Raw genomic sequence first — 41,308 nt, 5'->3', positions numbered from 1 at the left:
CAGTAGAGGCAGTAGAGGCAGTAGAGGCAGTAGAGGCAGTAGAGGCAGTAGAGGCAGTAGAGGCAGTAGAGGCAGTAGAGGCAGTAGAGGCAGTATCAAAATCCACTAAAAGAAAAGCCGGGACAAGCCCGGCTTTTTCTTTTATCACTCAGCAGCTGCTTCAGCAGCGGCCGGGCGGTCTACCAGCTCAATGTAAGCCATAGGAGCGTTGTCGCCAGCACGGAAACCGCATTTCAGAATGCGAGTATAACCGCCGGCGCGCTCCAGGTAGCGCGGGCCCAGTTCATTGAACAGCTTAGCCACGATCGCGTTATCGCGAGTACGGGCAAATGCCAGGCGACGATTAGCAACGCTATCAGTCTTGGCAAGGGTGATCAGCGGTTCAACTACACGACGCAGCTCTTTTGCCTTAGGCAGAGTCGTCTTGATGATCTCATGACGAACCAGGGAGCTGGCCATGTTGCGGAACATAGCCTGACGATGGCTGCTGTTCCGGTTCAGTTGACGACCACTCAAACGATGGCGCATGACCTTATCCTTCTAACTAAATCTGTGAAACCCGTAATCTGGATTACTCGTCAGCGATGCTGGCGGGCGGCCAGTTCTCAAGGCGCATGCCAAGAGACAGACCACGGGAGGCCAACACGTCCTTGATCTCAGTCAGGGACTTCTTACCGAGGTTAGGAGTCTTAAGCAACTCAACTTCGGTACGCTGTACCAGATCACCAATATAGTGGATAGCTTCTGCCTTCAAACAGTTCGCTGAACGAACTGTCAGCTCCAAATCATCGACAGGACGCAGCAGAATCGGATCAAACTCGGGTTTCTCTTCTTTCTTCTCGGGCACGCTGACATCGCGCAGATCCACGAAGGCTTCCAGTTGCTCTGCCAGAATAGTGGCTGAACGACGGATGGCTTCTTCCGGATCCAGAGTACCATTGGTCTCCATGTCGATAACCAGCTTGTCCAAGTCGGTGCGCTGTTCCACACGTGCCGCCTCGACATTGTAGGCGATGCGAACGATGGGGCTGAACGCGGAGTCCAGCAGCAGGCGACCGATAGGACGCTCTTCATCATCGTTGTGAACACGAGCAGAAGCAGGCACATAACCACGACCGCGCTGAACTTTCAGGCGCATGCTGATCTCAGCATTTGCACCAGTCAGGTGGCAGATTACGTGCTCCGGGTTTACGATCTCGACTTCATCACCGTGAGTGATATCACCAGCGGTAACGGGGCCTGTTCCAGACTTGGTCAGGGACAGAGTTACCTCGTCCTTGCCTTCCAGCTTCACAGCGATACCTTTCAGGTTGAGCAGGATTTCAAGAATGTCTTCCTGTACACCTTCTTTGCTGCTGTACTCGTGCAGTACTCCGTCGATCTCGACTTCAGTAACCGCACAACCGGGCATAGATGACAGCAAAATACGACGCAGGGCATTGCCCAGCGTGTGGCCAAAGCCACGCTCAAGCGGCTCGAGAGTCACTTTCGCGTGAGTCGGGCTAACTTGCTCGATGTCAACTAGCCGCGGTTTAAGAAAATCTGTTACAGAACCCAGCATTGTGTCCTCTCTTTAGAAGCTAGCTTTACTTGGAGTAAAGCTCGACGATCAGCTGTTCGTTAATGTCGGCAGACAGGTCGGAACGCTCCGGCAGGCGCTTGAAGGCACCTTCCATCTTAGCAGCGTCAACCTCTACCCAAGTCGGCTTCTCGCGCTGACCAGCAACTTCCAGGGAAGCTTTGATACGCGCTTGCTTCTTAGCCTTCTCGCGAACGCAGATCACGTCCTCAGGGGATACCTGGAAAGAAGGAACATTCACAACGCGGCCGTTTACCATGATGGCTTTGTGGCTCACCAGCTGACGAGATTCAGCACGAGTGGCGCCGAAGCCCATGCGGTAGACGACGTTGTCCAGACGACCTTCCAGCAGCTGCAACAGGTTTTCACCGGTGTTACCCTTTTGACGGGCAGCGTCGCGGTAGTAGTTGCGGAACTGTTTTTCCAATACGCCGTAGATACGACGTACTTTTTGTTTCTCGCGCAGTTGCACACCGTAGTCGGACAGACGCGCTTTACGCGCACCGTGTTGACCAGGAACGGTGTCAATCTTGCACTTAGAATCAATCGCACGAACACCAGACTTCAGGAAGAGGTCGGTGCCCTCACGACGGCTAAGCTTAAGCTTAGGACCGATATATCTTGCCATCTTCTTTCTCCAACAATCCTAGACCAAGTAGCTACAGCGTTACACGCGGCGCTTCTTGGGAGGACGACAACCGTTGTGCGGGATCGGAGTCACATCAGTAATGTTAGTGATGCGGAAACCAGCCGCGTTCAGAGCGCGGATGGAAGACTCACGACCGGGACCCGGACCTTTGACCATGACTTCCAGGTTCTTCACGCCGTATTCTTTGGCGATCTCACCAGCACGCTCAGCAGCTACCTGGGCAGCAAACGGAGTGGACTTACGGGAACCACGGAAACCGGAACCACCAGAGGTAGCCCAAGACAGAGCATTGCCCTGACGGTCAGTAATGGTCACGATTGTGTTGTTGAAAGATGCATGAACGTGCGCAATACCGTCGCTCACTTGCTTTTTAACGCGCTTGCGAGCACGAGTCGGAGTTTTAGCCATTTTCTACCTTCCCGTTACTTCTTGATAGCCTTGCGCGGACCCTTACGGGTACGAGCGTTGGTCTTGGTACGTTGACCACGAACAGGCAGGCTACGACGGTGACGCAAACCACGGTAGCAACCCAGATCCATCAATCGCTTGATGTTCATGGAAATCTGACGACGCAGGTCACCTTCAACGGTGAATTTACCTACTTGTTCACGCAGACTCTCGATCTGAGCTTCGTCCAGGTCTTTAATTTTCACATTCTCAGCGATACCGGCTGCGGCACAGATGGCCTTGGAGCGGGTACGACCGACGCCATAAATAGCAGTCAACGCAATGACGGCATGTTTATGGTCAGGAATGTTAATGCCAGCGATACGGGCCACTATTCACTCCTACATATAGTAGATAACGACCACCACAAAGCCCGTGAGCGGATACGTGGCGGTCAACCAATACACAACAAAAGTTGGCTGGCTATATTAGCCAGCACAACTATTTGTTGCAAGTACTAACCGTAAAAAATTAGCCTTGGCGCTGTTTATGCTTTGGCTCGCTGCAAATCACACGCACCACACCGTGACGCTTGATGATTTTGCAGTTACGGCAGATTGCCTTAACGGAAGCACGAACTTTCATTGCTTAACTCCGTAACTACGCCGACCTTTAGCGGCCGTAGCCCTTCAGGTTGGCCTTCCTCAGGACGTCGCCATATTGATGAGACATCATATGGGTCTGAACCTGAGCCATGAAGTCCATGATAACTACCACGATAATCAGCAGCGAGGTGCCACCGAAGTAGAACTGTACGTTCCAGGCAGTCATCAGGAACTGGGGTACCAGACAGATAAAGGTAATATAGAGCGCACCTGCCAATGTCAGGCGAGTCATAACCTTATCGATGTAACGTGCTGTCTGCTCGCCCGGGCGGATCCCCGGGATAAAGGCTCCACTCTTCTTCAGGTTATCTGCTGTCTCGCGGGGGTTGAACACCAACGCGGTATAGAAGAAGCAGAAGAAGATAATGGCTGCTGCATAGAGCATCTCGTACAAGGGCTGACCCGGCTGCAGGACCATAGAGACCTGTTGCAGAATGTCAGCGATCTTGCCCTCGCCCTGACCAAACCAGGAGGTAATGGTACCCGGGAAGAGGATGATGCTGGATGCGAAAATCGCAGGAATCACACCGGCCATATTCACTTTCAACGGCAGGTGTGTGCTTTGCGCAGCGAATACCTGGCGGCCTTGTTGACGCTTGGCATAGTTAACGACGATACGACGCTGACCACGCTCCACGAACACCACAAAGTAAGTCACAGCGAAAACAATCAAGCCCAGCAACAACAACAGCAGGATGTGCAATTCCCCTTGACGTGCCTGTTCGGCCGTAGCGCCAATGGCATGAGGCAGACCGGCGACGATACCTGTGAAGATAATCAACGAGATACCATTACCAATCCCACGCTCGGTAATCTGTTCACCCAACCACATCAAGAACATGGTACCGGTGACCAGACTCACAACGGCTGTGAAATAGAAGCCCAAACCCGGATGAGTCACGAGTCCTTGCATCATATTCGGCAGACCTGTTGCAATACCAATGGCCTGGAACGTTCCCAAAACCAGCGTGCCCCAACGGGTATATTGGCTAATCTTGCGACGGCCGGATTCACCTTCTTTCTTGAGTTCAGCAAGAGCAGGGTGAACCACAGTCAGCAACTGGATAATGATCGACGCCGAAATGTACGGCATGATCCCCAGTGCAAGAATAGAAGCACGCGAGAGTGCACCACCACTGAACATGTTGAACATCTCAATGATGGTGCCCTTCTGTTGTTGGAACAACTCGGCCAGTACGGCGGCGTCAATACCAGGGATCGGCACATAAGAGCCTGCACGGAACACGATAATTGCCCCGAGAACGAAGAGCAGACGGCTCTTCAGTTCGCTCAGACCACCTTGTGCTTTAACATCCAATCCTGGTTTCTTAGCCATTGTACTGATTATTCCTCGATTTTACCGCCAGCGGCCTCGATGGCTGCACGTGCACCCTTGGTGACGGACAGACCACGAACGGTCACAGCACGGTCAATGTTGCCAGACAGAACAACTTTAGCGAACACGATGTTTTTGGTAATAACACCGGCTTGCTTCAGAGTGCTCACGTCGACCACATCACCTTCTACCAGGGCGATTTCGTTCAGGCGCACTTCGGCAGAAACCAAAGATTTGCGAGAGAAGAAACCGAACTTCGGCAGACGGATTTTCAAAGGCATCTGGCCGCCTTCGAAACCGTTGCGGACCTTGCCGCCACCGGAACGAGAGGTTTGACCTTTAACACCACGACCACCGGTCTTGCCCAGACCAGAACCGATACCACGGCCCGGACGGTGCTTGACGCGCTTGGAACCAGCGGCCGGAGACAGAGTATTCAGACGCATGCTTAGCCCTCCACCTTAACCATGTAATAAACCTGGTTGATCATACCGCGTACGCAGGGAGTATCTTCCAGCTCAACGGTGTGACCAATGCGACGCAGACCCAGACCACGCAGAGTCGCCTTGTGCTTTGGCAGACGGCCGATAGAGCTGCGAGTTTGAGTTACTTTTACAGTGTTAGCCATGTCGCATTACCCCAGAATTTCTTCAACGCGCAGACCACGCTTGGCCGCGATCTGTTCCGGTGATTGACCGTGAACCAGAGCGTCGACAGTTGCGCGAACAACGTTGATTGGGTTGGTGGAACCGTAGGTCTTGGCCAGCACGTTGTGGATACCAGCAACTTCCAGTACGGCACGCATGGCGCCGCCTGCAATGATACCAGTACCTTGGGAGGCCGGCTTCATGAACACGGTGGAACCAGAGTGAACGCCACGCACCGGGTGGTGCAGGGTGCCGTTGTTCAGCTCAACCTTGTTCAGGTTACGCTTAGCCTGTTCCATCGCCTTTTGAATGGCGGCCGGAACTTCACGGGCCTTACCGTAACCGTAACCTACACGGCCGTTACCATCACCCACCACGGTCAACGCGGTGAAGGACATGATACGACCACCTTTAACAGTTTTCGAAACACGGTTTACTGCAATGAGCTTTTCTTGCAGTTCGCCGGCTTGAGATTCGACTTTAGCCATCTTCGACTCCTAGCTTAGAACTGAAGACCAGCGTCACGAGCAGCGGTAGCCAGAGCGGCTACACGACCGTGATACTTGAAACCGGAACGATCGAAAGATACGTTCTGAACGCCTTTGGCAATAGCACGCTCAGCGATAGCCTTACCTACAGCGGTAGCAGCATCTGCGTTACCGGTGTATTTCAGAGCTTCACTGATGGCTTTCTCTACTGTGGAAGCAGAGGCCAGAACTTCGGAACCGTTGGCTGCAATAACCTGCGCATAGATATGACGCGGGGTACGGTGAACAACCAGACGGGTAGCTCCCAGTTCCTGCATCTTTTTCCGAGCACGAGTAGCACGACGGAGACGAGCTGCTTTCTTGTCCATAGTGTTACCTTACTTCTTCTTAGCTTCTTTAGTACGCACTTGCTCGTTGGCATAGCGTACACCCTTGCCCTTGTAGGGCTCCGGAGCGCGGTAAGCACGGATATCGGCGGCGACTTGGCCAACCAGCTGCTTGTCCACACCACGCAGAACGATCTCGGTGGCGGACGGACATTCAGCGGTGACACCAGCCGGCAGCGCATGCTCTACCGGGTGAGAGAAGCCCAGTGCCAGCGCAACAGCATTGCCCTTGATGGAGGCTTTGTAACCTACACCAACCAGCTGCAGCTTGCGCTCGAAGCCTTGGGTAACACCGACTACCATGTTGTTGACCAATGCACGGGCAGTACCGGCCTGAGCGTCAGCACCAGCGATGCCGTCGCGCGGGGCGAACTTCAGTACATTGTCTTCTTTGGTCACTTCTACACCGGCGTGGATGGAACGAACCAGGGAACCCTTGCCACCTTTGATGGACAGTTCTTGGCCGTTCAGAGTCACCTCTACGCCAGCAGGAATAGTGACGGGTGCCTTAGCAACGCGAGACATTTCCGACCTCCTATTAAGCGACGTAGCAGATGATCTCACCACCCATGCTTGCCTTGCGGGCAGCACGGTCGGTCATCACACCTTTAGACGTGGACACGATAGCAACACCGAGACCGCCCATGACTTTCGGCAGATCAGTAGTGCGCTTGTAAATACGCAGGCCGGGACGGCTCACGCGTTGGATCAGTTCTACAACCGGCTTGCCCTGGAAATACTTCAGTTCGATTTCCAGTTCCGGTTTCACGTCACCAGCTACGTTGTAGCCAGCGATGTAACCTTCTTCTTTCAGCACTTTGGCGATAGCCACTTTCAGCTTGGAAGAAGGCATGGAAACCGCAACTTTGCTCGCCGCCTGACCGTTACGGATGCGGGTCAGCATATCCGCGATCGGATCTTGCATGCTCATAGTCTAACTCCCGAGATTCTTACCAAGAGGCCTTTTTGAGGCCCGGAATTTCGCCCTTCATGGCATGCTCACGCACCTTGATGCGAGAGAGGCCAAACTTCCGCAGGAAACCGTGCGGACGACCAGTGATGTTGCAACGGTTACGCTGGCGGGACGGACTGGAATCACGGGGCAGCTGTTGCAGTTGCAAGACAGCATCCCAACGCGCTTCTTCAGAAGCGTTCATATCAACGATGATAGCTTTCAGCTCGGTACGCTTGGTCGCGAACTTGGCTGCCAGCTTCGCACGCTTTGCTTCACGTGCTTTCATGGATGTTTTAGCCATAACCCTAACCTTACTTGCGGAATGGGAAGTTAAAGGCAGCCAGCAGAGCACGGCCTTCTTCGTCGGTATTCGCGGAAGTGGTGATGGTGATATCCAGACCACGGACGCGATCGACCTTGTCATAGTCGATTTCCGGGAAGATGATTTGCTCACGCACGCCCATGGAGTAGTTACCACGGCCATCGAACGCCTTGGCGTTCAGACCACGGAAGTCACGGATACGCGGTACGGAGATGCAAATCAGCCGTTCCAGGAACTCCCACATACGCTCGCCACGCAGGGTTACTTTACAACCTATCGGGTAGCCTTCACGAATCTTGAAGCCCGCAACAGATTTGCGTGCTTTGGTGATCAGCGGTTTCTGACCGGAAATGGCAGCCATATCGGCAGCAGCATTTTCCAGCAACTTCTTGTCAGAGATCGCTTCACCAACACCCATGTTCAGGGTGATTTTCTCGATCCGAGGGACTTGCATGATAGTCTTGTAACCGAACTGCTTGGACAGTTCATTTACTACATCGGATTTGTAGTAATCATGCAGTTTCGCCATCGTTAAACTCCAATTACTTCACAAGTTCGCCGGTGGATTTGAAGAAACGGACTTTCTTGCCGTCTTCAATCCGGAAACCAACGCGGTCAGCCTTGCCAGTGGCAGAGTTGAACAGCGCGACGTTAGATACATCGATGGGGGCTTCTTTGGTGACGATGCCGCCAGCCTGACCCAGTGCGGGTACCGGCTTTTGGTGTTTCTTCACCTGGTTGATGCCTTCCACGATTACCTTACCTTTTGCAATCAGGACTTGAGTGACTTTGCCACGCTTGCCCTTGTCTTTGCCGGTAAGAACAATTACTTCGTCTTCGCGACGGATTTTAGCTGCCATCGTTCGACTCCTTACAGTACTTCGGGTGCCAGGGACACAATCTTCATGAACTTCTCGTTACGGAGTTCACGGGTCACCGGGCCAAAAATACGAGTACCGATTGGCTGTTGGTTGTTGTTAAGCAACACAGCCGCATTGTTGTCGAAACGGATGACAGAGCCGTCCGGACGACGAACGCCTTTACGGGTGCGTACGACCACCGCGTTATACACATCACCTTTCTTCACTTTACCGCGAGGAATGGCTTCCTTGATGGAAACCTTGATGATGTCGCCGATGCCGGCATAACGGCGGTGCGAACCACCCAGAACCTTAATACACATTACACTGCGAGCGCCGGAGTTGTCGGCAACACCCAGCATACTTTGCATCTGGATCATCTTAGTGCTCCGCTTTGTTTACTTCTTATCCCTGATGGGATCTGGCTGCCTTCAAAAGGCGCGAAACTATAACACAGCTATTTTTGAAAAGGTAGCCTAAAAAACAAACGGCCCCGATGGGGGGCCGTTTGGGCTAAAAAGTACCGAATTAGGCCTTTTCTACGACAGCAACCAGGGTCCAGGACTTGGTCTTGGACAGCGGGCGGCACTCGCGGATTTCCACGAGATCGCCAGCCTTGCACTCGTTGTTCTCGTCATGCACGTGCAGCTTGGTAGTACGCTTGATGATCTTACCGTAGATCGGGTGCTTTACCTTGCGCTCGATAGCGACGGTGATGGACTTGTCCATCTTGTCGCTAATTACACGACCTTGCAGAGTACGGATCTTGTCAGTCATTACGCACCTGCCTTCTCAGTCAGTACAGTCTTGATACGTGCGACGTCACGACGCACTTGTTTCAGAGTGTGAGTCTGAGCCAGCTGGCCGGTGGAAGCTTGCATGCGCATGTTGAATTGCTCACGCAGCAGACCCAGCAGCTCCTGGTTCAGTTCTTCGACGCTCTTTTGACGCAGATCTTGGGCTTTCATCACATCACCGTCTTAATTACGAAAGTGGTCTGAACAGACAGCTTAGCTGCGGCCAGGGCAAACGCTTCACGCGCCAGAGCCTCAGGTACACCATCCATCTCGTACAGAACCTTGCCAGGCTGGATCGGGCAAACCCAGTATTCCACGTTACCCTTACCTTTACCCATACGAACTTCGAGGGGCTTTTCGGTGATGGGCTTGTCCGGGAACACACGGATCCAGATCTTGCCTTGACGCTTAACGTGACGGGTCATGGCACGACGGGCTGCTTCGATTTGACGAGCAGTCAGTTGACCACGAGATGTCGCCTTCAGGCCAAAGGTACCGAAGGATACTTCGTTACCGGCATTGGCCAGACCGCGGTTACGACCCTTGTGGGTCTTGCGGAATTTAGTACGCTTAGGTTGCAACATTTACCGAATCTCCTTACTTGGCAGCGCGGCGCTTGTTGTCACGCTTGGGCTTCGCAGGAGCTTGCTCTTGAGCAGCGGCAGCATTGACTGCAGCCAGACCGCCCAGAACTTCGCCCTTGAAGATCCAAACTTTAACGCCGATCACACCGTAAGTGGTGTGGGCTTCAGAAGTTGCGTAGTCGATGTCGGCGCGCAGGGTGTGCAGGGGCACACGACCTTCACGGTACCATTCGGTACGCGCGATTTCAGCACCGCCCAGACGGCCGGAAACTTCCACTTTGATGCCCTTGGCACCCAGGCGCATGGCGTTCTGTACGGCGCGCTTCATAGCACGACGGAACATTACGCGACGCTCCAGCTGGGAAGTGATGCTGTCGGCAACCAGTTTGCCATCCAGCTCCGGCTTGCGGACTTCGGAAATGTTGATCTGAGCAGGCACGCCAGCGATTGCGGCTACAGCTTTGCGCAGTTTTTCAACGTCTTCGCCTTTCTTGCCGATCACGACACCCGGACGAGCGGTGTGAATGGTCACACGGATGCTCTTGGCCGGACGCTCGATAGTGATCTTGGACAAGGAAGCGTTTTTCAGCTCCTTGGTCAGGAACTGGCGTACTTGGAAATCGCTGTACAGGTTGTCAGCGAAGTCTTTGGTGTTCGCGAACCAGGTAGAATTCCAAGGCTTGGTAATACCCAGGCGAATGCCATTAGGATGTACTTTCTGACCCATTGCTTATCTCCCAGCCTTAGCGTCGGATACCACTACAGTGATGTGAGCGGTACGCTTGAGGATACGATCCGCGCGACCTTTGGCACGCGGGCGGATGCGCTTCATGGAGGGACCTTCGTCTACCATGATGGTGGCAACACGCAGGGTGTCGATATCGGCACCTTCGTTGTGCTCAGCGTTGGCAATGGCAGATTCCAGCACTTTCTTCACCAGAACAGCAGCCTTTTTCGGGCTGAAGGTCAGGATGTTCAGAGCCTTGTCTACGGACAGACCACGTACTTGATCGGCTACCAGACGAGCTTTCTGGGCAGAAGTACGGGCATAACGGTGTTTAGCGATAGCTTCCATCATTTATCCCTTAGCGCTTCTTAGCCTTCTTATCAGCAGCATGGCCGCGATAAGTACGAGTCGGTGCGAATTCACCCAGTTTGTGACCGATCATTTCTTCGGTAACGAAAACCGGAACGTGCTGACGACCATTATGGACAGCGATGGTCAAACCGATCATGTTCGGGATGATCATTGAACGACGGGACCAGGTCTTAACCGGCTTTTTATCCCCGCTTTCCACCGCTTTCTCTACCTTCTTCAGCAAGTGCAGGTCGATAAATGGACCCTTCTTGAGAGAACGTGGCATGGTGATTCCTCTATGTTAACAATTACTTGTTACGACGACGTACGATGTACTTGTCGGTACGCTTGTTCTTACGGGTCTTGAAGCCCTTAGCCTTCTGGCCCCATGGGGACACAGGCTGCATGCCCTTGTTACGACCCTCACCACCACCGTGCGGGTGATCAACCGGGTTCATCGCCATACCGCGAACGGTCGGACGAATACCACGCCAGCGGTTAGCACCGGCTTTACCCAGTTGACGCAGCATGTGCTCGGAGTTACCCACTTCACCGATGGTAGCGCGGCACTCGGCCAGAACTTTACGTACTTCGCCGGAACGCAGACGCAGAGTTACATAGTTACCTTCACGAGCCAGGATCTGGATGAAAGTACCAGCGGAACGAGCCAGCTGGGCACCTTTACCAGGCTTCATCTCAACGGCGTGAACGGTAGAACCGACCGGGATGTTGCGCATCGGCAGGGTGTTACCTACCTTGATGGCAGCATCAGCACCAGAGGCGATTGCATCACCAGCTTTCAGGCCTTTCGGGGCCAGGATGTAACGACGCTCACCGTCTGCATACAGCACCAGGGCGATGTTTGCGGTACGGTTAGGATCGTATTCCAGACGCTCAACTTTGGCCGGAATGCCGTCTTTGTCGCGCTTGAAGTCGATCAGACGGTAGTGTTGCTTGTGACCACCACCGATATGACGAGTGGTGATACGACCGTTGTTGTTACGGCCACCGGACTTGCTTTTGCTGTCCAGCAGAGCGGCGAAGGGCTTGCCCTTGTACAGCTCTTGGTTGACGATCTTGACGACGTGGCGGCGGCCCGGAGAAGTAGGCTTGCACTTAACGATTGCCATTTTTCAGAACTCCTCTTACTCGGCTGCGCCCATGAAGTCGATGTCCTGACCAGCTTTCAGGGTCACATAAGCCTTTTTCCAATCGGAACGACGGCCTACGCGTGCACCTGCGCGCTTGGTCTTACCCTTCATGTTCAGGGTACGGACGGTCTCAACTTCGACCTCGAACAGTTTCGCAACTGCAGCTTTGACTTCCGCCTTGGTGGCATCAACAGCAACTTTGAACACGATAGTGTTCTGCTTTTCTGCGACCATGGTGCTCTTTTCAGAGATGTGCGGAGCCTTCAGAACTTTCAGCAGACGCTCTTCACGGATCATGCCAGCATCTCCTCGATTTGCTTAACTGCGTCAGCAGTCATCAGAACCTTGTCGAAAGCGATCAGGCTGACCGGGTCGATACCGGCAACGTCACGCACGTCAACTTTGTACAGGTTACGAGCAGCCAGGAACAGGTTCTCATCGACTTCAGCAGTCACGATCAGAACGTCAGTCAGTTCCATTTCTTTCAGCTTGGCGATCAGTTCTTTGGTCTTCGGCGCTTCGATGCCGAACTTCTCAACAACGATCAGGCGCTCTTGACGTACCAGCTCGGACAGGATGCTACGGATAGCGCCGCGGTACATCTTCTTGTTTACTTTCTGGCTGTGATCTTGCGGCTTAGCAGCAAAGGTCACACCACCGGAACGCCAGATGGGCGAACGGATGGAGCCAGCACGGGCACGACCAGTACCCTTCTGACGCCACGGCTTTTTGCCGCCACCAGACACTTCAGAGCGAGTCAGCTGCGCACGAGTACCCTGACGGGCACCAGCGGCATATGCAACGACAACCTGGTGAACCAGAGCTTCGTTGAATTCGCGCCCGAAGGTAGTCTCGGAAACTTCAAGAGCGCTCTTGGCGTCTTTCATTACCAATTCCATTACTATCTCCTCAGACGTTACGCTTTGACGGCAGGTTTGACGATCACGTTGCCGTTGGTTGCACCCGGTACTGCGCCTTTGATGAGCAGCAGGTTGCGTTCAGCGTCAACACGAACCAGTTCCAGGTTCTGAGTCGTTACACGCTCAGCACCCATGTGACCAGCCATCTTCTTGCCCTTGAATACACGGCCCGGGGTCTGGTTTTGACCGATGGAGCCAGGTACACGGTGGGACAGGGAGTTACCGTGGGTCATATCCTGGGTACGGAAGTTCCAGCGCTTAACAGTACCGGCAAAACCTTTACCCTTGGATGTGCCGGTAACGTCTACCAGCTTAACGTCAGCGAGAAGATCTACTTTCAGCTCGCTACCAACAGTGAAAGTTTCACCGTTGTTCAGGCGGAATTCCCACAGACCGCGACCGGCTTCTACACCAGCTTTGGCGAAGTGGCCAGCTTCCGGCTTGGTTACGCGGCTGGCTTTCTTGGCGCCAGTGGTAACCTGAATAGCGTTGTAGCCGTCGGTTTCTACAGATTTGACCTGAGTTACACGGTTAGCTTCAACTTCGATAACAGTCACCGGGATAGAAACGCCATCTTCAGTGAAGATGCGAGTCATACCCACTTTGCGACCTACAAGACCGATTGTCATTGTTATCAACCTCTTTCCGTAATTAACCCAGGCTGATCTGGACGTCTACACCAGCTGCCAGATCCAGACGCATCAGAGCGTCAACGGTCTTGTCAGTCGGTTCAACGATGTCTACCAGACGCTTGTGAGTGCGGATCTCGTACTGATCACGCGCGTCTTTGTTGACGTGCGGGGAGATCAGAACGGTGAAACGCTCTTTGCGAGTCGGCAGCGGGATAGGACCGCGAACCTGCGCGCCAGTGCGCTTAGCAGTTTCAACGATTTCCGCAGTGGATTGATCGATCAGGCGATGATCAAAAGCCTTCAGGCGGATACGGATTCTTTGGTTCTGCATTGACAGAGCTCCAATAGATAAAAGAACATAAATCAACGCCGCCCGACCGGGACTACTCCCGCCAGAGGTGTGATTTTTCACGTTTCCTCCCATATCGGGAGGACTGTATGGCTGGCAACTCGTAAACGGGAAGCTCAGCAAGCAGACATATCGTCTGGCTGCCTCATGGGCAAGCGGAGGGGATTATACGGATTTTTTCCACTCACGCAAGTGAAGGCGGACAGATTGTGCGCAATGTTGTGTGGCAGATGGATCTCCAGGCGATCAAATCATCGCCATCGGCGAGACGGTAACGACAATGTTGCAAACAGGCTGATAGACTGCGCCCTCGCCCCAGTTTGCGGAACGCATCCCATGCTCAAGAATCAGAAAAAAGCCTACCAGTACGGGCTCTGTGCCGTCGCCCTCTGGTCCACGGTGGCCAGCGCCTTCAAGATCTCCCTCGCCTACTTTGAACCGGTACAGCTGCTGCTGGTCGCGGCCTGCACCTCGACCCTGACCCTGGGGTGCATCGTGGCCTGTCAGGGCAAACTGCCGCTACTGCTCGACTACATCAAGAGTCGCCCCCTCTACTACCTCGCTCTCGGGGTCCTGAACCCCTTCCTCTATTACCTGCTGCTGTTCAAGGCATATGATCTGCTGCCCGCCCAGCAGGCACAGACTCTCAACTACACCTGGGCCATCACCCTCAGCCTGCTGGCCGTTCCCTTCCTCGGTCAAAGGCTGCGCCGCCGCGATGGCGTCGCCATCGTGCTCGGCTATTTCGGCGCCCTGGTGATCGCCACCAGGGGGGACGTGTTCGGTCTACAGTTCGACAGCCCCCTCGGCGTCACGCTGGCGCTGGTGTCGACCCTGATCTGGGCCGGTTACTGGATCCTCAACACCCGCAATCAGGGGGATCCCGTCGTCAGCCTGCTGCTCGGCTTCCTCATCAGCCTGCCCTTCATCATCGTGGCGACCTGGTTGCTCTCGGACTTTGCCATGACCGCCTGGCAGGGATGGGCCGGCGCCATCTATGTGGGGCTGTTCGAGATGGGCTTCGGTTTCGTGCTCTGGCTGATGGCCCTGCGCCACGCCACCAACACAGCCCCCATCAGCAACCTCATCTTCATCTCGCCGTTTGCCTCTCTGGTGCTGCTCAACCTGTTGATCGGCGAAACCATTCACCCGGCAACCCCCATCGGGTTGGCTCTCATCGTCGCCGCCCTGCTTATCCAGCAACTCAAATATGGCAAGCGCTACCGCAAGGTGAGCGACCCCCACGCCTGACAGACAAAAGGGCGCATCTCTCGATACGCCCTGCTTTCAATCCATCCACTCCAGCGGCTGGTTCTTGGGTAGCCGGATCTCCACCTGCAAGCCCCCCAGTTCGGAGCGCCCCAACCTGATGGTGCCGTGATGCTGGGAGACTATCTTGGCAACGATGGCCAACCCCAGCCCGCTGCCTCCACCGGTGCGCGCCACATTGCCCTGGGTGAAGGGCTTGAGCACCCGGGAGTAGTCCTCTTCTGCGATCCCCGGGCCATTGTCGGAGAGTCGCAGCCGCACCCAGTGGCCATCATCCCTGAGCTCGGCCTGCAACCGGGTCGCGCCATAGCGCAGGGAGTTGCCCGACAGATTGTTGAGGATACGGCGAATGCTGATGGGATGGCAGGCCACACGCACCGCCTCCTCCGGCAGGAGCAGCTCCACTTCCAGTCCCTGATCGGTCTGCATCAGCAACGCATCGTGAATGAGCTGGGTCAGGTCGACGGGCCGGGCATCGAGTCCCTCGTTCGGGCGAATGTAGTCGATGAACTGATCAATGATACCGTTCGACTCATCGATGTCTGCATTGATGCTCTCCTTGAGGTACTCATCCCCCGAGGACATCATCTCGGTCGCGAGACGAATGCGGGTGAGAGGGGTGCGCAAATCGTGGGATACCCCGGCCATCATCAGGTTGCGCTCCTCGATCAGCCCCTTGATGGAGCTCGACATGTGGTTGAAGGTGCGGGTCAGGCGGCGCACCTCCCGCGAGCCCTGCTCCCCCAGGGCATCGGGAAAGTTGCCGCGCGCCACCGCCACGGCCCCCGCTTCCAGATCCTCCAGCGGTCGCACCAGCTGACGGGCAAAACGCCAGGCTGCAAACAGGGTCACCACCAGCAAGACGCTCATATAGAGGATGAGCGGTTCGATGTCGTCATCTTCAATTTCAGTCAGGGGAATGCGCACCCACATCTGGCTGGCCTGGGGAGGCTGGATCCAGATGATGTAGTGATCCTGGATTTCAACTCTGACCCTGGTATCCCCTTTCAATTCGCGGCTGATGCTCTGCTCCAGATAAGGGTAGGGCTTGGAATCATTCAGCCCGTGCTGCTCCGCCTCGCTCTGGGTATAGATGTCGCTGCCAGTGGTCACATAGACCAGCGCCTCGGCATCTTCACTGAGCGCCAGCTGGTTGTTGTCCACCGGAAAGATGAGTTTGACCTGGTTTGCCAGCAGGTGGCTGATCTGCTTGACGGTCGGCGCCAGCAGGTAGTTGTAGAAGGTAACGTAGGAGACGACTTGATAGACCACCAGCACGGCAGCCAGAAACCAGAGCATGCGGGAGAACATGCTGCCCACTTTCTTCATGCGTTCTCACCGTCCGGTACGAACACATACCCCAGACCCCAGACGGTCTGCAGATAGCGAGGCTGGGCCGGGTCCTGTTCCAGCAGGCGGCGCAGGCGGGAGACCTGCACATCAATGCTGCGCTCGGTGGCCGTGTACTCGCGACCACGGGCCAGGTTCATCAGCTTGTCACGGGAGAGCGGTTCGCGAGGATGACTCACCAGCACCTTGAGCACGGCGAACTCCCCGCTGGTCAGGGCAACCGGTTCGCCATCACGGCTCAGTTCACGGGTCGCCAGATTGAGCTGGTAGGCCCCGAAACTCACCATCTTCTCCGCCGCGGAAGGGGCGCCGGGCAGCTCCACGGTATGGCGGCGCAGCACGGCGCGGATCCGAGCCAGCAGCTCACGGGGGTTGAACGGCTTGGGCAGATAATCGTCGGCCCCCATCTCCAGACCGACGATGCGATCCACTTCGTCCCCCTTGGCGGTGAGCATCAAGACAGGGATCTGGTTGCCGGCCTCGCGCAGGCGGCGGCAGATGGAGAGGCCGTCTTCCCCCGGCAGCATCAGATCAAGCACCATCAGGCTGAAGTTTTCACGCGTCAGCAGGCGATCGGCCTGCTCCCCGTTGGCGACACCTCGCACTACAAACCCCTGCTCGGTGAGGTAGCGCTCCAACAAGGAACGCAGTTTCAGATCGTCGTCCACCACCAGGACCTTGTATTGCTGACTCATTGCCACCTCTCTTTTCTGTCTCCCCTCATACTAGAGCCGCCCCCTGCAACCACAAAGCATAAATATGTTACCGGTTATTGCCCTCATTCGGCCCCGGAGCCGGGAGGGATGGATGGCCAGCTCTGCTTTTTGCTCGACAGCGCGGCGACAATGACTAAGATCCCGAGCAACCGGATGCAATTGGCGAGGGAGTGATAACCCCATGAAAACCAAACTCATTACCCGTGAAGGCTACACCAGGCTCCGGCAGGAGCACGACATGCTCTGGCGGGAGGAGAGGCCCGATGTCACCAAAAAAGTGGCCTGGGCGGCGAGCCTGGGTGATCGCAGCGAGAATGCCGATTACCAGTACAACAAGAAACGCCTGCGGGAGATCGACCGCCGGGTTCGCTACCTGCGCAAGTGCCTGGAAGAGCTGACCATAGTCGACTACTCCCCCTCCCAGGAGGGCAAGGTCTTCTTCGGCGCCTGGGTCGAGGTAGAAAACGACGAGGGTGAGACCAAGCGCTTTCGCATCGTCGGCTATGACGAGATCTTCGGCCGCAAGGATTACATCTCCATCGACTCCCCCATGGCCCGTGCCCTGCTCAAGAAAGAGGTGGGCGATGAAGCCTTGGTGCAAACGCCAGTGGGTGACGCCTGCTGGTACGTCAATGAGATCAGCTATTCCCAATGAGCCAGCCACCGTCATACCGGCGGTCACCGCCCAGGGCGGGCAGGAGAGCCAACCCGGCGAGCTGAAGACCCCCTCCCCGCCTTGTCGGCCAGGGTGGCATCCCGCTGCCCGACCCCATATAGTGCTCACACCCGGCGCCTTGCGGCGCCAACCGGCCCGCGCGGCAGTGGCCTGGCAGGTATCTAAAGTATCGCCAGGACAAACCCCCTGTTCGGCGACATAGCCCCACGCTGGCCAGTTAGACAGGACCCGACCAAGAGACCCTCGATGCAAAGCCACGTAATAGAACATCAGATCGCCGGTGAGCTGAATGCCCGCCCGGAACAGGTGCAGGCAGCCGTTCGCCTGCTGGACGAAGGCGCGACCGTTCCCTTCATCGCCCGTTACCGCAAAGAGGTGACCGGCGGTCTGGACGACAGCCAGCTGCGTACCCTGGAGAGCCGCCTCGGCTACCTGCGTGAACTGGCGGATCGCCGCCAGGTGATCCTGCGCTCCATTGAAGAGCAGGGCAAACTGACCCCCGAGCTGGCCCGCGAGCTGAACGATGCCGACAGCAAGACCCGGCTGGAAGACCTCTACCTCCCCTACAAGCCCAAGCGGCGCACCAAGGGGCAGATGGCCATCGAGGCGGGGCTGGAGCCACTGGCGGATTTGCTGCTGGGTGACCCCATGAAGGATCCCGAGCAAGAGGCGGTTCGCTTCCTCAATGCCGAGCAGGGGATCACCGACGGCAAGGCCGCCCTCGACGGTGCCCGTTACATCCTGATGGAGCGCTTCGCCGAGCAGGCCGATCTCCTTGAGAAGTTGCGGGACTACCTGTGGCACAACGCCACCCTGCGTGCCCGCGTGGTGGCCGGCAAGGAGCAGGAAGGGGCCAAATTCAAGGACTACTTCGAACACGACGAACCCCTGCACAAGGCCCCCTCCCACCGGGTGCTGGCCATGTTGCGCGGCCGCAACGAGGGGATCCTCAACCTGGCGCTGGTCACCGGCGAGGATGAGGGTACCAGCCCCTGCGAAGGGATCATTGCCCATCACCTCAAACTCAACCTGCAACACCGCCCGGCCGACAAGTGGCTGCAGGGGGTGGTGAGCTGGACCTGGAAGATCAAGCTCTCCCTGCAGATGGAAACCGAGCTGATCGGCCGTATCCGCGAGTCAGCGGAGGAGGAGGCGATCAAGGTGTTCGCCATGAACCTCAAGGATCTGCTGATGGCGGCACCGGCCGGCATGCGCTGCACCATGGGGCTGGATCCCGGCATCCGCACCGGGGTCAAGGTGGCGGTGGTGGATGCCACCGGCAAGCTGGTCGATCACGCGACCATCTATCCGTTCGAACCCAAACGCCAGGTTGACCAGAGTCTCAAGACCCTGAGCGAGCTGTGCCAGAAGCACAAGGTCGAGCTCATCAGCATCGGCAACGGCACCGCATCCCGGGAAACCGACCGCCTGGTGAGCGATCTGTTCGAGCGCTACCCGGCCGCCAAGGCACAGAAGATAGTAGTGAGTGAAGCGGGGGCATCGGTCTACTCCGCCTCCGAGCTCGCCTCCCTGGAATTCCCGGATCTCGACGTCTCCATTCGCGGCGCCGTCTCCATCGCCCGCCGGTTGCAGGATCCCCTGGCCGAGCTGGTCAAGATCGATCCCAAGAGCATCGGTGTGGGCCAGTACCAGCACGATGTCGGCCAGAGCCAGCTGGCCCGCCGCCTCGACGCGGTGGTCGAGGATTGCGTGAACGCGGTGGGGGTGGATGTGAATACCGCCTCGGTCGCCCTGCTCAACCGGGTTTCCGGCCTCTCCCAGACCCTGGCCCAGAACATCGTCGCCTACCGCGACGAGAACGGCGCCTTCAAGAGTCGTCAGCAGTTGCTGAAAGTTGGCCGACTAGGGCCCAAGGCATTCGAGCAATGCGCCGGCTTCCTGCGCATTCGGGGCGGCAGCAACCCGCTGGACGGCTCGGCGGTGCACCCGGAATCCTACCCGGTGGTGGAGCGGATCCTCGCCAAGCTGGAGCAGACCGTGGACAGCCTGCTCGGCAACAGCAGCCTGCTGCGCACCCTCAAGCCCACCGACTACACCGACGAGCAGTTCGGGGTGCCTACCGTCACCGATATCATCGGCGAGCTGGACAAGCCCGGCCGCGACCCGCGTCCCGAGTTCAAGACCGCCACCTTCAAGGAAGGGGTGGAGAAAATCAGCGATCTGGTGCCCGAGATGGTGCTGGAGGGTGTGGTCACCAACGTCACCAACTTCGGCGCCTTCGTCGACATCGGCGTCCATCAGGACGGGCTGGTGCACATTTCTTCCCTCACCGATCGCTTCGTCAAGGATCCCCGCGAGGTGGTCAAGGCCGGTGACATCGTCCGGGTCAAGGTGCTGGAAGTCGACGTACCGCGCAAACGCATCAGTCTTACCATGCGTCTGGATGAAAAAGCCGGCCAGCCTGCACGCAAACCGGCCGAGCCGCGTCACACCGGCAACGCCCGACCGAAACAGGCGCCCCGTCAGAGCGCTCCGGCCGAGGGTGCCATGGGCAACGCCTTCGCGGCTGCCCTGTCGAAACTGAAGAAATAAGCCCCCAGAATGCAAAAAAGCCCCGAAAGGGGCTTTTTCATGCCAGCACAGAGCGGGATCAAACGTCCTGACTCAGGCTATGCGGGGAGGCTGGCCTCACCGCTTGCTGATAGTGCCTGGCAATCACCTGGTTTCGATTGTCCATATAAGCACCGAGCGGGCCTGTGGTTTCCTGCCTGAGGGTCATCAGATCCTTGCGGGCCTGTGCCTCCTTGCCAGAGGCGGCACGGGCCACACTCATGTCTTGTGACGATGGTTCATCGGGAGCCAGTGCAGCGGCACGCACCTGCTGCATCTTGGCGATGGTCGCGGCGGGATCCCCGGGAATGGTCCCCATGTCGATGACCACCTCCCCCCCGGTGGCATAACGCTTGCCATCCGGCCCACGGGAAAACTGGTAGGTAGGGCTCCCCGCATGCTCGCCGCCGGCTGCCTGGTGCGCCTGCTCGTGCTTGCGAACTTCGAGATCCCGTTCGACCAGCGCAGCCACCTGACGCTGCTGCTTTTGCTGCTCCTGCTGTTCACCCTCCTGACGTTGTCGACGCTCCCCCTCCTCCCCCGTTGCCTCGACAAAACGGTGCGCCACCATCACGGGGCCGGTCTGGCCGTTCTCTTTCGTGGACGAGGATGGGGCGGCGGGATTGGCCTGGGCGGCCCGGGATCTCTCTTTCTGGGAACCGACGCCGGACTCGGCGTTGGACGCCTCACTCTGGCGGCTGGGGGGCACCAGTTCTGCGCGGCGGTTGTCAGTCTGTGCCGATTCCGTCTGCGGCTGCAGTTGATTCGGAATGATGGTCGGCAGACTGACGTTGATGTTCATGTCACACCCGGATATCGATCAGGGTGCCCAGCATGTCGCTGGCCGTCTGGATCACCTTGGCGGATGCCCCGGCATGCAGCTCGGCCACCTTGAGATTCACCAGTTCATCCGGCAACTGCACCTGCTCACCCGCTGGCGTATTGAGACGGGCGATCTGGCTGGAAGCCTGGCCCGCCAACTGCTCGGCCCGTTGGAACCCCTGCACGCCTGCCGTCATGGCTGATTCGATACGCATTGGCACACTCCTCTGTAGGGTTGGCTAATTATCCATCAACCTGACGAGTTATTGAAGCCTGCCGCTCAAATCTCAGTCAATGAACTGCCGCAGGAGGGTGATGAACTGCTCTGGATGGGAGATGAAGGGGGCATGGGATGCCTTCTCCAGCACCAGACTGTGGCTGGCAGGGTAACTCGCATCCAGCAAGGGAATGGCGGCCTTCGGCACCAGGGTATCCAGCCTGCCGTAAAGACGCAGCCAGGGCAGATCCAGGCCGATCAGTTCATCCCGCAGATCGACCTCGGCCAGCAGGCCCAGACCCGCCTCCAGGGCCGCAAGCCGGGGAGCGGGTCGCTCCGCCAGCCAGTGACGCAACTGGCGAATGTCATTTCTGGCGTGCTCGCTGCCCATGGCCTGGATCGCGAGGAAACGCTCTATGGTCTGCATGAAGTCGCCGGCCAGCATCTGGTTGAACCCCGCCAGCACCTTGGGGGCAATCCCGGGCCACTCGTCGCGGGCCATGAAGCAGGGAGAACTGGCTACGGTAATGAGAGAGTGAAGGCGTTCAGGCATGGTCAGCGCCAACTGACTCGCCACCAGACCACCGAGGGACCAGCCGAGCAGATGGCATTTTTCAGGCAATATGGCCGCCACCTGCTCTGCCAGCCAGGGCAGGGTGTAGTCTGTTCCTGATTGCAGGGGGCTGTTGCCAAAGCCGGGCAGGTCCACCAGATGCAGCCGATAGTGGGCAGCCAGTTCTTGGGCAATACCGTGCCAGACGGCCCCGTTCATGCCCCAGCCATGCAACAACACCAGGTCCGGGCCCTGGCCAAACCGCTCAACCGATACGCTCATCTAGACTCAAGATCCCTGTTTATCTGCTTGGAGCCTGCATGTTAAAGCGGCTGCTCGCCAAAGCAAGTCCGATCCTTGGCACCCAGTCCGACTGGCTCGGTCTGTGCCTGCTCTGTCGCCAGCCCTGTGACGAGACGCCCTTGTTGTGCTCCTGGTGCCGCCACGCCCAGCGCCAACACGACAGACGATGCCTGATGTGTGCAGCACCGCTGCCGGAGCAACATCGCGAGAGCGAACTGCTGTGCGGACGATGCCAGCGCAGACCCACCCCCTGGGAGCGTTTGCAGGTGATCGGCGATTATCAGGCACCTTATGCCCAACTCATCCCCCGGCTGAAGTATTCCGGTCAGATCCTGCTCGCGCCGCTGCTTGCCCGCCTGCTGGCAGACCATCTGGACCTCGCCAATCCGCCGCAGGTCATCATTCCGGTTCCCCTGCACTGGTGGCGCCAGTGGTGGCGCGGCTTCAATCAGGCAGAAGAAATCGGCCATGCCCTGAGCGCACTCACCGGCATTCCTTGCGACAGCAGCGTACTGCGCCGGACAAGGTCGACCCCGCAACAGACCCGGCTCAGTGCCGGCCAGCGGCGACGCAATCTGCGTGGCGCCTTCGAAATAGAACCTCACCACTACCGGCATGTGGCACTGCTCGACGATGTGGTCACCACGGGCGCCACCGCAGGTCAACTCACCCGGTTGCTCCATCAGCACGGCGTCACCACGGTAGAGGTGTGGGCCATCTGCCGTACCCTCCGACACCTGAAATAACCGGGCAGGGATCCGGCCCGGGAGGCCGCTGGCGGCATGATTCCGATACGCCCGGGCTCACAGGCTCGCCATCGGCACGCTACCCAAGCCCCGCCAAGCGAGTTATCATGAATACCCTAGTCGTACACTCAGGTTTATGAGGATAGTGATGATCAGCATTTCCGACACCGCCCAGGCCCACTTCCGCAAGTTGCTGGAGAAGCAGCCTGATGGCACCAACATCCGGGTGTTTGTGGTCAATCCGGGAACCCAGAATGCCGAGTGCGGCGTATCCTATTGCCCACCCGACGCGGTCGATCCGGAAGATCAGCACCTGCCCTTCAGCGGCTTCGACTGCCTGGTCGATCCCCTGAGCGCCCCCTTCCTGGTGGATGCCACCATCGATTTCGTCACCGATCAGATGGGCTCCCAGCTCACCCTGAAAGCCCCCAACGCCAAGATGCGCAAGGTGGCCGACGACGCCCCGCTGATCGACCGCATCGAATACGTGCTGATGTCCGAGGTGAACCCCATGCTGGCCGGTCACGGCGGCAAGGTCACCCTGGTCGAGCTGACCGACGACAAACTGGCCATCCTGCAGTTTGGCGGCGGTTGCAACGGTTGCTCCATGGTCGACTACACCCTGAAAGAGGGGATCGAGAAGCAGTTGCTGGAGAAATTCCCGGGCGAGCTCAACGGCGTCAAGGATGCCACCGAGCACCAGCGCGGCGACCACTCCTACTACTGATTTGCTGCCGCTGTCGCAAAGACATGCGGCAAAGAAAAGGCCCCGCCAGCTGGCGGGGCCTTTTGCATTCTGCAGCGGGCGGATCACTCGTCCTTCTTGTCTCGCGACAGCAGGGCGATGGCCGCCTCTTTCGGATTCTTGCCTTCGTACAGCACCTTGAAGATCTGCTCGCAGATGGGCATCTCGACGCCACAGCGGGCCGCCAGCAGATGCACCTCCTTGGTGTTGCGATAGCCTTCCACCACCTGGCCGATCTCGGTCATGGCGGTGTTCACATCCTTGCCGGCCCCTAGGGCCAGCCCGAAGCGACGGTTGCGCGACTGATTGTCGGTACAGGTAAGCACCAGATCCCCGAGCCCCGCCATCCCCATGAAGGTCTTGGCGTCGGCACCCAGCGCGGCGCCCAGACGCTGCATCTCTACCAGGCCCCGGGTGATGAGCGCGGTCCTGGCATTGGCGCCAAAACCGAGTCCGTCGGAGAGACCGGCACCGATGGCGATGACGTTCTTGACCGCCCCGCCCAGTTGCAGACCGATGAAGTCCGGATTGGTATAGACCCGGAACGAACGGCCACAATGCAGCAGCAGGGAGAGATCGTCGGCGAAGTCGTCGTGGGTCGACGCCACCGAGATGGCTGTCGGCAGACCGGCGGCCAGCTCGCGGGCGAAGGTCGGGCCCGAGATGACCGCCAGTGGAATGGCATCCCCCAGCACCTCCCGCGCCACCTCTTGCAGCAGACGGCCGCTGTCCGGCTCCAGCCCCTTGGTGGCCCAGGCGATCCGGGTATCCGGGCGCAGGAAGGGTTTGACCCGGGCCAGTACCTGGCCGAACACATGGCTCGGCACCACCAGCAGCAGCACGGGAGCGGCTTGCACCGCCGCCTGCAGATCCGACGTCAGTTGCAGATCGGCCGGGAAGGGGACATCCGGCAAGAATGCCTTGTTGCAGCGATCCTGTTCCAGCTCGGCTACATGGGCAGGGTCGTGACCCCACAGCAGGGTCGGATGACCATTGCGCGCCAGAGAAATGGCAAGGGCGGAGCCATAAGACCCCGCCCCCAGGACCGAGATTGCGATCTGGTCGGCCATTATCAGGCTTCCGCAGTCGCCTGCTGGGCCTGTACCTGCGCCATGTGCTGGGCGAACAGGGCGTCGAAGTTGACCGGTGCCAGGTTCAGTTGCGGGAAGGAACCCTTGCTCACCAGGTTGGACACCGCTTCGCGGGCATACGGGAACAGGATGTTCGGGCAGAAGGCCGCCAGGCAGTGGGCCAGTTGCGGCTCAGGCAGGTTGCCGATGGTGAAGATGCCGGCTTGCTGCACTTCGCACAGGAAGGCGGTCTCGGTTTCCAGCTTGCAGGTGACGGTCAGGGTCAGCACCACTTCATAGACGCTGTCGGCCAGGACATTGGTCTTGGTGTCCATGTCCAGCTTGACGTCCGGCTGCCACTCTTTCTGGAAGATGTGTGGGGTATTCGGGGCTTCGAAGGAGACATCCTTGGTGTAGACACGCTGGATGTGGAATTCCGGTTGCACTTCCTGGTTGTTGATTTCGTCAGCCATTTCGTTTGATTCCTTTTTAAGATAATGAGTGGGCGCAGGCCCTTAAATCAGCGTTTTTTGGTCACCGGCAGATTGTCTGCACGCCATTGGGCCATGCCACCGCTGAGCACATACACCTGCTTGAAACCGGCCTTGCTCAGTTGGCGACCCGCGCCACCAGCGGTCATCCCCGACTCGCACACCACTATGATGGGGGCATCCTTGTGCTTTTCAACCGGACCCAGATTATTCGCCTGGATCTGGGCGAGCGGCAGGTGATGGGCCCCGGCCAGATGGCCCTTGGCAAATTCATCCTGACTGCGAATGTCCACGACGGTGGCATTTTCACGGTTGATAAGCAGGGTAGCGGCGTGGTTGTTGACCGCCTTCACCGGAGAAAAACGAGCACGCACAGTGGTATACACCAGGGTGCCTGCCAGGCCCAACCAGGCTGCGGTCAGCAGCGGATTGCGGGCCGCGAAATCCAAATACTCTTGCATCTTCAACTATCCAGGGACCAAGACAAGGGCCCGAGTATACATGGGGCCCTGCATAAGATCAGCCATCTTGGCGGCAAAGCGAGAGCAAGCTCCCATCAAGGATGGCTGCCGATTCTTCCTCCTCCAACCGGGCCGAACGAGAGGATGCGCCATGCCGAAAAGAGGGGGGAAACAGAGGAAAGCCCGCCGCGGCAGACAAGCCGGCAACATGCCTAAAACAGCGGGATAACAGTTAAAAAGCGAGGCTGGAGAGGGACTTGGCTATCAGGTGACTATTTCGGCAGATGTAGTAATATTACGCTAGTTTCACTTCCCGCAATTCATTCCTATCCGAGAGGACATAGCCTTATGTCAACAGCTAAGAAACCGCTGGTTCTGGTCATCATGGACGGTTGGGGCTACAGCACCAAGCAAGAGTACAACGCCGTTGCTGCCGCCAAGACCCCCAATCTGGATCGCCTGGCCCGTGACTACACCAGCACCCTGATCTCCGGCTCCGGCCTGGACGTGGGTCTGCCGGACGGCCAGATGGGCAACTCCGAAGTGGGCCACACCAACATCGGTGCCGGTCGCGTCGTCTATCAGGAGCTGACCCGCATCTCCAAGGACATCCAGGACGGCGACTTCTTCCAGAACGTCGAGCTGGCCAAGGCTGTCGACGCTGCCGTGACCAAGGGCAAGGCCGTGCACATCATGGGTCTGATGTCCCCGGGTGGCGTACACAGCCACGAAGAGCACATCATGGGCATGATCGAGATGGCCGCCAAGCGTGGCGCCGAGCAGATCTACTTCCACGCCTTCCTGGATGGCCGCGACGTCCCGCCGCGCAGTGCCCAGTCCTCCATCGAGCTGTTCGACGCCCTGTTTGCCCGACTGGGCAAGGGTCGTTTCGCCTCCATGATCGGTCGTTACTACGCCATGGACCGCGACAACCGCTGGGATCGCGTACAGCAGGCCTATGACCTGATGACCCAGGGCAAGGGCGAATTCACCGCCGACAACGCCACCGACGCGCTGGCCGCCGCCTATGCCCGCGACGAGAACGACGAGTTCGTCAAGGCCACCCGCATCGGCGACGCTGTACCGATGATCGACGGCGATGCGCTGATCTTCATGAACTTCCGTGCCGACCGCGCCCGCGAGATCACCCGCGCCTTCGTCGATACCGACTTCACCGGCTTCGCCCGCACCGCCACCCCGGCGCTGCACTTCGTGATGCTGACCGAATACGCGGCCGACATCAAAACCGCCTGCGCCTATCCGCCCACCGCCCTGGTCAATACCCTGGGTGAGTGGCTGGCCAAGCAGGGCAAGACCCAGCTGCGCATCTCCGAGACCGAGAAGTACGCCCACGTCACCTTCTTCTTCAACGGTGGCGAAGAGGCGTGCTTCACTGGCGAAGATCGCGAAATCGTGGCGAGCCCGAAAGTAGCTACCTATGACCTGCAGCCGGAGATGAGCTCCGAAGAGCTGACCGACAAGCTGGTTGCGGCCATCAAGAGCGGCAAGTACGACGTCATCATCTGCAACTACCCGAACGGCGACATGGTCGGCCACACCGGCGTGTTCGATGCGGCCGTCAAAGCCTGTGAAGCGGTCGACCACTGCATCGGTCGCGTCACCGACGCCCTGGCGGAAGTGGGTGGCGAGTGCCTCATCACCGCCGACCATGGCAACGCCGAGAAGATGATGGACGAAGAGACTGGTCAGGCCCACACCGCCCACACCAATCTGCCGGTTCCCCTCATCTACTTCGGTCGTAAAGCCGAGGTCGCCGAAGGTGGCAAACTGTCCGATCTGGCCCCCACCATGCTGACCCTGATGGGTCTGCCGGTGCCGCCGGAAATGACTGGCAAGCCCCTGATGATTCTGAAATAATCCTGCCCCATGCGGGGATGCGAAATTATTTCACAGAAAACCAGTCGCGTCGGCCTGTTGGCCGGCGCGCTGTTTTTTTGCCTGATCGGCGGTACCGGCACAGCCCGGGCTGCGAACCAGCAGCTGGGCGCCATGCAATCCCAGATCAAGGAACAGCAACAGACCCTCAAGCTCAGCAAGCAGGAGCTTGCCAAGCTCAACACCCAGCTCAAGGCTGACGAGCAGGCCATTTCGGCTGCCGCCGCCAAACTCGAGCAGACCAGACAGCAACTCCGGCAGAACCAGCAGAAGCTGGCGTCCCTGCAGCAGGACAAGCTGGCACTGGAGCAGCAAGCAAAACACCAGAAGCAGTTGCTGGCCAAGCAGGCGGAAAGCGCCTTCCAGGCGGGCAACCACGATTACCTCAAACTGCTGCTCAACCAGCAGGATCCGGCCAAACTGAGCCGCGCCCTCGACTATTTCGACTACCTCAACAAGGCCCGTATCGAGGCCATTGAAGCCCTGCGCGCCACCCGTGACAAGCTGGCCAAGAACCAGCAGGCCACCAGGGAGACCGAGAACCGCCTCCAGACCCTGCTCGGCGAGCAGCAGGAGCATCACCAGAGCCTGCTGGCCAGCCAGCAGAGCCGTGCCAAGGTGCGCAACCAGTTGCAGCAGTCAGTGCAGGCCGACGAGCAGAAGCTCGACAAGCTGGTCAAGGCGGAGAAGGCGCTCAAGGCGCGGCTGGAAGAGCTGCGTCGTCAGCAGGAAGAAAAGGAACGCCGCGAACGGGCCGAGCGGGAGCGCCTCGCCAAGATCAAGGCCGAGCAGGAGCGCCAGCGCCGTCTGGAGGCCCAGCGCCTGGCAGCCGAGCAGAAACGCATCGAGGAGCAGCAGCGGATCGCAGCCCAGCAGCGCCAGGTCGGCGAACAGCAGCGGCTGGCGGCCCAGCAGCAACGCGTCGCCGAACAGCAGGCCAAGGTGGCGCAGCAGCAAGCAGCCGCCCGCAACAGCGCCAAGGCAAGCAGCAACGGCTACGGCGGTCTGAGCACGGGTGGCAACCTGCGCTGGCCGGTGCAGGGCCCCATCCTCATCTCCTACGGCTCGCCACGTACCGCCGAGCTGAAGTGGAAGGGCACCCTGATCGGCGCCAGCGAAGGGACCCAGGTCAAGGCGGTGGCACCGGGACAGGTGGTCTACGCCGACTGGCTCGACGGCTTCGGCATGCTGCTGGTCATCGACCACGGCAAGGGCTACATGAGCCTCTACGGCCACAACCAGTCGCTGCTGCGCCAGGTGGGACAAAAGGTGGAGCAGGGTGAGCCCGTGGCCCTGGTCGGCGACAGCGGCGGACAGGAGCGCTCCGGCCTCTACTTCGAGATCCGCTATCAGGGCGAGGCCATCAACCCGACCAAGTGGCTGGCCAGACGCTAGGCCCGCCTTGTCGGTGCCCGATCGGAGTCCGCTACCTCATCCCCAGCCCTTCTCCCGCGAGGGGGGGCAGGGAGCAAAAGACAGCAACACCGCGTCGTTTACCACTTCACCTGACAAAAAGTCTGCATCGCGCAGGCTTTTTGCTTGGCAGGGGAGGCACCACACCGCCCGCCCCGATGATGAAAACTTACCTCTTTTCCACCCCGCTCAGGGGAAGACCACCAGCCCGATCTGCTCCAGCAGCCCCTGCTGCTGATCTTCATTGATCTGCACCCCGGCGAGGTTGACCCGGCGCAGATCCAGACCGGGCAGATCGCACTGGCGCAGATCGCAGCCTTGCAGGTTGAAGCTGGTCCAGTCGATTTGCCCGAACTCGGAGCCGCTGAGATCCGAGCCTGCCAGGGAGGCGCCCAGCAGGTTGGCCCCCTGCCAGCGGTTGCCGGCAAGCTCGCACCGCTCCAGCAGGCAGCTTTCGAAGTTGGCGTAGCTGAAGTTGTTGCCGGTGAGGTGGGCTTCGCAGAAGTAGCTTTTGGCGGTGATCCGGTTGGCGAAGCTGGCATGGGCGAAGTTGATCCCCATGGCCTGGCAGTCGCGCATCTCCAGCCCAAGACACTGGCTGCGGCCGAAGTCCGCCAGGGTGAGATCGCAGCGCAGGAAGCTCGCCTCCCTCAGATCGCAGCCCTGAAACAGGCATCCCAGCTCCCGTTCCCTGTCATAGAAGCTGCAGTCGACGAAGCGGCTCTCCCCGAGATCCAGCCAGGAGAAGTGACAGCCGATGAAGCGGCACCCCTGGAACTGCTCCCCCTCCACCTCCTGCTGCTCGAAGTGGACCCCCTCGAAACACCTGCCCTTGATCATCCCCTGCCCCCTGTTGATGGCGTCATATGCTGACATTGCCGTGCAAAAACGGTAATGTTACGTGTAACATTTTTTGCCGGATCCCCAGATGAACGACACCCGCAAGCGCCGCCCTACCCTGCAGGACATTGCCGACCTGACCGGTGTCACCAAGATGACCGTCAGCCGCTACCTGCGCGACCCGTCCGCCGTGGCCGAAGGGACCCGCGAGCGCATCGCCGCCGCGGTGGAGGAGCTCGGCTACATCCCGAACCGGGCGCCGGACATGCTGTCGAACGCCACCAGCAAGGCGATCGGCATCCTGATCCCCTCCCTCTCCAACCAGGTCTTCTCGGCGGTGATCCACGGCATCGAGGCGGTGACCCGGCCCGCCGGCTACCAGACCCTGCTCGCCCACTACGGCTACAGCCCGGAGCGGGAGGAGGAGCAGGTCGCCTCCCTCCTCTCCTACAACGTGGACGGGCTCATCCTCTCGGACACCCAGCACACCGAGCGCACCCGCAAGATGATCGCCACCGCCGGCATCCCGGTGGTGGAGACCATGGATCTGCCCCTCTCCCCCATCGACATGGTGGTGGGCATGGATCACCGGGCCGCCGCCCGGGCCATGGTAACAGAGATGCTGCGCCGGGGACGGCGCAAGGTGATCTACCTCGGCGCCCGGCTAGACGTGCGCACCCAGCTGCGAATGGAAGGCTACTACCAGGCGATGGCCGATTTCGGTCTGACCGGCCAGCACCTGCTGACGGAGCAATCCTCCAGCTTCACCCTGGGGGGAGAGCTGCTGGCCCAGGCCATGGCGCGCTTCCCCGATCTCGACGGCCTGTTCTGCACCAACGACGACCTGGCAGTGGGGGCCCTGCTGCAATGCCAGGCCAGGTGGATCCCGGTGCCCCAGCAGGTGGCCATCGCCGGCAGCAACGCCCTCGACATCGGCCACGCCATGACCCCCAAGCTCGCCAGCATCGTCACCCCCCGCGAGACCATAGGTCGCGAAGCCGCCATCATGCTGCTGGCCCGCCTCGGCGGCCAGCCGCTGGCGACCAGGTGCAAGGACATCGGCTTCTCCCTCTATGAGGGGGAAAGCCTCGGCTGATCCCCGTCCATCATGGCGCGTTCGACCGCCATGATGGCGCCTTCTCCCCTCTCCCCTCGCCGCCCCCTGGCCTATGCTGGCTCCTCCATCCACCCTGTCAGGAGCAGACCATGCACCACACCGAACGATTGAAAGCCTGCCTGCAGCGCGTCATCTGCGATCCCGCCTTCCCCCTGTCGGAGCTCGACGCCTGGTTCACCCCCGACTACTGCCAGGAGGTGAACGGCGAGCGGCTCGACTACCCGGCGTTTCACCAGCACATCGCCACACTGCGCCGCCATCTGGCCGGTGCGAGCATCGAGTTTGTCGCCACCCTGGCGCAGGGGGAGCGGGTGCACTCGACCCATGTGGTACGGGCCACCCGCCAGGACGGAGGCACCCTGGTCTGCAAGGTGAGCGGCCTCTTCACCTTTCGCGGCGATCGGATCTGCCACACCGACGAGGTGACCTGTCTGCTGGCAGGCAGCAAGGAGGATGCGGATATCGGCTCGCGGCGCTGACTGCCGGCAACCCGCAGACACCGCCATGGCGGGCAGGAAGGCAGACGACGGGCCCTCAGGCCGCCGGTTCGCGCCGAGCAAGGCGCTGGAGGGCGCGGGACAAGGCGCCGGGATCCTCGTAGCCGAGCCGATCGGCGATCTGGGCCAGCGTGAGCCCCCGGTGCTGCAACTGGCGCGCCCGTCCCAGCACCACCTGCTCCCGCCACTGGCGAAAGCTGCACCCCAGCTGCTGGAGGAAGAGCCGGTTGAGGGTACGCACCGAGGCGCCGCAATCTGCCGCCAGCGCCGTCAGCGTCAGATGGATGGCGGGTGCCTGGCACACCCTGTCCAGCACCCGCAGCAGGCGCGGGTCCAGCGCCCCGGCGAGGGGAATGCGCGCCGCGAGCGGGTCGGCGCGCTCCAGCTCCTGGCCAAGCACCGTCAGATAGGCCCCTTTCACCTCCTCCTCGGCCAGCTCGGACAGGCGGGCGAAGAGGCCCGCCAGCAGTGGGCTGGCCTGCAAGGGGCCGAAGGCGGTACGGGCCGACGTCGGCACATAGAGGAGGGAGAGTCGGGAGCGGCGCAGCACGCGAAACTCGTGCTCCCACCCCGCCGGAATAAAGCAGATCTGGCCCGCCACCAGCAGTTCTCCCTCCCCTCGCCCCGTGATGATGCCGCCCCCGTCCTGCAGATAGCAGTATTGGGCATGGGGGTGGCAGTGCAGCGCGGTGAAGTGCCCTTGCGGGTAGGATGGATGCAGACAGGACATGAAGGCTCCAGGGGAGAGGGGCGGCCCCCGACCTTAAGCCAGGGCGAGACCGGAAGCAAACGGCCCACCCCCTCCGGGGGCGGAAAAACAGCAGGCCACCCGGGGGTGGCCTGTTTAATTTTTCTAAACGATATTTGCTTAGCGTTTAACCAATTCAACCGCTTCCCGGGAGAGGCGGGTCACCTCCTCCCAGTTGCCGCTCTTGACGGCGTCTGCCGGCAGCATCCAGGAGCCGCCGACGGTAGCCACACATTTCAGTGCCAGGTAGTCGGCCACGTTTTTCGGTCCGATGCCGCCGGTGGGGCAGAACTTCACCTGGGGCAGAGGCGCCGCGATGGCGGAGAGTGCCTTGGTGCCGCCGTTCGCCTCGGCCGGGAAGAATTTGAGGTGGTCGTAGCCCGCTTCCAGCGCCTGCATCACCTCGGACGGGGTGGCCACGCCCGGGATCAGCGGCGCCGTGCTCTTGGCCGCGTGGGCCAGCAGGGCCGGGGTCATGCCCGGGGAGATGACGAAGCGGGCACCGGCAGCGACGGCGGCATCAAACTGCGCGCAGTTGAGCACGGTACCGGCACCGACCATGGCATCCGGCATCGCCTTGGCGATGAGGGCGATGGCGTCCAGCGCCACCGGGGTGCGCAGGGTGATCTCGAACACCGAGATGCCGCCATCCAGCAGCGCCTTGGCCATCGGCAGGGCCTGCTCCAGGTCGTTGATGACCATCACGGGTACCAGGGGGGAGGCGGCAAACACCTCGGCAGGGGTCACTTTCCAGTTCTGCATAGCTCTTCCTCAGTCAAAGATGGTGGCGCCGCACTCGGCGCTCGATACCGCGCGACGCATCACGCTGAACAGTTCACGGCCCCACCCCTCTTGTTCCAGGGTGAGGTCGATCTCGGCCTGGGTACGGCCACTCAAATCGGTCAGGCAGTCGAGGCGACCGGACTCGGCATCCACCCGCAGCAGGTCGCCATCGGCGAGCAGGCCGATGGCCCCGCCGTGCAGCGCTTCCGGGGTGACGTGGATGGCGGCCGGGATCTTGCCGGAGGCGCCGGAGAGGCGACCGTCGGTGACCAGGGCCACCTTGTGACCCGCCTTCTGCAGGTTGCCAAGCACCGGCATCAACTTGTGCAGCTCCGGCATGCCGTTGGCGGCCGGGCCGTTGTGGCGCACCACGATGACGGCGTCCTGGTTCAACTCACCTGCCTTGTAGGCCGCCTCCACCGCATGCTGGGAGGAGAAGACCCGGGCCGGGGCCTCGATGACCCGATACTCGGGCGCGACGGCGGAAACCTTGACCACGGCGCGGCCCAGGTTGCCCGCCAGCAGCTTGGTGCCGCCGGTGGCCTGGAACTCGCTGCCAGAGGGGGAGAGCACGCTCGGATCCGCGCTCTCGCCCACCGGTTGCCACACCAGCTTGCCATCCACCAGTGCCGGACGGCTGAGGTAGTCCTGCATCTCGCCGAAGACCGGGGTGGCATCCATGTGGATCAGCCCCTCTTCGGCCAGACGACGCATCAGGCCGGGCACGCCCCCCGCCTGTTCGAAGGCGTTGACGTCCGCCGGGCCGTTCGGGTACATGCGCACCAGGAGCGGCACCACGTCGGAGAGATCGCTCAGGTCGTCCCAGGTCAGCTCCAGCCCGGCGGCGCGGGCCAGCGCCACCATGTGAATGCTGTGGTTGGTGCTGCCGCCGGAGGCGAGCAGGGCCACCAGGCCGTTGACCAGGGCGCGCTCGTCGATCACCGCACTCAGGGGGCGATAGGCCGGGGAGCCCGGGATCATGGCACTGATGCGGCGGGCCACTTCCTCGGTGAGGGCGCGGCGCAGCTCGCTGTGCGGATGCACGAAGGCGGAGCCCGGCAGCATCAGGCCCATGGCTTCGAACACCAGCTGATTGGTGTTGGCGGTGCCGTAGAAGGTGCAGGTGCCCGCCGCGTGGTAGGCGCCGCACTCCATCTTGAGCAGGGCGTCGCGGCCCACTTCACCGGCAGCGTACTGCTGGCGCACCTTCACCTTCTCGTCGTTGCTGATGCCGCTCGCCATCGGGCCGGCAGGCACGAAGGCGGTGGGCAGGTGGGCGTGGGAAAGCGCCCCCATGATCTGGCCCGGGGCAATCTTGTCGCAGATGCCGAGCAGCAGGGTGGCGTCGAAGGTGTTGTGGGAGAGGGAGACCGCGGTGGCCTGGGCGATGAGATCCCGGGAGAAGAGGGACATGTCCATCCCCGGCTGACCCTGGGTCACGCCGTCACACATGGCGGGCACGCCGCCGGCGACCTGGGCGCTGTGGCCGAGCTCGGCCAGGGCGCCCTTGATGATGTCCGGGTAGCCCTGATAGGGCTGATGGGCACTCAGCATGTCGTTGTAGGCGGTGACGATGGCCACGTTGGCGCGGGTCATGTCGAGGATCCGCCCCTTCTCGTCACAGCTCGAGGCGGCCACGGCGTGGGCCAGGTTGCCGCAGGAGAGGGAGGCGCGGGTCTTGCCCTGATCAGCCTGGCGCTGGATGCGGGCCAGGAAGCGGGCACGGCGGGCGGTGCTGCGCTCGCGGATGCGGTTGGTCACCTGGGTGATCACGGGATGGGTCATAGCTTTCTCTCCAACTCTATATACGGGCGCGGTCGGCCGCAGCCGGGCGCGCGACATGGCTCATTGCGCCTGCGTCAGCGCGGTGACGGCACGGTCGACCACCTGTTCGAAGGTCCCGTCGATATCGATGCGAAACACGCCGGGCTCGCCATCCGGTCGCTCCAGGGTATCAAACTGGCTTTGTACCATGGCTTCGCGCATGAAGTGGCCCTGCCGTGCCCGCATCCGTTCGAGAATGAGGGACTGGCTGCCATCCAGAAACAGGAAACTCACCGAGTCGTTGCCCTCGCGGATCTGGTCGCGGTACTGCTTCTTGAGGGCCGAGCAGACGATGACGCCGAGCTCGTTCTTGCGCTCCAGGCTGTAGGCCGCATCGCGGATCCGCTCAAGCCAGGGGGCCCTGTCTTCGTCGTTGAGCGGGTTGCCCGCCGCCATCTTCTGGATGTTCGCGCGAGGGTGCAGATCATCGCCGTCGATGAACTTGGCCCCCAGAGCATTGGCCACCTTGAGGCCGATGCTGGACTTGCCGCTGCCACACACACCCATCACGATAATGCACTTGCCCGCCATTATTTGACCTCTCTCTCACTTTTCAAAAAACGTTCGCCTGATGGGTTCTAAGCTACCACGTTACCGGTAACATGTTACCGGTAACGTTTCGCAATGTGAAGTGCAGCACAGAAATGTGCAGAACAACAACTAGAACCATTTGAGGACAATTTTATGGACGGAGCAATGAACACACCCGATGTCGCCTATCTGCTCTCGGTAGCGGGCGGAGCCATTGTCATGTTGCTGGTGCTGATCATGCGATTCAAGGTACATGCCTTCGTGGCATTGACCCTGGTCAGCATGCTGACGGCCCTGGCCACCGGGGTCACCTATGACCAGGTGATCCCCACCATGCTGACCGGTTTCGGCGGCACCCTGGCCTCGGTCGCGCTGCTGGTCGGCCTCGGCGCCATGATAGGCCGGATCCTGGAGATGACGGGGGGCGCCAAGGTACTGGCCGATACCCTGATCAACCGCTTCGGCTCCCACCGCGCCCCCTTCGCGCTGGGTGTGGCCTCCCTGCTGTTCGGCTTCCCGATCTTCTTCGACGCAGGCCTCATCGTCATGCTGCCCATCATCTTCAGCGTGGCGAAGCAGTTCGGCGGCTCCGTCCTCAAGTATGCCCTGCCCTCCGCCGGCGCCTTTGCGGTGATGCACGCCTTCCTGCCGCCCCACCCGGGCCCGGTGGCCGCCAGCGAGCTGCTGGGTGCCAACATCGGTCTGCTCACCATCGTGGGCCTGCTGGTCGCGCTGCCCACCTGGTATCTGGGTGCCTACCTGTTCGGGCTCTGGTCCGGCAAGAAGTTTGAGCTGCCCCTGCCCCCGAGCTTCACTGCCAGCGCCGAGCAGCTCTCCGACAAGGCGCCGAGCTTCGGCCAGGTGATCTCCATCCTGCTGCTGCCGCTGGTGCTCATCTTCATGGATACCGGCCTCAATACCCTGGGCGTCATGGGCGTCATCGACAAGGGTGCGGACTGGGTCAACGTGCTGCGCATGGTCGGCAAGACCCCGGTCGCCCTGCTCATCACTGTGCTGTACGCCCTCTGGATGTTCCGCCAGAGCCAGGGCAAGGTGCAGCTCGAGAAGTTCTGCAACGACGCCCTGGCCCCGGTCTGCGCCGTCATCCTGGTCACCGGTGCCGGCGGCATGTTCGGCGGCGTATTGCGGGCGAGCGGCATCGGCACCGCGCTGGCCGACGTGCTCTCCGATACCGGCATGCCGGTGATCCTCGCGGCCTTCCTGGTATCCGCCGCGCTGCGGGTTGCCCAGGGTTCCGCCACCGTGGCCCTGACCACCACCGCCGCCCTGATGGCGCCGACCGTGGCCGCCACCACCGGCCTGAGCGAGCTGGACCTGACCTTCATCGTCATCGCCATCGCCGGGGGCGCCACCGTGCTCTCCCACTTCAATGACTCCGGCTTCTGGCTGGTCAGCCGCTTCCTCAACATGGACGAGAAGACCACCCTCAAGACCTGGACCGTGATGGAGACCCTGCTCGGCACCATCGCCTTCCTCATCGTGGCCACGGCCAGCGCCATCCTCTGACGGAAACACATCGGGGCCGCATCCGTCGGCCCCGATGTGATATTGCACCGACTTTTTACGGATTCTTGCTTGGGCCCATCGCCACAGATTGCTAGAATTGCCTATTCTTCGCCCCGAGTGGAACGCTTCATCCCGTGATTTCAGGCTTCTCTATGCATTCATCGGCACATTATCGACAGTTGCTGACCCGCTTACCCCAGATCGCGGTCGCCGCGGATCAGTTCCAGATACTCAGCAGCGCCAAAGACTTCAAGAGCCGGATCCTGTCGCTCATCGCCCATGCGACCCAGCGCATCTATCTGATCGCGCTCTATCTGCAGGATGACGAGGCGGGACGGGAGATCCTCTCCGCCCTCTATGCCGCCAAGCAGCGCAATCCCTCTCTCGACATCAAGGTGTTCGTCGACTTCCACCGCGCCCAGCGCGGCCTGATCGGCAAGGGCAAGCAGGGGGGCAACCACCTGATGTACCAGGCCATGGCCGCCAGCCACCAACACCAGATCGAGATCTACGGCGTGCCGGTCAAGGGCCGCGAGCTGCTCGGGGTGCTGCACCTCAAGGGCTTCATCTTCGACGACACCCTGCTTTACTCCGGCGCCAGCCTCAACGACATCTACCTGCACCAGCAGGAGCGCTACCGCTTCGATCGCTATCACCAGATCCACAGCCCGGCACTGACCCGCAGCATGGTCAACTACGTGGATGACGTCTTCCTCGGCAGCGAGGCCGTCCAGCGGCTGGATCGCACCGGCATTCCCGGCGCCAAGCAGCTCAAGGGACCGATCCGCCGCTTCAAGCAGCGCCTGCGCCTCTGCCAGTACCGCTTCGAGAGCATCCAGCCCAACGATCGGGAGATCGCCGTGACCCCCATGGTGGGCCTGGGCAAGCGGGGCAACCAGCTCAACCGGATGATCCGCAACCTGGTGCGGGCCACCGAGCGGGAGATCTTCATCTGCACCCCCTACTTCAACCCCCCCAAGGAGTTGAACAAGGACGTGGAGGCACTGCTCAAACGCGGCTGCAAGGTGACCATCGTCGTGGGCGACAAGACCGCCAACGACTTCTTCATCCCCCCGGAGGAGAAGTTCTCCACCATCGGCGGTCTGCCCTATCTCTACGAGACCAACCTGCGCAAGTTTGCCGAGCGCAACCAGCACCACATCGACAACGGCCGGCTCAACCTCATGCTCTGGTGCTGCGAGAAGAACTCCTATCACCTCAAGGGGATCTTCGTGGATGAGGAGTGGGCCCTGCTCACCGGCAACAACCTCAATCCCCGAGCCTGGGCGCTGGATCTGGAGAACGGCCTGCTGGTACACGACCAGCACCATCACCTGCGCGAGCAGTTCAGTGCGGAGCGGGAGAACATCCTGGCCCACACCCGCCGCATCAGTCACTTCGACCAGATAGAGCAGATCAAGGATTACCCGGATCAGGTGCGCAAGCTGCTGGCCCGGATCCACAGGGTCAAGGCTCACCTCCTGCTCAAGCGCATCATCTGACCGCCAGGACGCCCCGTCAGTGAAAAGGCCTGCCGTTTCCGGCAGGCCTTTTTCATGGATAGCCCTCCCCCGCTCCCTTGCCCACCAGCCCGGAACGGCACAACGCGGCTTGCATCGAGGCCGCAACAACCCCTATCATCTGGACATATTTACAGTGTTTTCGGGCATCTAATTGATGAAATTGGATAAAATCTCCCTCGACAGCTTCAAGGGTGTCGGCAACAAGATGCTGGAGAAACTCGAGCGGCTGGGGCTGGCCACGGTACAGGATCTGCTGTTCCACCTCCCCCTGCGCTACGAGGACCGCACCCAGGTGTGGCCCATCGGCGATCTGCCGCCCGGCCTGCACGGTGCCGTCGAGGGCGAGATCCAGGACACCCAGCTGGTGATGGGGCGCCGCCGCATGCTGGTGTGCCGTATCAGCGACGGCACCGGCAGCCTGACCCTGCGCTTCTTCAATTTCACCGCTGCCCAGAAAAACAGCCTGGCCCAGGGCCGCCTTATCCGCTGCTTCGGCGAGACACGTCCCGGCAAGTACGGCCTGGAGATGGCCCACCCCGAGTACAAGCTGCTCGGCGAGGAGCAGGCCGGCCAGACCGAAGAGGCCCTCACCCCCGTCTACCCCACCACAGAAGGGCTGCGCCAGCTCACCCTGCGTAGCCTCACGGATCAGGCCCTGGCCCAGCTCGACCTCTACGGGGTCGAGGAGCTGCTGCCTGCCGGCCTCTATCCCCAGCAGATCGATCTTGCCGCCGCCCTGAAGCTGCTGCACCGCCCGCCTCCCTCGGTGGCGCTGGCCCTGCTCGAGAGCGGCCAGCACCCGGCACAGCAGCGGCTCGTACTGGAAGAGCTGCTGGCCCACAACCTCTCGGTCTTGAAGGTGCGGGCCCAGGCACAGACCCAGCTGGCCCGTGCCCTCAAGCCCGCTCCCGAGCTGGTCCGGCAGCTGCTCGGCGCCCTGCCGTTCACCCCCACCGGTGCCCAGAGCCGGGTGGTGGCGGAGATAGCCAGGGATCTGCAACAGAGCCACCCCATGATGCGCCTGGTCCAGGGGGACGTGGGCTCAGGTAAAACGCTGGTCGCGGCGCTGGCCGCCCTGCAGGCCATCGGCAACGGCTGCCAGGTGGGGCTGATGGCACCGACCGAGCTGCTGGCCGAACAGCACGCCATCAACTTCGCCAGGTGGCTGGAGCCGCTCGGCATCAAGGTGGGCTGGCTGGCGGGCAAGCAGAAGGGCAAGGCGCGGGAAGAGGCGCTGGCCGCCATTGCGGACGGCAGCGTCAAGATGGTGGTGGGCACCCACGCCATCTTCCAGGAGCAGGTGGTATTCCAGCGTCTGGCCCTGGTCATCATCGATGAACAGCACAGGTTCGGCGTGCATCAGCGCCTCGCCCTGCGAGAAAAAGGAGAGCGGGAAGGGGTGCATCCCCACCAGCTCATCATGACCGCCACCCCCATCCCCCGCACCCTGGCGATGACCGCCTATGCGGACCTCGACACCTCCATCATCGACGAGCTGCCGCCGGGCCGCACTCCCATTACCACGGTCGCCCTGCCGGACAGTCGCCGCCAGGATGTGATCGAGCGGGTGAGGCTCGCCTGCGAGGAGGGCAAGCAGGCCTACTGGGTCTGCACCCTGATCGAGGAGTCGGAGGTGCTGGAGTGCCAGGCCGCCGAAGACACCGCCGCCGAGCTGCAAACCCTGCTGCCCGGCCTGCACATCGGCCTGGTACACGGCCGGATGCGCCCCGTCGAGAAACAACGGGTGATGGAGGAGTTCAAGGCGGGCATACTGCAACTGCTGGTCGCCACCACCGTCATCGAGGTGGGGGTGGATGTGCCCAATGCCAGCCTGATGATCATCGAAAACCCGGAGCGACTGGGGCTGGCCCAGTTGCACCAGCTGCGCGGCCGGGTCGGGCGGGGGTCGGTCGCCTCTCACTGCGTGCTGCTCTATCATGCCCCCTTGTCCAAGACCGCCCAGAGCCGCCTCGGGGTACTGCGGGAGACCAATGACGGCTTTCTCATCGCCCAGCGAGATCTGGAACTGCGCGGCCCAGGCGAGCTGCTCGGTACCCGCCAGACCGGTCTGGCCGATCTCAAGATCGCCGATCTGGTGCGCGACCAGCCGCTCATCCCTCAGGTGCAGAAGATGGCGCGCTTCCTGATGGACAAACACCCGGCTCATGTCGAGCCCCTGATCCGCCGCTGGCTGGGCCTGCGAGACCACTACTCCAATGCTTGACCAAGGCAGATGCAGAAGAGGGTCACCTTGCCTGATGGACAAACACCCGGCTCATGTCGAGCCCCTGATCCGCCGCTGGCTGGGCCTGCGGGACCACTACTCCAATGCTTGACCAAGGCAGATGCAGAAGAGGGTCACCTTGCCTGATGGATAAACACCCGAGCCATGTCGAACCCTTGATACGATGCTGGCTCGGTCTACGGGATCACTACTCGAATGCCTGACCAAGCAACAGAAACAGGAGGAAAGCACTGATGAATTCCTGGCTCCGCGGCCTGCTCTACACCTTTGCCTTCCTGCTGCTCTTTGTCTGGGTCGGTCTCGGCCTGTTCGATGCCGAGCGCGCCAAAGGCCCCATCGCCAACTGGCTCAGCCAGCAGACCGGGGTGCCCGTCACCATAGGCCGGCTGGTGTTCAATCCGCTGCACCCCTACACCCTGCTGGCGGAACAGGTGCGCTATGGGGATGCGGTACAGCTGGAAAAACTCTATCTGGAGATCGAGCACATCGACTGGTTGAACCGGGATGTGCGCATCGCCCACCTGGACCTCATCCGTCCCGTCATCAAGCTGCCGCTCCCCAACCAGTTGCCAAGCCTGCCGGTTCACTC

General features: G+C 60.4%; 54 protein-coding genes (1 of these 54 running past the window's edge). 13 read left to right on the top strand and 41 right to left on the bottom strand.

The features are described 5' to 3' along the window. Positions 1-144: 144 nt before the first annotated feature. The 28 genes from rplQ to rpsJ form a co-directional block, all read right to left on the bottom strand. A complete protein-coding gene (rplQ, locus tag AB5Y89_RS02910; protein ID WP_005307999.1) occupies positions 145-528 on the bottom strand; it encodes a 50S ribosomal protein L17 in 384 nt (127 codons plus the stop codon). A gap of 43 nt (positions 529-571) precedes the next feature. After that, a complete protein-coding gene (gene rpoA / locus AB5Y89_RS02905) occupies positions 572-1,561 on the bottom strand; it encodes a DNA-directed RNA polymerase subunit alpha (RefSeq protein ID WP_005307997.1) in 990 nt (329 codons plus the stop codon). A 25-nt stretch (positions 1,562-1,586) separates the two neighbouring features. Then, on the bottom strand, positions 1,587-2,207 hold the full coding sequence (rpsD, locus tag AB5Y89_RS02900; protein ID WP_010672568.1) for a 30S ribosomal protein S4: 621 nt from the start codon (positions 2,205-2,207) through the stop codon (positions 1,587-1,589). 39 nt (positions 2,208-2,246) lie between these two features. Continuing rightward, positions 2,247-2,636, bottom strand: a complete 390-nt coding sequence (rpsK, locus tag AB5Y89_RS02895) for a 30S ribosomal protein S11 (protein WP_005319702.1) — start codon at positions 2,634-2,636, stop codon at positions 2,247-2,249. Positions 2,637-2,650: 14 nt separating this feature from the next. Continuing rightward, a complete protein-coding gene (gene rpsM / locus AB5Y89_RS02890) occupies positions 2,651-3,007 on the bottom strand; it encodes a 30S ribosomal protein S13 (protein ID WP_005307991.1) in 357 nt (118 codons plus the stop codon). A 139-nt stretch (positions 3,008-3,146) separates the two neighbouring features. Then, entirely contained in the window at positions 3,147-3,260 is a 114-nt protein-coding gene (gene rpmJ, locus AB5Y89_RS02885) for a 50S ribosomal protein L36 (protein WP_005319705.1), read from the bottom strand. 27 nt (positions 3,261-3,287) lie between these two features. Further along, the gene (gene secY, locus AB5Y89_RS02880; RefSeq protein ID WP_010672567.1) at positions 3,288-4,616 is read right to left on the bottom strand and encodes a preprotein translocase subunit SecY; all 1,329 of its coding nucleotides are present in this window, start codon (positions 4,614-4,616) and stop codon (positions 3,288-3,290) included. An 8-nt stretch (positions 4,617-4,624) separates the two neighbouring features. Continuing rightward, a complete protein-coding gene (gene rplO, locus AB5Y89_RS02875; RefSeq protein ID WP_005307987.1) occupies positions 4,625-5,062 on the bottom strand; it encodes a 50S ribosomal protein L15 in 438 nt (145 codons plus the stop codon). Positions 5,063-5,064: 2 nt separating this feature from the next. Next, entirely contained in the window at positions 5,065-5,244 is a 180-nt protein-coding gene (gene rpmD, locus AB5Y89_RS02870) for a 50S ribosomal protein L30 (protein WP_005307985.1), read from the bottom strand. 6 nt (positions 5,245-5,250) lie between these two features. Further along, on the bottom strand, positions 5,251-5,751 hold the full coding sequence (gene rpsE / locus AB5Y89_RS02865; RefSeq protein WP_005340605.1) for a 30S ribosomal protein S5: 501 nt from the start codon (positions 5,749-5,751) through the stop codon (positions 5,251-5,253). Between the two features lie 14 nt (positions 5,752-5,765). Beyond that, complete coding sequence (rplR, locus tag AB5Y89_RS02860) at positions 5,766-6,119, bottom strand: 50S ribosomal protein L18 (RefSeq protein WP_041212181.1); 354 nt, start codon at positions 6,117-6,119, stop codon at positions 5,766-5,768. Between the two features lie 9 nt (positions 6,120-6,128). Next, the gene (gene rplF / locus AB5Y89_RS02855; protein WP_010672565.1) at positions 6,129-6,662 is read right to left on the bottom strand and encodes a 50S ribosomal protein L6; all 534 of its coding nucleotides are present in this window, start codon (positions 6,660-6,662) and stop codon (positions 6,129-6,131) included. A 13-nt stretch (positions 6,663-6,675) separates the two neighbouring features. Continuing rightward, positions 6,676-7,068 (bottom strand): 30S ribosomal protein S8, encoded by a 393-nt coding sequence (gene rpsH, locus AB5Y89_RS02850; protein WP_010672564.1) that lies wholly within the window; start codon positions 7,066-7,068, stop codon positions 6,676-6,678. A 19-nt stretch (positions 7,069-7,087) separates the two neighbouring features. Further along, on the bottom strand, positions 7,088-7,393 hold the full coding sequence (gene rpsN, locus AB5Y89_RS02845; RefSeq protein WP_005331161.1) for a 30S ribosomal protein S14: 306 nt from the start codon (positions 7,391-7,393) through the stop codon (positions 7,088-7,090). A gap of 10 nt (positions 7,394-7,403) precedes the next feature. Beyond that, on the bottom strand, positions 7,404-7,943 hold the full coding sequence (gene rplE, locus AB5Y89_RS02840) for a 50S ribosomal protein L5 (RefSeq protein ID WP_005331162.1): 540 nt from the start codon (positions 7,941-7,943) through the stop codon (positions 7,404-7,406). A gap of 13 nt (positions 7,944-7,956) precedes the next feature. Further along, on the bottom strand, positions 7,957-8,274 hold the full coding sequence (gene rplX / locus AB5Y89_RS02835) for a 50S ribosomal protein L24 (protein WP_005307977.1): 318 nt from the start codon (positions 8,272-8,274) through the stop codon (positions 7,957-7,959). An 11-nt stretch (positions 8,275-8,285) separates the two neighbouring features. After that, a complete protein-coding gene (rplN, locus tag AB5Y89_RS02830; RefSeq protein WP_005307975.1) occupies positions 8,286-8,654 on the bottom strand; it encodes a 50S ribosomal protein L14 in 369 nt (122 codons plus the stop codon). Between the two features lie 148 nt (positions 8,655-8,802). Continuing rightward, the gene (gene rpsQ / locus AB5Y89_RS02825) at positions 8,803-9,051 is read right to left on the bottom strand and encodes a 30S ribosomal protein S17 (RefSeq protein ID WP_005307966.1); all 249 of its coding nucleotides are present in this window, start codon (positions 9,049-9,051) and stop codon (positions 8,803-8,805) included. After that, entirely contained in the window at positions 9,051-9,242 is a 192-nt protein-coding gene (rpmC, locus tag AB5Y89_RS02820) for a 50S ribosomal protein L29 (RefSeq protein WP_005307965.1), read from the bottom strand. Before rpmC ends, rpsQ begins: the two co-directional genes overlap by 1 nt. Next, positions 9,242-9,655 (bottom strand): 50S ribosomal protein L16, encoded by a 414-nt coding sequence (gene rplP, locus AB5Y89_RS02815; protein WP_010672562.1) that lies wholly within the window; start codon positions 9,653-9,655, stop codon positions 9,242-9,244. Before rplP ends, rpmC begins: the two co-directional genes overlap by 1 nt. A gap of 13 nt (positions 9,656-9,668) precedes the next feature. After that, on the bottom strand, positions 9,669-10,382 hold the full coding sequence (rpsC, locus tag AB5Y89_RS02810; protein ID WP_005331168.1) for a 30S ribosomal protein S3: 714 nt from the start codon (positions 10,380-10,382) through the stop codon (positions 9,669-9,671). Positions 10,383-10,385: 3 nt separating this feature from the next. Beyond that, on the bottom strand, positions 10,386-10,730 hold the full coding sequence (gene rplV / locus AB5Y89_RS02805) for a 50S ribosomal protein L22 (RefSeq protein ID WP_010672561.1): 345 nt from the start codon (positions 10,728-10,730) through the stop codon (positions 10,386-10,388). 10 nt (positions 10,731-10,740) lie between these two features. Further along, positions 10,741-11,019, bottom strand: coding sequence for a 30S ribosomal protein S19 (gene rpsS / locus AB5Y89_RS02800; protein ID WP_005307960.1), 279 nt, complete (start codon positions 11,017-11,019; stop codon positions 10,741-10,743). 22 nt (positions 11,020-11,041) lie between these two features. Next, the gene (gene rplB / locus AB5Y89_RS02795; protein ID WP_010672560.1) at positions 11,042-11,863 is read right to left on the bottom strand and encodes a 50S ribosomal protein L2; all 822 of its coding nucleotides are present in this window, start codon (positions 11,861-11,863) and stop codon (positions 11,042-11,044) included. 15 nt (positions 11,864-11,878) lie between these two features. After that, positions 11,879-12,178, bottom strand: a complete 300-nt coding sequence (gene rplW, locus AB5Y89_RS02790) for a 50S ribosomal protein L23 (protein ID WP_342690021.1) — start codon at positions 12,176-12,178, stop codon at positions 11,879-11,881. Continuing rightward, positions 12,178-12,783, bottom strand: coding sequence for a 50S ribosomal protein L4 (gene rplD, locus AB5Y89_RS02785; protein ID WP_005340616.1), 606 nt, complete (start codon positions 12,781-12,783; stop codon positions 12,178-12,180). The genes rplW and rplD overlap by 1 nt, the downstream gene beginning before the upstream one ends. A 17-nt stretch (positions 12,784-12,800) precedes the next feature. Continuing rightward, positions 12,801-13,433 (bottom strand): 50S ribosomal protein L3, encoded by a 633-nt coding sequence (gene rplC / locus AB5Y89_RS02780; RefSeq protein ID WP_010672559.1) that lies wholly within the window; start codon positions 13,431-13,433, stop codon positions 12,801-12,803. 22 nt (positions 13,434-13,455) lie between these two features. Continuing rightward, positions 13,456-13,767 (bottom strand): 30S ribosomal protein S10, encoded by a 312-nt coding sequence (gene rpsJ / locus AB5Y89_RS02775; RefSeq protein ID WP_005307944.1) that lies wholly within the window; start codon positions 13,765-13,767, stop codon positions 13,456-13,458. A gap of 354 nt (positions 13,768-14,121) precedes the next feature. Between rpsJ and AB5Y89_RS02770 the strand changes: the two genes are divergently transcribed. After that, a complete protein-coding gene (locus tag AB5Y89_RS02770) occupies positions 14,122-15,036 on the top strand; it encodes a DMT family transporter (protein ID WP_368222836.1) in 915 nt (304 codons plus the stop codon). 36 nt (positions 15,037-15,072) lie between these two features. Here AB5Y89_RS02770 and envZ read toward each other — a convergent pair whose 3' ends face one another. Together envZ and ompR are read right to left on the bottom strand one after the other, a co-directional pair. Further along, complete coding sequence (envZ, locus tag AB5Y89_RS02765) at positions 15,073-16,383, bottom strand: two-component system sensor histidine kinase EnvZ (RefSeq protein WP_010672557.1); 1,311 nt, start codon at positions 16,381-16,383, stop codon at positions 15,073-15,075. After that, positions 16,380-17,099, bottom strand: coding sequence for a two-component system response regulator OmpR (ompR, locus tag AB5Y89_RS02760; RefSeq protein ID WP_010672556.1), 720 nt, complete (start codon positions 17,097-17,099; stop codon positions 16,380-16,382). The genes envZ and ompR overlap by 4 nt, the downstream gene beginning before the upstream one ends. Positions 17,100-17,301: 202 nt before the next feature. Here ompR and greB point away from each other — a divergent pair, with 202 nt between their 5' ends. Next, the gene (greB, locus tag AB5Y89_RS02755; protein WP_368222835.1) at positions 17,302-17,775 is read left to right on the top strand and encodes a transcription elongation factor GreB; all 474 of its coding nucleotides are present in this window, start codon (positions 17,302-17,304) and stop codon (positions 17,773-17,775) included. 267 nt (positions 17,776-18,042) lie between these two features. Beyond that, positions 18,043-20,349, top strand: coding sequence for a Tex family protein (locus AB5Y89_RS02750; RefSeq protein WP_368222834.1), 2,307 nt, complete (start codon positions 18,043-18,045; stop codon positions 20,347-20,349). A gap of 58 nt (positions 20,350-20,407) precedes the next feature. Here the strand turns inward: AB5Y89_RS02750 and AB5Y89_RS02745 are convergent, their stop codons facing one another. The 3 genes from AB5Y89_RS02745 to bioH all read right to left on the bottom strand — a co-directional run bounded on the left by AB5Y89_RS02745 (position 20,408) and on the right by bioH (position 22,241). Next, positions 20,408-21,169, bottom strand: coding sequence for a putative metalloprotease CJM1_0395 family protein (locus AB5Y89_RS02745; protein ID WP_043153510.1), 762 nt, complete (start codon positions 21,167-21,169; stop codon positions 20,408-20,410). Position 21,170: 1 nt separating this feature from the next. Next, positions 21,171-21,404 (bottom strand): hypothetical protein, encoded by a 234-nt coding sequence (locus AB5Y89_RS02740; protein ID WP_041214075.1) that lies wholly within the window; start codon positions 21,402-21,404, stop codon positions 21,171-21,173. Positions 21,405-21,476: 72 nt separating this feature from the next. Further along, positions 21,477-22,241, bottom strand: coding sequence for a pimeloyl-ACP methyl ester esterase BioH (gene bioH / locus AB5Y89_RS02735; RefSeq protein WP_368222833.1), 765 nt, complete (start codon positions 22,239-22,241; stop codon positions 21,477-21,479). A gap of 38 nt (positions 22,242-22,279) precedes the next feature. Between bioH and AB5Y89_RS02730 the strand changes: the two genes are divergently transcribed. Further along, positions 22,280-23,008, top strand: a complete 729-nt coding sequence (locus AB5Y89_RS02730; RefSeq protein WP_368222832.1) for a ComF family protein — start codon at positions 22,280-22,282, stop codon at positions 23,006-23,008. 148 nt (positions 23,009-23,156) lie between these two features. Then, the gene (gene nfuA / locus AB5Y89_RS02725) at positions 23,157-23,735 is read left to right on the top strand and encodes a Fe-S biogenesis protein NfuA (protein WP_010672549.1); all 579 of its coding nucleotides are present in this window, start codon (positions 23,157-23,159) and stop codon (positions 23,733-23,735) included. An 83-nt stretch (positions 23,736-23,818) separates the two neighbouring features. Here the strand turns inward: nfuA and gpsA are convergent, their stop codons facing one another. Genes gpsA through AB5Y89_RS02710 form a run of 3 tightly spaced genes read right to left on the bottom strand, consistent with a single transcriptional unit; the run spans position 23,819 to position 25,775 of the window. Then, positions 23,819-24,823, bottom strand: a complete 1,005-nt coding sequence (gpsA, locus tag AB5Y89_RS02720) for an NAD(P)H-dependent glycerol-3-phosphate dehydrogenase (RefSeq protein WP_368222831.1) — start codon at positions 24,821-24,823, stop codon at positions 23,819-23,821. 2 nt (positions 24,824-24,825) lie between these two features. Further along, complete coding sequence (gene secB / locus AB5Y89_RS02715; RefSeq protein ID WP_010672547.1) at positions 24,826-25,296, bottom strand: protein-export chaperone SecB; 471 nt, start codon at positions 25,294-25,296, stop codon at positions 24,826-24,828. A 47-nt stretch (positions 25,297-25,343) separates the two neighbouring features. Next, positions 25,344-25,775 (bottom strand): rhodanese-like domain-containing protein, encoded by a 432-nt coding sequence (locus AB5Y89_RS02710; RefSeq protein WP_010672546.1) that lies wholly within the window; start codon positions 25,773-25,775, stop codon positions 25,344-25,346. 348 nt (positions 25,776-26,123) lie between these two features. Between AB5Y89_RS02710 and gpmM the strand changes: the two genes are divergently transcribed. Both gpmM and AB5Y89_RS02700 read left to right on the top strand, forming a co-directional pair. Continuing rightward, entirely contained in the window at positions 26,124-27,653 is a 1,530-nt protein-coding gene (gene gpmM, locus AB5Y89_RS02705) for a 2,3-bisphosphoglycerate-independent phosphoglycerate mutase (RefSeq protein WP_052816405.1), read from the top strand. Between the two features lie 9 nt (positions 27,654-27,662). Beyond that, the gene (locus tag AB5Y89_RS02700) at positions 27,663-29,066 is read left to right on the top strand and encodes a peptidoglycan DD-metalloendopeptidase family protein (protein WP_151028530.1); all 1,404 of its coding nucleotides are present in this window, start codon (positions 27,663-27,665) and stop codon (positions 29,064-29,066) included. Between the two features lie 207 nt (positions 29,067-29,273). Here the strand turns inward: AB5Y89_RS02700 and AB5Y89_RS02695 are convergent, their stop codons facing one another. Beyond that, on the bottom strand, positions 29,274-29,924 hold the full coding sequence (locus AB5Y89_RS02695) for a Qnr family pentapeptide repeat protein (RefSeq protein WP_041212172.1): 651 nt from the start codon (positions 29,922-29,924) through the stop codon (positions 29,274-29,276). 88 nt (positions 29,925-30,012) lie between these two features. Here AB5Y89_RS02695 and AB5Y89_RS02690 point away from each other — a divergent pair, with 88 nt between their 5' ends. Next, the gene (locus AB5Y89_RS02690) at positions 30,013-31,020 is read left to right on the top strand and encodes a substrate-binding domain-containing protein (RefSeq protein WP_039039499.1); all 1,008 of its coding nucleotides are present in this window, start codon (positions 30,013-30,015) and stop codon (positions 31,018-31,020) included. A 110-nt stretch (positions 31,021-31,130) separates the two neighbouring features. Beyond that, the gene (locus AB5Y89_RS02685; RefSeq protein WP_323953492.1) at positions 31,131-31,520 is read left to right on the top strand and encodes a nuclear transport factor 2 family protein; all 390 of its coding nucleotides are present in this window, start codon (positions 31,131-31,133) and stop codon (positions 31,518-31,520) included. A gap of 55 nt (positions 31,521-31,575) precedes the next feature. Here the strand turns inward: AB5Y89_RS02685 and AB5Y89_RS02680 are convergent, their stop codons facing one another. The 4 genes from AB5Y89_RS02680 to AB5Y89_RS02665 form a co-directional block, all read right to left on the bottom strand. Continuing rightward, positions 31,576-32,268, bottom strand: a complete 693-nt coding sequence (locus AB5Y89_RS02680; RefSeq protein WP_368222829.1) for a helix-turn-helix domain-containing protein — start codon at positions 32,266-32,268, stop codon at positions 31,576-31,578. Positions 32,269-32,406: 138 nt separating this feature from the next. Beyond that, positions 32,407-33,048 (bottom strand): bifunctional 4-hydroxy-2-oxoglutarate aldolase/2-dehydro-3-deoxy-phosphogluconate aldolase, encoded by a 642-nt coding sequence (locus AB5Y89_RS02675; protein ID WP_039039502.1) that lies wholly within the window; start codon positions 33,046-33,048, stop codon positions 32,407-32,409. Between the two features lie 9 nt (positions 33,049-33,057). Next, positions 33,058-34,854, bottom strand: a complete 1,797-nt coding sequence (edd, locus tag AB5Y89_RS02670; protein ID WP_368222828.1) for a phosphogluconate dehydratase — start codon at positions 34,852-34,854, stop codon at positions 33,058-33,060. A gap of 60 nt (positions 34,855-34,914) precedes the next feature. After that, positions 34,915-35,424: a gluconokinase gene (locus tag AB5Y89_RS02665; protein WP_039039504.1), complete on the bottom strand. Its 510-nt coding sequence runs from the start codon at positions 35,422-35,424 to the stop codon at positions 34,915-34,917. Positions 35,425-35,589: 165 nt separating this feature from the next. Between AB5Y89_RS02665 and AB5Y89_RS02660 the strand changes: the two genes are divergently transcribed. The 4 genes from AB5Y89_RS02660 to AB5Y89_RS02645 all read left to right on the top strand — a co-directional run. Continuing rightward, positions 35,590-36,951, top strand: coding sequence for a GntP family permease (locus tag AB5Y89_RS02660; RefSeq protein WP_223931884.1), 1,362 nt, complete (start codon positions 35,590-35,592; stop codon positions 36,949-36,951). A 152-nt stretch (positions 36,952-37,103) separates the two neighbouring features. After that, entirely contained in the window at positions 37,104-38,453 is a 1,350-nt protein-coding gene (pssA, locus tag AB5Y89_RS02655) for a CDP-diacylglycerol--serine O-phosphatidyltransferase (protein ID WP_041212167.1), read from the top strand. A gap of 175 nt (positions 38,454-38,628) precedes the next feature. Beyond that, positions 38,629-40,698, top strand: a complete 2,070-nt coding sequence (recG, locus tag AB5Y89_RS02650) for an ATP-dependent DNA helicase RecG (RefSeq protein WP_368222826.1) — start codon at positions 38,629-38,631, stop codon at positions 40,696-40,698. A gap of 254 nt (positions 40,699-40,952) precedes the next feature. Continuing rightward, on the top strand, positions 40,953-41,308 hold the 5' portion of the coding sequence (locus AB5Y89_RS02645) for an AsmA-like C-terminal region-containing protein (protein WP_139736785.1). 1,705 nt of this gene lie beyond the right edge of the window; the window shows 356 of its 2,061 coding nt (coding positions 1-356); the start codon lies at positions 40,953-40,955; its stop codon lies off the right edge, out of view.

Source organism: Aeromonas sp. s4, assembly GCF_040907855.1.
GTDB lineage: Bacteria > Pseudomonadota > Gammaproteobacteria > Enterobacterales > Aeromonadaceae > Aeromonas > Aeromonas caviae.
This window is presented reverse-complemented; position numbering and strand designations above follow the sequence as displayed.

Coding starts and splice junctions, on each gene's coding strand:
- AB5Y89_RS02685 (WP_323953492.1), top strand. CDS start 31,131: ATGCACCACACCGAACGATTGAAAGCCTGCCTGCAGCGCGTCATCTGC.
- secB (WP_010672547.1), bottom strand. CDS start 25,296: ATGGCTGACGAAATCAACAACCAGGAAGTGCAACCGGAATTCCACATC.
- envZ (WP_010672557.1), bottom strand. CDS start 16,383: ATGAAGAAAGTGGGCAGCATGTTCTCCCGCATGCTCTGGTTTCTGGCT.
- edd (WP_368222828.1), bottom strand. CDS start 34,854: ATGACCCATCCCGTGATCACCCAGGTGACCAACCGCATCCGCGAGCGC.
- rpsC (WP_005331168.1), bottom strand. CDS start 10,382: ATGGGTCAGAAAGTACATCCTAATGGCATTCGCCTGGGTATTACCAAG.
- nfuA (WP_010672549.1), top strand. CDS start 23,157: ATGATCAGCATTTCCGACACCGCCCAGGCCCACTTCCGCAAGTTGCTG.
- rpmJ (WP_005319705.1), bottom strand. CDS start 3,260: ATGAAAGTTCGTGCTTCCGTTAAGGCAATCTGCCGTAACTGCAAAATC.
- rplC (WP_010672559.1), bottom strand. CDS start 13,433: ATGACAATCGGTCTTGTAGGTCGCAAAGTGGGTATGACTCGCATCTTC.
- rplP (WP_010672562.1), bottom strand. CDS start 9,655: ATGTTGCAACCTAAGCGTACTAAATTCCGCAAGACCCACAAGGGTCGT.
- rplN (WP_005307975.1), bottom strand. CDS start 8,654: ATGATCCAGATGCAAAGTATGCTGGGTGTTGCCGACAACTCCGGCGCT.
- secY (WP_010672567.1), bottom strand. CDS start 4,616: ATGGCTAAGAAACCAGGATTGGATGTTAAAGCACAAGGTGGTCTGAGC.
- AB5Y89_RS02660 (WP_223931884.1), top strand. CDS start 35,590: ATGAACACACCCGATGTCGCCTATCTGCTCTCGGTAGCGGGCGGAGCC.
- gpsA (WP_368222831.1), bottom strand. CDS start 24,823: ATGGCCGACCAGATCGCAATCTCGGTCCTGGGGGCGGGGTCTTATGGC.
- rpsN (WP_005331161.1), bottom strand. CDS start 7,393: ATGGCTAAAACATCCATGAAAGCACGTGAAGCAAAGCGTGCGAAGCTG.
- rplB (WP_010672560.1), bottom strand. CDS start 11,863: ATGGCAATCGTTAAGTGCAAGCCTACTTCTCCGGGCCGCCGCCACGTC.
- rpmD (WP_005307985.1), bottom strand. CDS start 5,244: ATGGCTAACACTGTAAAAGTAACTCAAACTCGCAGCTCTATCGGCCGT.
- AB5Y89_RS02740 (WP_041214075.1), bottom strand. CDS start 21,404: ATGCGTATCGAATCAGCCATGACGGCAGGCGTGCAGGGGTTCCAACGG.
- rplF (WP_010672565.1), bottom strand. CDS start 6,662: ATGTCTCGCGTTGCTAAGGCACCCGTCACTATTCCTGCTGGCGTAGAG.
- bioH (WP_368222833.1), bottom strand. CDS start 22,241: ATGAGCGTATCGGTTGAGCGGTTTGGCCAGGGCCCGGACCTGGTGTTG.
- rplX (WP_005307977.1), bottom strand. CDS start 8,274: ATGGCAGCTAAAATCCGTCGCGAAGACGAAGTAATTGTTCTTACCGGC.
- rplD (WP_005340616.1), bottom strand. CDS start 12,783: ATGGAATTGGTAATGAAAGACGCCAAGAGCGCTCTTGAAGTTTCCGAG.
- rplE (WP_005331162.1), bottom strand. CDS start 7,943: ATGGCGAAACTGCATGATTACTACAAATCCGATGTAGTAAATGAACTG.
- AB5Y89_RS02700 (WP_151028530.1), top strand. CDS start 27,663: ATGCGGGGATGCGAAATTATTTCACAGAAAACCAGTCGCGTCGGCCTG.
- rplQ (WP_005307999.1), bottom strand. CDS start 528: ATGCGCCATCGTTTGAGTGGTCGTCAACTGAACCGGAACAGCAGCCAT.
- AB5Y89_RS02750 (WP_368222834.1), top strand. CDS start 18,043: ATGCAAAGCCACGTAATAGAACATCAGATCGCCGGTGAGCTGAATGCC.
- AB5Y89_RS02710 (WP_010672546.1), bottom strand. CDS start 25,775: ATGCAAGAGTATTTGGATTTCGCGGCCCGCAATCCGCTGCTGACCGCA.
- rpsS (WP_005307960.1), bottom strand. CDS start 11,019: ATGCCACGTTCTCTCAAGAAGGGTCCATTTATCGACCTGCACTTGCTG.
- rpsH (WP_010672564.1), bottom strand. CDS start 7,068: ATGAGCATGCAAGATCCGATCGCGGATATGCTGACCCGCATCCGTAAC.
- AB5Y89_RS02730 (WP_368222832.1), top strand. CDS start 22,280: ATGTTAAAGCGGCTGCTCGCCAAAGCAAGTCCGATCCTTGGCACCCAG.
- AB5Y89_RS02695 (WP_041212172.1), bottom strand. CDS start 29,924: ATGATCAAGGGCAGGTGTTTCGAGGGGGTCCACTTCGAGCAGCAGGAG.
- rpmC (WP_005307965.1), bottom strand. CDS start 9,242: ATGAAAGCCCAAGATCTGCGTCAAAAGAGCGTCGAAGAACTGAACCAG.
- rplR (WP_041212181.1), bottom strand. CDS start 6,119: ATGGACAAGAAAGCAGCTCGTCTCCGTCGTGCTACTCGTGCTCGGAAA.
- rpsE (WP_005340605.1), bottom strand. CDS start 5,751: ATGGCTAAAGTCGAATCTCAAGCCGGCGAACTGCAAGAAAAGCTCATT.
- ompR (WP_010672556.1), bottom strand. CDS start 17,099: ATGAGTCAGCAATACAAGGTCCTGGTGGTGGACGACGATCTGAAACTG.
- AB5Y89_RS02770 (WP_368222836.1), top strand. CDS start 14,122: ATGCTCAAGAATCAGAAAAAAGCCTACCAGTACGGGCTCTGTGCCGTC.
- pssA (WP_041212167.1), top strand. CDS start 37,104: ATGCATTCATCGGCACATTATCGACAGTTGCTGACCCGCTTACCCCAG.
- AB5Y89_RS02665 (WP_039039504.1), bottom strand. CDS start 35,424: ATGGCGGGCAAGTGCATTATCGTGATGGGTGTGTGTGGCAGCGGCAAG.
- recG (WP_368222826.1), top strand. CDS start 38,629: ATGAAATTGGATAAAATCTCCCTCGACAGCTTCAAGGGTGTCGGCAAC.
- AB5Y89_RS02680 (WP_368222829.1), bottom strand. CDS start 32,268: ATGTCCTGTCTGCATCCATCCTACCCGCAAGGGCACTTCACCGCGCTG.
- greB (WP_368222835.1), top strand. CDS start 17,302: ATGAAAACCAAACTCATTACCCGTGAAGGCTACACCAGGCTCCGGCAG.
- AB5Y89_RS02745 (WP_043153510.1), bottom strand. CDS start 21,169: ATGAACATCAACGTCAGTCTGCCGACCATCATTCCGAATCAACTGCAG.
- gpmM (WP_052816405.1), top strand. CDS start 26,124: ATGTCAACAGCTAAGAAACCGCTGGTTCTGGTCATCATGGACGGTTGG.
- rplV (WP_010672561.1), bottom strand. CDS start 10,730: ATGGAAGCTATCGCTAAACACCGTTATGCCCGTACTTCTGCCCAGAAA.
- rpsJ (WP_005307944.1), bottom strand. CDS start 13,767: ATGCAGAACCAAAGAATCCGTATCCGCCTGAAGGCTTTTGATCATCGC.
- rpsK (WP_005319702.1), bottom strand. CDS start 2,636: ATGGCTAAAACTCCGACTCGTGCTCGCAAGCGCGTTAAAAAGCAAGTG.
- rpoA (WP_005307997.1), bottom strand. CDS start 1,561: ATGCTGGGTTCTGTAACAGATTTTCTTAAACCGCGGCTAGTTGACATC.
- AB5Y89_RS02675 (WP_039039502.1), bottom strand. CDS start 33,048: ATGCAGAACTGGAAAGTGACCCCTGCCGAGGTGTTTGCCGCCTCCCCC.
- rpsD (WP_010672568.1), bottom strand. CDS start 2,207: ATGGCAAGATATATCGGTCCTAAGCTTAAGCTTAGCCGTCGTGAGGGC.
- rplO (WP_005307987.1), bottom strand. CDS start 5,062: ATGCGTCTGAATACTCTGTCTCCGGCCGCTGGTTCCAAGCGCGTCAAG.
- AB5Y89_RS02690 (WP_039039499.1), top strand. CDS start 30,013: ATGAACGACACCCGCAAGCGCCGCCCTACCCTGCAGGACATTGCCGAC.
- rpsQ (WP_005307966.1), bottom strand. CDS start 9,051: ATGACTGACAAGATCCGTACTCTGCAAGGTCGTGTAATTAGCGACAAG.